General features: G+C 63.4%; 53 protein-coding genes (1 of these 53 running past the window's edge). 26 read left to right on the top strand and 27 right to left on the bottom strand.

The window, feature by feature from the left end; all coding sequences use genetic code 11:
• Positions 1-565, bottom strand: the beginning of a protein-coding gene (locus tag VGO12_RS10450) for a sensor histidine kinase (RefSeq protein WP_327512683.1). Its footprint begins 1259 nt before the window's first position; the window shows 565 of its 1824 coding nt (coding positions 1-565); its start codon is at positions 563-565; its stop codon lies off the left edge, out of view.
• A 236-nt stretch (positions 566-801) separates the two neighbouring features.
• On the opposite strand from VGO12_RS10450, the gene VGO12_RS10445 reads away from it, so the two are divergent.
• Together VGO12_RS10445 and VGO12_RS10440 are read left to right on the top strand one after the other, a co-directional pair.
• The gene (locus VGO12_RS10445) at positions 802-1731 is read left to right on the top strand and encodes a VOC family protein (protein WP_327512682.1); all 930 of its coding nucleotides are present in this window, start codon (positions 802-804) and stop codon (positions 1729-1731) included.
• A gap of 123 nt (positions 1732-1854) precedes the next feature.
• The gene (locus VGO12_RS10440) at positions 1855-2457 is read left to right on the top strand and encodes an alpha/beta hydrolase (RefSeq protein WP_327512681.1); all 603 of its coding nucleotides are present in this window, start codon (positions 1855-1857) and stop codon (positions 2455-2457) included.
• A 1-nt stretch (position 2458) separates the two neighbouring features.
• Here VGO12_RS10440 and VGO12_RS10435 read toward each other — a convergent pair whose 3' ends face one another.
• From VGO12_RS10435 to VGO12_RS10400, 8 genes are all read right to left on the bottom strand, one after another.
• Positions 2459-3571 (bottom strand): ABC transporter permease, encoded by a 1113-nt coding sequence (locus VGO12_RS10435; RefSeq protein ID WP_327512680.1) that lies wholly within the window; start codon positions 3569-3571, stop codon positions 2459-2461.
• Between the two features lies 1 nt (position 3572).
• Positions 3573-4721 (bottom strand): ABC transporter permease, encoded by a 1149-nt coding sequence (locus VGO12_RS10430; RefSeq protein WP_327512679.1) that lies wholly within the window; start codon positions 4719-4721, stop codon positions 3573-3575.
• Positions 4718-6448, bottom strand: a complete 1731-nt coding sequence (locus VGO12_RS10425; RefSeq protein WP_327512678.1) for an ATP-binding cassette domain-containing protein — start codon at positions 6446-6448, stop codon at positions 4718-4720. Before VGO12_RS10425 ends, VGO12_RS10430 begins: the two co-directional genes overlap by 4 nt.
• Positions 6445-7452: a secretion protein HlyD gene (gene hlyD / locus VGO12_RS10420; protein ID WP_327512677.1), complete on the bottom strand. Its 1008-nt coding sequence runs from the start codon at positions 7450-7452 to the stop codon at positions 6445-6447. Before hlyD ends, VGO12_RS10425 begins: the two co-directional genes overlap by 4 nt.
• Entirely contained in the window at positions 7449-8153 is a 705-nt protein-coding gene (locus tag VGO12_RS10415; protein ID WP_327512676.1) for a CerR family C-terminal domain-containing protein, read from the bottom strand. The genes hlyD and VGO12_RS10415 overlap by 4 nt, the downstream gene beginning before the upstream one ends.
• A gap of 137 nt (positions 8154-8290) precedes the next feature.
• Positions 8291-9457: an HPP family protein gene (locus tag VGO12_RS10410; protein ID WP_327512674.1), complete on the bottom strand. Its 1167-nt coding sequence runs from the start codon at positions 9455-9457 to the stop codon at positions 8291-8293.
• A 154-nt stretch (positions 9458-9611) separates the two neighbouring features.
• Positions 9612-10973, bottom strand: coding sequence for a HAMP domain-containing sensor histidine kinase (locus VGO12_RS10405; RefSeq protein WP_327512673.1), 1362 nt, complete (start codon positions 10971-10973; stop codon positions 9612-9614).
• The gene (locus tag VGO12_RS10400; protein ID WP_327512672.1) at positions 10970-11644 is read right to left on the bottom strand and encodes a response regulator transcription factor; all 675 of its coding nucleotides are present in this window, start codon (positions 11642-11644) and stop codon (positions 10970-10972) included. The genes VGO12_RS10405 and VGO12_RS10400 overlap by 4 nt, the downstream gene beginning before the upstream one ends.
• A 271-nt stretch (positions 11645-11915) precedes the next feature.
• Between VGO12_RS10400 and VGO12_RS10395 the strand changes: the two genes are divergently transcribed.
• The 3 genes from VGO12_RS10395 to VGO12_RS10385 all read left to right on the top strand — a co-directional run bounded on the left by VGO12_RS10395 (position 11916) and on the right by VGO12_RS10385 (position 15305).
• Positions 11916-13631, top strand: coding sequence for a phosphoethanolamine--lipid A transferase (locus VGO12_RS10395; protein WP_327512671.1), 1716 nt, complete (start codon positions 11916-11918; stop codon positions 13629-13631).
• Positions 13632-13750: 119 nt separating this feature from the next.
• Positions 13751-14419, top strand: coding sequence for a metallophosphoesterase family protein (locus tag VGO12_RS10390; protein ID WP_327512670.1), 669 nt, complete (start codon positions 13751-13753; stop codon positions 14417-14419).
• 211 nt (positions 14420-14630) lie between these two features.
• Positions 14631-15305 carry an HAD family hydrolase gene (locus VGO12_RS10385; RefSeq protein ID WP_327512669.1) on the top strand — a complete coding sequence of 225 codons (675 nt, stop codon included), beginning with the start codon at positions 14631-14633 and terminating at the stop codon, positions 15303-15305.
• A 90-nt stretch (positions 15306-15395) separates the two neighbouring features.
• Here VGO12_RS10385 and VGO12_RS10380 read toward each other — a convergent pair whose 3' ends face one another.
• Positions 15396-16985 carry an ABC transporter substrate-binding protein gene (locus VGO12_RS10380; RefSeq protein ID WP_327512668.1) on the bottom strand — a complete coding sequence of 530 codons (1590 nt, stop codon included), beginning with the start codon at positions 16983-16985 and terminating at the stop codon, positions 15396-15398.
• A gap of 373 nt (positions 16986-17358) precedes the next feature.
• Here VGO12_RS10380 and VGO12_RS10375 point away from each other — a divergent pair, with 373 nt between their 5' ends.
• From VGO12_RS10375 to VGO12_RS10360, 4 genes are all read left to right on the top strand, one after another.
• A complete protein-coding gene (locus VGO12_RS10375) occupies positions 17359-18390 on the top strand; it encodes an amino acid ABC transporter substrate-binding protein (RefSeq protein WP_327512667.1) in 1032 nt (343 codons plus the stop codon).
• A gap of 156 nt (positions 18391-18546) precedes the next feature.
• Positions 18547-19695, top strand: a complete 1149-nt coding sequence (locus VGO12_RS10370) for an ABC transporter permease subunit (RefSeq protein ID WP_327512666.1) — start codon at positions 18547-18549, stop codon at positions 19693-19695.
• A 3-nt stretch (positions 19696-19698) separates the two neighbouring features.
• Positions 19699-20802 carry an amino acid ABC transporter permease gene (locus VGO12_RS10365; RefSeq protein ID WP_327512665.1) on the top strand — a complete coding sequence of 368 codons (1104 nt, stop codon included), beginning with the start codon at positions 19699-19701 and terminating at the stop codon, positions 20800-20802.
• On the top strand, positions 20795-22249 hold the full coding sequence (locus tag VGO12_RS10360; RefSeq protein WP_327512664.1) for an amidohydrolase family protein: 1455 nt from the start codon (positions 20795-20797) through the stop codon (positions 22247-22249). Before VGO12_RS10365 ends, VGO12_RS10360 begins: the two co-directional genes overlap by 8 nt.
• Before the next feature lie 44 nt (positions 22250-22293).
• On the opposite strand, the gene VGO12_RS10355 is transcribed toward VGO12_RS10360, so the two are convergent.
• Complete coding sequence (locus VGO12_RS10355; protein ID WP_327512663.1) at positions 22294-22881, bottom strand: YqaA family protein; 588 nt, start codon at positions 22879-22881, stop codon at positions 22294-22296.
• Between the two features lie 125 nt (positions 22882-23006).
• A complete protein-coding gene (locus VGO12_RS10350) occupies positions 23007-23909 on the bottom strand; it encodes an AraC family transcriptional regulator (protein ID WP_327512662.1) in 903 nt (300 codons plus the stop codon).
• A 99-nt stretch (positions 23910-24008) separates the two neighbouring features.
• Here VGO12_RS10350 and VGO12_RS10345 point away from each other — a divergent pair, with 99 nt between their 5' ends.
• Positions 24009-24755 (top strand): SDR family oxidoreductase, encoded by a 747-nt coding sequence (locus tag VGO12_RS10345; RefSeq protein WP_327512661.1) that lies wholly within the window; start codon positions 24009-24011, stop codon positions 24753-24755.
• A 26-nt stretch (positions 24756-24781) separates the two neighbouring features.
• Here VGO12_RS10345 and VGO12_RS10340 read toward each other — a convergent pair whose 3' ends face one another.
• The 3 genes from VGO12_RS10340 to VGO12_RS10330 form a co-directional block, all read right to left on the bottom strand.
• Positions 24782-25570 (bottom strand): phosphate/phosphite/phosphonate ABC transporter substrate-binding protein, encoded by a 789-nt coding sequence (locus VGO12_RS10340; protein ID WP_327512660.1) that lies wholly within the window; start codon positions 25568-25570, stop codon positions 24782-24784.
• A 136-nt stretch (positions 25571-25706) separates the two neighbouring features.
• Positions 25707-27980 carry a methyl-accepting chemotaxis protein gene (locus VGO12_RS10335; protein WP_327512659.1) on the bottom strand — a complete coding sequence of 758 codons (2274 nt, stop codon included), beginning with the start codon at positions 27978-27980 and terminating at the stop codon, positions 25707-25709.
• A 175-nt stretch (positions 27981-28155) separates the two neighbouring features.
• The gene (locus VGO12_RS10330) at positions 28156-28803 is read right to left on the bottom strand and encodes a TetR/AcrR family transcriptional regulator (RefSeq protein WP_327512658.1); all 648 of its coding nucleotides are present in this window, start codon (positions 28801-28803) and stop codon (positions 28156-28158) included.
• A gap of 140 nt (positions 28804-28943) precedes the next feature.
• Between VGO12_RS10330 and ligD the strand changes: the two genes are divergently transcribed.
• From ligD to VGO12_RS10300, 6 genes are all read left to right on the top strand, one after another.
• Positions 28944-31406 carry a DNA ligase D gene (gene ligD / locus VGO12_RS10325; RefSeq protein WP_327512657.1) on the top strand — a complete coding sequence of 821 codons (2463 nt, stop codon included), beginning with the start codon at positions 28944-28946 and terminating at the stop codon, positions 31404-31406.
• A gap of 26 nt (positions 31407-31432) precedes the next feature.
• Positions 31433-32323, top strand: coding sequence for a Ku protein (locus VGO12_RS10320; protein WP_327512656.1), 891 nt, complete (start codon positions 31433-31435; stop codon positions 32321-32323).
• Positions 32323-33408: a tetratricopeptide repeat protein gene (locus tag VGO12_RS10315; protein WP_327512655.1), complete on the top strand. Its 1086-nt coding sequence runs from the start codon at positions 32323-32325 to the stop codon at positions 33406-33408. The genes VGO12_RS10320 and VGO12_RS10315 overlap by 1 nt, the downstream gene beginning before the upstream one ends.
• Position 33409: 1 nt before the next feature.
• The gene (locus VGO12_RS10310) at positions 33410-34051 is read left to right on the top strand and encodes an alpha/beta family hydrolase (RefSeq protein WP_327512654.1); all 642 of its coding nucleotides are present in this window, start codon (positions 33410-33412) and stop codon (positions 34049-34051) included.
• A 13-nt stretch (positions 34052-34064) separates the two neighbouring features.
• On the top strand, positions 34065-34838 hold the full coding sequence (gene xth / locus VGO12_RS10305) for an exodeoxyribonuclease III (RefSeq protein WP_327512653.1): 774 nt from the start codon (positions 34065-34067) through the stop codon (positions 34836-34838).
• Between the two features lie 152 nt (positions 34839-34990).
• Complete coding sequence (locus VGO12_RS10300; protein WP_327512652.1) at positions 34991-35197, top strand: TOBE domain-containing protein; 207 nt, start codon at positions 34991-34993, stop codon at positions 35195-35197.
• Positions 35198-35341: 144 nt separating this feature from the next.
• Here the strand turns inward: VGO12_RS10300 and tsaA are convergent, their stop codons facing one another.
• From tsaA to VGO12_RS10280, 4 genes are read right to left on the bottom strand one after another with little or no spacing between them, the layout of a single operon-like run.
• Positions 35342-35863, bottom strand: coding sequence for a tRNA (N6-threonylcarbamoyladenosine(37)-N6)-methyltransferase TrmO (gene tsaA, locus VGO12_RS10295; RefSeq protein WP_327512651.1), 522 nt, complete (start codon positions 35861-35863; stop codon positions 35342-35344).
• Positions 35853-36662 carry an ABC transporter ATP-binding protein gene (locus tag VGO12_RS10290; RefSeq protein WP_327512650.1) on the bottom strand — a complete coding sequence of 270 codons (810 nt, stop codon included), beginning with the start codon at positions 36660-36662 and terminating at the stop codon, positions 35853-35855. Before VGO12_RS10290 ends, tsaA begins: the two co-directional genes overlap by 11 nt.
• Complete coding sequence (locus VGO12_RS10285; protein ID WP_327512649.1) at positions 36659-37666, bottom strand: iron ABC transporter permease; 1008 nt, start codon at positions 37664-37666, stop codon at positions 36659-36661. The genes VGO12_RS10290 and VGO12_RS10285 overlap by 4 nt, the downstream gene beginning before the upstream one ends.
• A 23-nt stretch (positions 37667-37689) precedes the next feature.
• The gene (locus tag VGO12_RS10280; protein ID WP_327512648.1) at positions 37690-38727 is read right to left on the bottom strand and encodes an iron ABC transporter substrate-binding protein; all 1038 of its coding nucleotides are present in this window, start codon (positions 38725-38727) and stop codon (positions 37690-37692) included.
• A gap of 285 nt (positions 38728-39012) precedes the next feature.
• Here VGO12_RS10280 and VGO12_RS10275 point away from each other — a divergent pair, with 285 nt between their 5' ends.
• The 8 genes from VGO12_RS10275 (at position 39013) to VGO12_RS10240 (ending at position 47140) form a co-directional block, all read left to right on the top strand.
• Positions 39013-40782, top strand: coding sequence for a cytochrome c biogenesis protein DipZ (locus tag VGO12_RS10275; protein WP_327512647.1), 1770 nt, complete (start codon positions 39013-39015; stop codon positions 40780-40782).
• Between the two features lie 160 nt (positions 40783-40942).
• Positions 40943-41140 carry a hypothetical protein gene (locus VGO12_RS10270; protein WP_327512646.1) on the top strand — a complete coding sequence of 66 codons (198 nt, stop codon included), beginning with the start codon at positions 40943-40945 and terminating at the stop codon, positions 41138-41140.
• Positions 41141-41256: 116 nt separating this feature from the next.
• Entirely contained in the window at positions 41257-42054 is a 798-nt protein-coding gene (locus VGO12_RS10265; protein WP_327512645.1) for an SDR family oxidoreductase, read from the top strand.
• Positions 42055-42140: 86 nt separating this feature from the next.
• Positions 42141-43484 (top strand): epoxide hydrolase family protein, encoded by a 1344-nt coding sequence (locus VGO12_RS10260; RefSeq protein WP_327512644.1) that lies wholly within the window; start codon positions 42141-42143, stop codon positions 43482-43484.
• A 53-nt stretch (positions 43485-43537) separates the two neighbouring features.
• Entirely contained in the window at positions 43538-44176 is a 639-nt protein-coding gene (locus tag VGO12_RS10255) for a VOC family protein (protein ID WP_327512643.1), read from the top strand.
• Between the two features lie 78 nt (positions 44177-44254).
• On the top strand, positions 44255-45196 hold the full coding sequence (locus VGO12_RS10250) for a GlxA family transcriptional regulator (protein WP_327512642.1): 942 nt from the start codon (positions 44255-44257) through the stop codon (positions 45194-45196).
• A 151-nt stretch (positions 45197-45347) separates the two neighbouring features.
• Positions 45348-46403 (top strand): alpha/beta hydrolase, encoded by a 1056-nt coding sequence (locus tag VGO12_RS10245; RefSeq protein ID WP_327512641.1) that lies wholly within the window; start codon positions 45348-45350, stop codon positions 46401-46403.
• Positions 46404-46723: 320 nt separating this feature from the next.
• A complete protein-coding gene (locus tag VGO12_RS10240; protein WP_327512640.1) occupies positions 46724-47140 on the top strand; it encodes an organic hydroperoxide resistance protein in 417 nt (138 codons plus the stop codon).
• Positions 47141-47300: 160 nt separating this feature from the next.
• On the opposite strand, the gene VGO12_RS10235 is transcribed toward VGO12_RS10240, so the two are convergent.
• From VGO12_RS10235 to VGO12_RS10225, 3 genes are all read right to left on the bottom strand, one after another.
• Positions 47301-48635, bottom strand: coding sequence for a HAMP domain-containing sensor histidine kinase (locus VGO12_RS10235; protein ID WP_327512639.1), 1335 nt, complete (start codon positions 48633-48635; stop codon positions 47301-47303).
• Positions 48632-49372, bottom strand: coding sequence for a response regulator (locus VGO12_RS10230; RefSeq protein WP_327512638.1), 741 nt, complete (start codon positions 49370-49372; stop codon positions 48632-48634). Before VGO12_RS10230 ends, VGO12_RS10235 begins: the two co-directional genes overlap by 4 nt.
• Before the next feature lie 253 nt (positions 49373-49625).
• Positions 49626-50654, bottom strand: coding sequence for an NAD(P)H-dependent flavin oxidoreductase (locus tag VGO12_RS10225; RefSeq protein WP_327512637.1), 1029 nt, complete (start codon positions 50652-50654; stop codon positions 49626-49628).
• 253 nt (positions 50655-50907) lie between these two features.
• On the opposite strand from VGO12_RS10225, the gene VGO12_RS10220 reads away from it, so the two are divergent.
• Positions 50908-51102 (top strand): hypothetical protein, encoded by a 195-nt coding sequence (locus VGO12_RS10220; RefSeq protein WP_327512636.1) that lies wholly within the window; start codon positions 50908-50910, stop codon positions 51100-51102.
• Between the two features lie 27 nt (positions 51103-51129).
• On the opposite strand, the gene chrA is transcribed toward VGO12_RS10220, so the two are convergent.
• The 4 genes from chrA to VGO12_RS10200 all read right to left on the bottom strand — a co-directional run bounded on the left by chrA (position 51130) and on the right by VGO12_RS10200 (position 54944).
• Positions 51130-52539: a chromate efflux transporter gene (gene chrA, locus VGO12_RS10215; RefSeq protein ID WP_327512635.1), complete on the bottom strand. Its 1410-nt coding sequence runs from the start codon at positions 52537-52539 to the stop codon at positions 51130-51132.
• A 1-nt stretch (position 52540) separates the two neighbouring features.
• Positions 52541-53407, bottom strand: a complete 867-nt coding sequence (locus VGO12_RS10210; protein ID WP_327512634.1) for a sulfurtransferase/chromate resistance protein — start codon at positions 53405-53407, stop codon at positions 52541-52543.
• A 292-nt stretch (positions 53408-53699) separates the two neighbouring features.
• On the bottom strand, positions 53700-54458 hold the full coding sequence (locus VGO12_RS10205; protein ID WP_327512633.1) for an alpha/beta hydrolase: 759 nt from the start codon (positions 54456-54458) through the stop codon (positions 53700-53702).
• 219 nt (positions 54459-54677) lie between these two features.
• Positions 54678-54944, bottom strand: a complete 267-nt coding sequence (locus VGO12_RS10200; protein ID WP_327512632.1) for a hypothetical protein — start codon at positions 54942-54944, stop codon at positions 54678-54680.
• Between the two features lie 173 nt (positions 54945-55117).
• Here VGO12_RS10200 and VGO12_RS10195 point away from each other — a divergent pair, with 173 nt between their 5' ends.
• Positions 55118-55447: a YciI family protein gene (locus tag VGO12_RS10195; RefSeq protein WP_327512631.1), complete on the top strand. Its 330-nt coding sequence runs from the start codon at positions 55118-55120 to the stop codon at positions 55445-55447.
• Positions 55448-55471: 24 nt separating this feature from the next.
• Here the strand turns inward: VGO12_RS10195 and VGO12_RS10190 are convergent.
• Positions 55472-55724: TOBE-like domain-containing protein (locus VGO12_RS10190; protein ID WP_327512630.1), on the bottom strand; the 253-nt coding region annotated here is incomplete at its 5' end.

Raw genomic sequence — 55724 nt, 5'->3', positions numbered from 1 at the left:
CGCCGCCTTCCCAGGATGCTTCGATACTCTCGACATCGACTTTGAAGACCATGACGCCGCGGATCTCGTCGCCGATCCGGATCGGCGAGCCAAAAAAGTAGCCCCGTTTCAGCGATGTGGTGCCGAGCGCATAGAACCGCGATTCCTGGCCCCGCAGCGCCTCCTGGAAATAGGGCCTGTAGCTGAAGTTCTGGCCGATGAAGCTGGTCGGCCCGTCATAGTTGCTCGCCGCGATCGTATCGCCGTCCGGCGTGATGACGTAGATATCGGATGAGTGCAGCAGGGCGTTGATGTTTTTGAGGTAGGCGTTGACGGCTTCCTTCAGGCGCCGGTCCCGTGGGCGGGTAACAAGTTCCTGGACGTCCTCATGATCGGCAATCAGGGCGGGCAGCGCCTGGTAGCGGTTGAGGTGGCCGTCGAGCGCGGTAACCGCGAGCCGGAGCGCGGTCGTCGCCTGCGCCGTGGCTTCCCGCAGATAGCTGTCCGTCGCGACCTTGTGGCCCTGCCAGGCCAACACGCCTGCCAGCAACGGCAAAACCAAACCGAAAACCAATCGATACTTCACAGATACCCGCGCCCCTCCTCGCGTCGCGGCGCTAACGCGCCTCGCGACGATCTTAGAGCATCGGCGGTAAGCCTCACAAGCAGACCTCGTAAGGCGTGTTGGTTGACGAAGTTCGATTGCTGTCAATGCGGCGTTGACAATGCGTTTGTTTGCAGCCGTCTTTCGCCGGCGGCTGGATGAGCGCATCTATCACCCAACGGAGCGCCCGGTGGCGCTGTAGAGAAAGGATCACGGCAATGCTCAATCAGATCAAGGGCCTGCATCACGTCACCTCGATGGCGGATGATGCGCGCGAGAACAACCAGTTCTTTACAAAGTCGCTCGGACTGCGCCGCGTCAAGAAGACCGTCAACTTCGACTCGCCGGATGTCTACCATCTTTATTACGGTGACGAAGCGGGCACGCCGGGCACGGTCATGACCTATTTCCCGTTCCCGCAAATGCCGCCCGGCCGTGCCGGTACCGGCGAGGTCGGCACGACCGTCTTTTCGGTCCCTGAAGGGTCGCTCGGTTTTTGGAAGGATCGCCTTGTGACGCTTGGCGTCTCCGGTCTCAAGGACGAAGAGACTTTTGGCGAAAAGCGACTGAACTTCGCCGGTCCTGACGGTGACGGCTTTGCGCTGGTCGAGGTCAGGGACGACCAGCGCTCGCCCTGGACCGAAGGCGGCATTTCGGCGGACCACGCGATCCGCGGGTTCCATTCCGCAGCGCTGCGTCTGCGCGATGAAGGTGCGACGGCCGAGCTTCTAAAGTTCATGGGCTACGAGGAACTGGATCGCAAGGATGGCGTGACGCGCCTGATCGTTTCTGAAGGCAACGATGCTCGCGTGATCGATCTCGAAACGATGCCGAACATCGGCCGTGCGTCGCAGGGCGCCGGCTCGGTCCACCACATCGCCTTTGCCGTCGAGAACCGCGAAAAGCAGCTCGAAGTGCGCAAGGCGCTGATGGACACAGGGTACCAGGTGACGCCGGTCATCGACCGCGACTACTTCTGGGCGATCTATTTCCGCACGCCGGGTGGCGTGCTGTTCGAGATCGCCACCAACGAGCCGGGTTTCGATCGTGACGAGGAGCTTGCCCATCTCGGCGAAGGGCTGAAGCTGCCGCAGCAGCACAAGCACTTGCGTCCGATTCTCGAAACGCATCTGCAGAAGATCGACTGATACCGTCGGCAACAGACAAGGCCCGCCGCCGGCGAGCCTTCGGCAAATCTGATAGAAACGCACCAATGACGGGTTGCGGATCGGCACGTCCTGCCGAACTGCAGCAACCGCAGGAGACAGAAAATGGCCGATTTTGGCTACGTGCACAAACTGAAAGCCGGCAAGCCCGGCCAGCCGATCTTCTTCGTCTTCCATGGGACGGGCGGTGACGAGAACCAGTTCTTCACCTTCGCCTCCGAGCTTCTGCCCGAGGCAACGATCGTCTCGCCGCGCGGTGATGTGGCGGAGCATGGCGCCGCGCGCTTCTTCAAGCGCACGGGCGAGGGCGTCTACGACATGGCGGACCTGGCACGGGCAACCGAGAAGATGGCGGGTTTCGTCAAGGCCCTTGCTGCCGAGCATGGCGCATCCGAGGTCATCGGCCTTGGTTACTCCAACGGCGCGAACATTCTCGCCAACGTGCTGATCGAGCAGGGCGTGTTCGACAAGGCGGTGCTGATGCACCCGCTGATCCCGTTCCGGCCGAAGGACAATACAGGCCTCAAGGGGCGTCGTGTGCTGATCACCGCCGGTGAACGCGACCCGATCTGCCCGGCGCCGCTGACCCAGACTCTGACGGATTACTTCGCGGGGCAGGGTACCGCGACCGAAGTCGAGTGGCACCCGGGCGGCCACGACATCCGCCAGAACGAGGTCGCGGCGATCGGCCGTTTTCTGAAGGGCTAAACTACTCCAGCCGGCGGCGGAACAGCCACGAGGCGGCCGAGAGGGTGACGATGGCGATCAGCAACAGCGGGATCGTCTGACGCACCACCTCGACCGCCGGAATGTCTTTCAGGAACACGCCTTTGACGATGACGAGGAAGTAGCGCAGCGGATTGACATAGGTGATCGGCTGCAGCCAGGCGGGCATATTCTCGATCGGCGTCGCGAAACCGGAAAGCAGCATAGCCGGCACCATGAACAGGAAGGCGCCGAGGATCGCCTGCTGCTGCGTCATCGACAGCGCCGAGATGAAAAGGCCGAGGCCGACGACCGAGGCGAGATAGAAGATGGCGCTGCCATAGAGCAAGAACAGCGACCCGCGCAGCGGCACGGCAAAGATGAAGACCGCCGCCAGGATGTAGATCGTGATGTGGAAGAGACCGATCATCATCGGCGGGACCAGCTTGCCGATCAGGATCTCATGGGTTCGAAGCGGCGAGACCATCAACTGGTCGAAGGTCCCGAGCTCCCGTTCGCGCGCGATCGAAAGCGCCGTTACGATCAGCCCGATCAGGAGCGCGATGCTGGCGACCAGGTTCGGCACCATGAACCATTGATAGGTGAGGTTCGGATTGAACCAGTTGCGGGCAACGACGCTGACTGCATTCGATGCCATGCGCTTGCCGGCGGGCGTATCTGCGGCAAGCGTGGCGACGATCCGCGTGAGATAGCCGGAAACGATCTGAGAGGCATTCGAACGGCGACCGTCGAGGATCATCTGAACCTCGGCCGGCTGGCCGGCCTCGATGTCGCGCGAGAAGCTCGGGCCGATCTCGATCGCGGCAATGAACTTCTGGGTATCGATCGCCTCCTGCACCTCGTCGGGCCGATCGGTAAAGCGCACGCTTCGGAAGGTCGGCGAGCCACCGATCCGTTCGACCAGTTCCTGGCTCCATTGGCCGTTGTCGCGGTTCAGCACCAGAACGTCGACATTGGTCACCTCCAGCGTCGCGGCATAGGAAAAGACGAGCAATTGCAGGATCGGCGGCACGATCAGCACCGTGCGCCCCTTGGGATCGCGCAGCACCGCCAGCAGTTCCTTGACGATCAGGGCTTTCAGTCTTGTCCACCACATGTCAGCCGATCCTCTTGCGGGTGCTGCGCGCTGCGAGCGCAAAGAAGACGCAGCCGATCAGGAACATGACGGCGATCGCGCGTGTGAACATCGGCCAGATGTCACCGGCGAGAAACACCGTCTGCAGGCTCGGGATCAGGTAGCGCGCCGGCACGATGAAGGTGATCCACTGGATCACGGTCGGCATCGAGTTGATTTCGAACAGGAAACCGGAGAGCAGGAAGGCGGGCAGGAACGCCGAAATCAGGGCGAGCTGCGAGGCTAGGAACTGGTTCTTGGTCGCCGCCGAGATCAGCAGGCCCTGACCGAGCGCCGGCATCAGGAAGGTCGCCGACAGCGCATAGAGGGCTGCGACCGAACCGCGGAACGGCACGCCGAACAGGAAAACGGCGAGAAGCACGCAGAGCGTCATCGAGGTCAGGCCGAGCAGGAAATAGGGCAGCAACTTGCCGGCCAGAAGCTCGGCTGCCGAAACCGGCGTTGCCATCATCGCCTCCATCGTGCCGCGTTCCCATTCGCGGGCGACGACAAGCGAGGTCAACAGCGTGCCGACCAGCGTCATGACGATCGCGATCGAGCCGGGCACCAGGAAATTGCGGCTGGTCAGCTCCGGATTGAACCAGAAACGCTGCTCGGCGGAGATTGCCGGCGGATGCCCGCCGCCATCGTTGAGGCGCTGACGCTCCCAATTGGCGACCGTGGCCTGAGCGTAGTTCTGCACAAAGTTCGCGGTGTTCGGGTCGGAGCCGTCGACCAGCACCTGCAGGGCCGGGTGCCGGCCGGCGGAATAGTCCGACACGAAACCTGCCGGGATCACGACGATGCCGCGAATGCGGCCGAGGACGAGGTCTTCTTCGAACGTGCGGCGATCGCGGCCGACCGCCACCGTGAAATAGCGCGAGGCCTGAAAGCCGGCTGCAAGATCGCGCGTAAGCGGTGTTTCCTGTTCGATGACGAGGCCGATGCGGGTCTGCGTGGTGTCGAGCGAAACGCCGTAGCCGAACAGAAAGAGCAGGATGAGCGGCAGCACGAAGGCGATCAGGATGCTGCTCGGATCGCGGACGATCTGATAGCTTTCCTTGCGCACCAACGCAGTGAAGCGCCGGATGCGGGCCGCCCGGCCTTCCGTACTTGGGGGGGGCGTACTCATGCGGCCTCCTTCTCCTCGGAGCCCTGGACCAGAGCGATGAACGCGTCTTCCATCGTCGGATCCGGATGCTCTGCTGTCGCGACCTGCGCCTTCAATTCGTCCGGCGAGCCAAGCGCGATCGAGCGGCCGCGATAGATGAGCGAGATGCGGTCGCAATATTCCGCCTCATCCATGAAATGGGTCGTGACGAGCACCGTCACGCCCTTTTCGACCAGTCCGTTGATGTGGGTCCAGAACTCGCGCCGCGTGATCGGGTCGACGCCGGAGGTGGGTTCGTCGAGAAAAAGCGCTTCCGGCTCGTGCAGTACGGCGCAGGCGAGCGCCAGCCGCTGTTTGAGCCCGAGCGGCAGATCCTTGGCCGACATGTCGAGCAGGCGGGCGAAACCGAAGATGTCGACCATCAACTCTATGCGCTCGCGCTTGCGCGCGCCGGAAAGACCGTAGACACCGGCAAAGAAGCTCAGGTTCTGCGCAACGCTGAGATCGCCGTAGAGCGAAAACTTCTGCGCCATGTAGCCGAGCCGGTTGCGCGCTTCGGCGGCATCGCGGCGCAGGTCGAAGCCGGCAACGCGGCCTTCGCCGGCGGTCGGCTTCAGCAAGCCGCACAGCATCTTGAAGGTTGTCGACTTGCCCGCGCCGTTCGGACCGAGAAGCCCGAAGATCTGGCCGCGCGGGATGTCGAAGGTGATGGCGTCGGCAGCGGTGAAGTCGCCGAAGCGCTTTGTCAGCCCATGCGCCTCGATCACCGGTTTGGCATCCGTGGTGCTGAAGGGCGTCTGCGTTTCAGCCAGCTTCGACCGCCCGCCAGGGCCGCCGCCGAGCATGTCGATGAAGGCGTCTTCGAAACGCGGCGCCGTCGTTGCCGCAACGGGAGCAGGCGACCTGTCGTCCAGCGTCGGCGGCACGGTGTCCGGCTTCATCACCAGCCGGATTGCTTCACCCTGGATGACCCCGTCGACAACATTGTCGTCGTCGAGATAGCGGGCCAGCGTCTGACGACGCCCCTTCGACACGCCTGCTACCTTGAAGACGCGATCGGCAACGCGACCGGTCAATTCCGAAGGACTGCCGGCAAACAGCAGCTTCCCTTCGTTGAGAAGCAGCACGCTGTCGCAGGCCTCGGCCTCGTCGAGATAGGCCGTCGACCAGACCACGCCGATGCCTTCGGCGGTCAGGTTCTCGACCATTTTCCACAGGTCCCGACGCGATATCGGATCGACGCCGACCCCCGGTTCGTCAAGAAGCAGAAGTCGCGGCTTGCGCAGGAGCGCGCAGGCGAGGCCGAGTTTTTGCTTCATGCCGCCCGAGAGCTTGCCGGCGAGCCTTTCGGTGAAGCGCTTGAGGTCGGTGAATTCGAGCAGTTCGTCGAAGGTCGCGGCGCGTTCTGCAACCGGCAATCCGCGCAGATCGGCATAAAGGTTGAGGTTCTCCTGGACGGACAGGTCCTCGTAGAGGCCAAAGCGCTGCGGCATGTAGCCGATCGCTGCCTGAATATCGGCGGCGTTGGTCACCGTGTCGAAGCCCAGCACCTCGACTTTTCCTTCGTCGGGCGCCATCAGCCCGGTCATCAGCCGGATCAGCGTGGTCTTTCCCGCGCCATCCGGACCGACGAGGCCGGTGATGCGCCCACCCAGGATCTCGCCGGCGACGTGATCGAGCGCCGGTGGAGCGTTGCCGAAGCGCTTGACCACATCGACAATCCGGACAAAGGGGACGGCGTCGCTCATCGTTGAGCTCCGGCTTGTTCGGGCAGATGCACGGTCACGGGCATGCCCTGCCTCAGATCGAGGCCGGGCTTTTCGACGACGATCCTCAGGCGGTAGACGAGATCGGTCCGCAGTTCAGGCGTCTCCACCGATTTCGGCGTGAACTCGGCGACCGGCGAGATAAAGCCGACGGTTGCCTTGTAGCGATGACCAGGCGCGCTGTCGGAGGTGACTTCGACCTCCATGCCGGGATGCACCCGGCCGAGGTCCGGTTCCGACACGTAAGCGCGCACCCAGACCGGCTCGTTCAGCGAGACGACGAAAACCATGTCCGACGGTGCGACGATCGCGCCGACCTCACGCACTCTGGAGAGCACCGTGCCCGTGCTCGGCGCAAGCAGCCGCGTATCGTCAAGCGAAGTGCGCGCACTCTCGAGTTTGGCCTCGGCGGCAAGGACCTGAGCCTGTGCCGCCTCGATGTCCTCGATCCGGCTTCCTTCCTCGATCAGGGCGAGCGCTTCGCGGGCAGACGTTGCACGCGCAACGGCGGCCGCCCTGTTCGCGCTTGCTTCGTCAAGGTTGGCCTGGGAAATGGTGCCGTTCGGGCGCAGCTGGCGCGCCCGCTCATAGGCGAGATTGGCGTTTTCGAGGTCCGCAAGCCGTTCTTCATGCGTGGCGCGGGCCTGCGCAATTTCGGTCGGTCGGGCGCCCGCCTTGAGTTTTGCCAGGTTGGCTTTCAACGAGCCGAGTTCGGCCTCGGCCGCAGCCTCCGCCTGTTCGAACGGGACGGCGTCGAGCGTCGCAAGTACGTCTCCGGGCTTTACCGCATCGCCCTCATCGACCGAAAGGCCCGAGATGCGGCCACTGACGCGGAAGCCGAGCGAGACCTGGCGGATATCGACATTGCCATAGAGCACGGATGCCTGTTGATGGCCGGTCCAGCCAAGCCGCTCCGGCACGTCGAACCACCAGGCGCCGGCCGCGGCACCGGCAAGAAGGACAAGGGCGATCAGCTTCCCGTTCATGACCGGGCCTCCTTGTCGCCACCAAGGGCTGCGACGAGCCCGGCGGCATGGCGTCTCAGGATGTCGAGTTCGTCGGGGCCGACGGCCTGCCAGCCCATCTGCCGCAGCACGGCGGCATTGGCCATGCGGAAGACGAGGATGCTGCCGACGAAGGACAGGGTCCTCAGTCGCACGTGATCGGACTGGGTCGGTTCATTGAGAATGGTGGCGACGAGCCTGCCGGCCGTGCCGATCATCGGCGCCATCACGCTCCCATAGATGCGTTCGAAAGCCTCGGTCGGCTCCATCTGTTCGCGGATGATAAAGCGCGCCCAGCTTTCGGACTGCCGGCTGACGAAGAGCCCGACCATATGCTGCGCCAGCTGGGTGAGGATCGTGCGGGCCTCGTCGGGTGACAGGGCCTCGCCAGCGCTGTCGAGACGGCCAAGGCGTTCGATGATGGTGTTTCTGAGCTCTGCGACGTGGCCGATGATGATCGACGCGAGGTGTTCGGCCGCGGCGATATAGAGGCCCTCCTTGCCGCCGAAGTAATAGGGGATTGCCTGCAGGTTCACTCCGGCTGCTTCAGCGAGCATGCGCGTCGTCGCGCCGTCGAAGCCGTAGCGGCCGAAGACATCGATGGAACTGGTCAAAAGCTTCTCGCGGGTCGCATCGCCGCGGTCTTGCTTCGGTGGATGGGTCGAGGATTTGTGTTTGATCATGTCCTTAAATTACATCATTCCATTGATTAAGTCAATCGAATGAATTTTATGACATGTTGAGGGCGCAAGCCATTCGCCTGCACCGGTTTGGGCAGCGACAAATGTATCTGTTTGCGGGAGGGCCTGGTCGTTTCGCCTCAGGCGACGTCGCGCTCGTCGCCCCGTTCAAGCCGACGCTGGAAGAGCGCGGCGATAAGGTCCGACTGCGTGACGATACCGACGAGCCGGTTGTTGTCATCGACGATCGGCATGTGATGCAGTCCCATATCCGCCATTGGCGGCACAAGCTTGGCGATCATGGTGTCAGGCAACGCGGACTGGACGCGGCGCGTCATGATGTCCGAGACGATGCGCGGCGGCTTGGGACCAAGGCCGATGACGTTTCCGAGTCGCTGGCGGAAACCGGCTTGTGGTGGCAGCAGGACATGGCTCATGAAATCGGTTTGGGTGACGATTCCGACAAGGTCGTTGTTCCCGGAGACGACGGGAAGCGCCTTGATCCTGTGCGCCAGCAGAGATTGATACGCCTGACGCAGCGACGTTTCCGGGCGCACCGTGGCGACATCGCGCGACATGATGTCCGCACAGGTGATCTCACCCGTGCGCCGGTTGAAGGCGCGGATCTGCGCCTGATGGATCAAGGTGTCCAGTTCCGCTGGGCTGACGTCGATCACCTCTCCATATTGAGCCAGCACAGCCTGAAGATCCGCGGGCACGATCCCGAGCCGGTGCGACGGCTGAGGGTCGCTGGTTCCATGCGACGCCGGCGCCTGAGCAAGGTGCGGATAGCGCCGACCCATGGCGTTGTTGAAGACAAGCGCGATCACGAGGATGACGAACGAGTTGATCGCAACCGGCGAAAGCACGAACCAGTAGCCGGCCGCGTGGATGGCCGGCCCGCCGAGAACGGCGGTCAGCGCAACAGCCCCACTTGGTGGATGGAGGCAGCCGAGCAGCAGCATGACGGCGATCGCAAGACCGACCGCGACCGCAGCCGCCACGACAGGCTCCGGGATCAGCAGTGCCGCCGTGACGCCGATCGCCGACGAAATGACGTTGCCGCCGATGATGGACCACGGCTGTGCGAGCGGGCTGGAGGGGGCGGCGAACAGCAGGACCGCAGACGCACCCATGGGCGCAATCAGCAGCGGCAGATTGGCGTCTGCCCCAAGCGCGTAACTGCTGATGATGCCAGTGAACAGAATGCCGATGAGCGCGCCAAGCGACGACCGCAGGCGGTCCACGTGGCTGACGGGGACCAGCGATGGCATGAAGCGCTTGAGGTAGGCGCGGATCTTCAGCATGGAGACCTTCGGAGCAATCTATCCAGTAGGCTCCGCCAATAGCACATGGCGCGCGTCCGGGTAGGGAAACCGCATCCAAAAAAGCCTTGCTGATTAAAATATATGCGCCGCACCTAAAGCAGCGCTCGCTGCCGCAGGGGCAAGGCAAGCGAATTCATGGCGCCTGTGCGGCCGCAGAGAAATCGATGGAAATCTTGGTGCCGCGCTCCTGCGCCGTGTCGATCGCAACCGTCGCCTGGTGCAGGGCGCTGATGCGCCGCACGATCTTCAATCCCAGGCCGAGTTGGCCGGATCTCTTTACGTAGCCGAGATCTTCGTTGTGGTCCGGAAGATCGACGAGCCCCTTGCCGTCGTCCTCGACCGAAACCACCGGCCCCGGACCGCAGGCAAGGATGATGCGCGTGCCCGGCGGATTGTGCTTGACGGCGTTCTCGATCAGGTTGCGCAGCATGTTCTCGACGAGGGCCGGGATCGCGGTGACCGGTGGTGTGCCCTCGTCGATGAATTCCAGGGACTTGTCGTGGTCGAAGACAAACGGTGCGATCGCCTCGGCGACGGCCGCGCCGATCTGCGACAGGCTGGTGCGCTGATAGGCGGCCGGGTCGACCGCGTCGGCCCGTGCAAGCGAGGTCAGCTGCTCGAGGATATGCGTCAGGGCGTCGAGGTCCCGCTCGGCGTTACGGGCCCGCGGGTCCTCGATGCGGCTGAGTTCCATTTTGGCGATAGAGACAGGCGTGCGGATCTCGTGGGCGATCGACGAAGAAAACAGCTTCTGCGACTGGATGAGGTCGGCGACGCGCGTCAGCATCCGGTTGACGGCGGTGACGAGGCGAGCGATTTCCTGCGGCATTTTCGTCAGCGGCAGGCGCGCATCGCCGTCGCGCGGGTCAAGGGCGTCTGCTGCCTTTGCCGCCATGGCGACGGGCCTGAGCGCGCTGCGGATGGACCAGATGGTTGCACCGATCACGAGACAGAACATCAGGGTCATCGGCACGATCATGGAATCGAACATCTCGTGCAGCAGGGCGCTGTACATGAAGCCGTTCGGGTCGTTGATGATCGCCAGCTCGACCAGGATGGGCGTGCCGTTGCGATCAAAGGTCTGTCCGCCTGCAACGCTGAAGGGTTTTCCCGGCGCGATCAGCCGCTTCCAGAACTGCGGCGCGTCGACGTTGATCGGCAGGAAGTGCTGGGCGCATTCGCTTGTGCAGTTCGAATGGATGATGTCACCGGAGGCGGTCCGGATGCGCAAAAAGATCGAGCTGTTGTCGTCCTGTCGGTCGAGGTAGCGTTCTCGCATCTCGTGGTCCGGTTCATAGTGCGCGACGCCATCGCGCACATTGACATAACCCGCGAGATTTTCCGTTTCCTGCTGCAGCATGAGCACGCTGAGCTTGTCGTCATCGAACCAGTAGTCGGCGAAGACGACCCCGATCTGGATCGCCATGGCCAACAGCGAAAAGGCGACGATGCGTCGCGCGACGATGCCGATCAATGACGGGTTGCGGCTTTTCATGGCGCTTGCCTGAGCAGGTAGCCGATGCCGCGAACGGTCTCGATCTGTACGCCGGTGTCGAGCGCCTGCAGCCGCTTGCGCACCCGCGAAACGGCAAGTTCAAGCGCATTGGGCGTCACTTCCTGGCCGTATTCCGAAAGCGCCGTTTCGAGCTTGCGCTTCGGCACGACGCGGCCGACTTCACGCATCAGGATTTCCATCAATGAACGCTCCCGCGGCGGCAGCGGCACGATTGCGCCGTCGCAGGTAAGGTCGGCGGTGGCCGGGTCGTATCGGAGCGAGCCCGCCTCCAGCACCGGCTGGACCGCCTGCGGGTTTCGCCTGAGCATCGCACGGCAACGGGAAAGCAGCTCCCGGTGATGGAACGGTTTCACCAGATAGTCGTCGGCGCCGGCGTCGAGCCCGGCGATACGCTCATCCACGGAGCCCTTGGCGGTGATGATCAAGACCGGCAAACCCGGATGTTCCTGCCGCACGCGCCGCAGCAGCGACAGACCGTCACCGTCGGGCAATCCGAGGTCGAGCAGCACAAGGTCGTGCTCGCGTGCAGCAATCGCCGTTTCCGCATCTGCGACGCTCGATACGGCATCGAGCCGCCAGCCCGCGTCGCGCATGGTTTCTCCAACCAGTTCAACCAGTCTCGGACTGTCTTCGACCAGGAGCAGGCGCATTGATTCGTCTCGATATTACAGGGGCCGTGATCGACCATATGGGCTTTCGGCGAGACTGCCAACTCCTCGCCCTCGCAGCTACTTACGCGCGTATCGGTCGAACAATGAGCAATCCTGACGGGGTTTGGACAGCTTGTCGGGCGTATCTCCACATCAGAGGGGGAGGCTGCAACCGAACAGGCGGCCGCATCCGCGGTCTCTACCTCGACTGATGCCCGCGTCTGCCGCGCCCCTTCGTGCGCCGGTGCAGACGCCGCAGGAGACGATCGTTTTGACATTATCAAGAATACGCCGGCCAGAGATCGGCGGTATCGCCCTGAGCGCGCTCGTCAGCGCCTATCTGCTTCTGGTCACCAACAGATCGTTCTGGACACACGCGACCGCCTATTTCGACGATTCCGCCGTCGCTCTCCTGTCCTTCGGCGCGGCCATGTGCCTGTTGACCCTTGCGGCGCTGACAACCGCGTCCGTCAAGTTCGTGCTGAAGCCGGTCTTGATCTTCTTCATCGCCGTTTCGGCCTCGGCGTCCTATTTCATCGATACGTTCGGCGTCATCATCGACAAGGACATGATCGGCAATGCGGCGGTGACGACGCAGGCCGAGGCGAGCCATATTTTGACCGGAAGCCTGGCGACGCATCTGCTGGTTTACGGGCTGCTTCCGTCACTCGTCGTTCTCTGGGTCAGGGTCCGCTATCGACGGTTCCTTCCCAACGCCGCCATCAATCTCGCGGTGATCATTCCGTGCCTGCTCGTCAGCGGCGGACTGATCTACGCGAATTTCGCCAACGTCGCCTACGTGATCCGCGAGCACAAGGACCTGATGAAGCGGTTCAATCCGACCGGGCCCTTCTCGGCGGCCGTGCGTTATGCCGCTTCGACCTACAAGGAGCGCAACATCGTCGTGCAGCCGCTCGGCACCGACGCCCGGCAGGGCGCGCGCATCGCTTCCGCCGGCAAGCCGGTTGTCGTGGTCGTCGTTGCCGGTGAAACGGCGCGGGCCATGAATTTCTCGCTCAACGGCTACGGGCGTGAGACCAACCCCGAGCTGAAGGCGTTGGGCGTCGTTAACTACACGGACACGACCAGTTGTGGTACGGCGACGGCGATTTCGCTTCCCTGCATGTTTTCGGTCTATCCGCGCAGCGAGTACAGCGACTGGAAGGCGCGCTCGACGGAAAACCTGATGAACGTGCTGACCCGCGCCGGCGTGTCGACCACCTGGTGGGACAACAACACCGGCAGCAAGGGCATCGCCGACCTCATCAATTTCGCCAGCATGACGAACCAGAAGAACAGCCCGCTGTGCCAGAACGGTGAGTGCCTGGACGAGATCTTCCTTGGCGAGCTCGACAAGAAGCTTTCAAGCACGACCAAAAACAGCGTGATCGTCCTGCACCAGCTCGGCAGCCACGGCCCGTCCTACTATCTGCGCTACCCCGAAAAGTTCCGGCGCTTCACGCCGGATTGCCGCACGCCCGAGCTGATGAAGTGTTCGGTTGCCGAAATCACCAACGCCTATGACAACACGATCCTCTACACGGACCACGTGCTTGCAAGCGTCGCCCGCCTTCTGGAAAAGCACCAGGATACTGTCGCAGGAGCGATGATCTACATGTCCGATCACGGTGAATCGCTTGGAGAGAACGGCATCTATCTGCATGGCGCGCCCTATGCGATCGCCCCGCGCGAACAGACCCAGGTTCCGTTCCTCGCCTGGTTCTCGAAGCCCTATCAGGCGACGATGGGCGTCGATGCGGCCTGCCTCGCCAAGGAGACCGCGCAGCCGAAATCGCACGACAATCTCTTCCACACGGTGCTCGGCATGATGGATGTCGAAACCAGGGTCTACAAGAAGGACCTTGACGCCTTTGCCAACTGCACCAGGAAGCCACCGGCCGGCGAGCCCGCCTTCCAGTCGGCAGACACCGCCAAGGATCTGCCGGCCCGCGCCGTCGCCCCGTCGGCTGCGCCCGGAGCCCTCTGACGGCGCCACGGCCTTGTCCGTCCGCCCAACTTCAGCCACCGACATAAAACATCGGTCGATGTATACTCCCTTGTTTCCGTCCGGAAACGGGTTTGTACTTGAGACTGGAGACAGGGTGGATGGCCGTCGGGCATCTTACTTTCGCGATTGGCGATATTCACGGCCGCAGTGATCTGCTGCAGGCGCTGCTGGACAAGATCGAGGCCTATGCGCCGGCGGGACGGGTGATCTTTCTCGGTGACCTGATAGATCGCGGTCCCGACAGCCGTGGCGTCGTGGAACGGATCATGGCCGGCCCGACCAGGCCCGGCTGGAGCTGGTTGACGCTCAAGGGCAATCACGAGGAAATGTTATGGGGCGCAAGCAGCGGCGAAAGCGACGTTGAGTGGTGGCTGATGAATGGCGGGCAGGAGACGCTGCTGTCCTATGACGGTACGGTGCCCGGCCGGCACCGCAAGTGGATCAGGGACCTGCCGTCCATCCTGGTGGAGCCGTACCGCATCTACGTTCATGCAGGCGTTGACGAGACGCTGCCGCTCTCGCGGCAAGGCGACGAGATCTTCCTGTGGATCAGGCGGCCCGACGACTATTCGGGCGAGTATTGGGGTCGTCATCTTTGCCACGGACACACGCCCAATACCTTCAATCCGCGCACGGTCGGCAACCGAACCAATGTCGATTCCGGCGCGGTGTTCAGCGGGGTCCTGTCCTGTGCCGTTTTTGACGACGCGGTGCCGGGCGGACCGATCGATTTCCTGCAGACGAAGTCCGGCTGGCGCACCGCGTGACGGCTGATGGCGCCTGGAGCGCAAAGAGGATTGTGCGTTCGCCGATCCGGTAGTACGAGTTCTTTCTTCCCGGATCCCTCTGTGCGTGATCGTAACAGTGAAGGGATCCAACTCTTCCGCACAGTTCCGGATGGAAACGCGTGTACGCTTTTCCTGGAATTGCTCCCAAGGGCGGAGCTCCCGCCCGTCTCACCAGCTCAGGGGACTTGCCTTGGACGCCGCGCCTTCATCTGTTTTCACGAAGAATTTTGCCGCCCTGCTGTTCGACATGGACGGCACGCTGCTCAACTCCATGGCGGTGGTCGAGCGCGTCTGGGGAGCCTGGGCCGAGCGCAATGGCCTTGATCCGGTGGAGTTCGTCAAGACGGTGCATGGCGTGCGTGCCGTCGATACGATCCGCAATCTCGAGCTGCCGGACGTGGATCCCGAAAAGGAAGCCATCGATCTGGCGCTTGCCGAGATCGCCGACGTGGAGGGCATTATCGAAATCCCCGGCGCCGTCGCCTTCCTGAACTCCCTCCCGCCGGAGCGTTGGGCGATCGTCACGTCGGCACCGCTCGACCTTGCGATACGCCGGCTTTCGGCGGCCGGTATTCCGACGCCGGCACTGATGATCACGGGCGAGGATGTCTCCGTCGGCAAGCCCGACCCTGAGGGCTACCGCATGGCCGCCGAGCGGCTGGGGGTTCGCGCCGAGGATTGCCTTGTCTTTGAAGATGCGCCGGCGGGCATTCTGGCGGGGCTCGCCGCCGGTGCCGACGTCGTCGTCGTCACCGGCGCCCATGAGGCGGCCGCCGATACGCCGCACATGACGCTTGCACGCTATCACGATATCGCCGCCGACATTGCCGGCGACGGCACCGTGTCGCTGCGCCGGACGGCCTGAGCCGCCAACCGGCATCGCCTCGTTTAAAGGACAAAGCGTTCAGTAGGACCGGAGGCCGTACGACGACCTCCGGTTTTTTCATGCCGTCCTTCAGGCGTTGAGCCAGCATTTCGTCAAGGCGTGCCCGCCCATCAGTTCGCCGTTCGGATCGTCGACCCAGCCGCCGACCTTGTCGTTGGTCGCGTCGATGTAGTTGTTGAACATCGGCACGATGACGCCGCCCTCGTCGCGGAGGATCATCGCCGCCTGGCGATAGAGCGCCTTGCGCTTGGCCTGGTCGAGTTCGCCGCGCGCGGCAAAGATCAGCTTGTCGAAGTCCTCGCGGAAGAAGCGGGTGTCGTTCCATTCGGCCTTGGAGAGGTAGGCGATCGAATAGACCTGATCCTGCGTCGGTCGTCCGGTCCAATAGGACATGCTGAACGGCTGCTTGTTCCAGACATCCGACCAGTAGCCGTCGCCGGGCTCACGCTTCAGGTCGATGGTGATGCCGCACTTGGCGGCGCTCATCTGGAAGAGCTGTGCCGCATCGACGGCGCCGGGGAAGGCGACATCGGATGTGCGAAGTAGAACCGAGCCGCTGTGACCGGATTTCTTGTAATGGAACTTCGCCTTGTCCGGGTCGAAGGCGCGCTGTTCGATGTCGTTGTCGAACAGCGGGTAGCCCTTGATCATCGGCGTGTCGTTGCCGACCGTGCCGTAGCCGCTCAGCACCTTGGCGACCATCTCTTCGCGATCGACCGCATATTTCAGCGCCAGCCGCAGGTCGTTGTTGTCGAAGGGCGCCGTGTTGCAGTGGGCGATGAACACATAGTGGCCCTTGCCGGGCACGTTGCGGATGACGACGCCGGGCAGGCGGCTGATCAGGGCGACCACTTTCGGCTCGATGCGATTGATCATGTGGATCTGGCCGCTCTGCAGCGCAGCCGTGCGCGCCGTCGAATCGTTGATCACGGCGATCTCGATCTGGTCGGCGTGGCCGCGTTCGGCCGAGCCCCAATAGCCTTCGTGGCGTTCGGCGATATGTTTGACGCCAGGCTCGTTGGAAACCACCTTGTAGGGGCCGGTGCCGATGCCGGCCGTCGGGTCGTCCTTGCCGCCATTCGGCTGGATCATCAGGTGATAGTCGCTGACGACATAGGGCAGGTCGGCGTTCGGCTGACGCAGGGTGATGACGACGCTGTCACCATCGACCTTGATGGTCTCGAACTCCTGAACGAAGGGGAGCGCTGCCGACTTGGAGGCGGCGTCGCCGTGGCGTTCGAGCGTAGCCACAACGTCGGCCGGCGTCAGGTCCTTGCCGTTGTGGAAGGTGACACCCTTGCGGATCTTGAAGCGCCAGGTCTTGGCGTCGGGTGTCGCTTCATAGGCCTCCGCGAGCCGGTATTCGATCTCGCCGGTCGGAGAAACCTCGAGCAGCTGCTCCCCCCAGCAGCGTCCGAGCGTATAGGGGACCTGGCTTGCCCAGGTCGCCGGGTCGAGGCTGTTGGTCGATTCACCCCCGACGAGGCCCGCTTTCAACACGCCCCCCTTGACCGGCCCGGCCGCATGCGCTGCCCGCCCGAGCAGCGCATTTGCGGACGCAAGCGTCACGCCGAGCGCTGCCGCGCGGCCGAGGAACTCTCGTCGCGACAGCCGCCCCGCGGCAACCTGTTTGCTCATGAATTCCAGTTCTCTTGGCATCGCTTACTCCCTCTCTTGCAAGACCCGCCCGGCGCACCGGTATCGTTGCAGAATATGTGAGCGAGAGCACGAGGCTGCCTGCGGCGCGACAGTTCGTGCCGCAGATCGAGGAAAGAACGTCGTATCCAGGTCCTCCTGCCGGCAAGTCGCCGGCGCAGGGCCTGACAGATTGCGGCCGGTCGGGCGATGCCGCCGAGGCACGAAATTTTGTCGTCAATATTGTATACAATCGTGTTGATGTTCGTATTCTTCTATCGTATGCAATTGGTGGCGCCGGAAATTTGACGGCGCCGATCGGTTCGGGAGGAGGCGTGCGACGAGAACCGCACGAGCCGGACAGATCAGCGCAGATAAAACCCATGGGAGGGAATTCATGAAAAGCAGGATTCTTCAGCTCTGCGCCACGGTCGCCGGCATCGCCGTCGGGCTCGTGGCGGCGACTTCGGCAAACGCGGCGACGACGCTTGAAACGGTCAAGGCGCGCGGCAAGCTGATTTGCGGCGTGTCGATGAGCACGCCGGGCTTTGCGACCGCCGACGCCAAGGGCCACATGCAGGGCTTCGACGTGGACGTCTGCCGCGCCGTCGCTTCCGCAGTCTTCGGCGACCCGGAAAAGGTCGATTTCGTCCTGACCAACATCAACACCCGCTTCCAGGCGCTGCAGTCCGGCGAGATCGACATGCTGTCGCGCCAGACGACCCATACGTTTTCGCGCGAAGTCTCGCTCGGTCTCGATTTCGGTCCGACCGTGTTTTACGACGGTCAGGGTTTGATGGTGCCGAAGTCGCTCGGCGTCAACAGCGCCAAGGAACTGACGGATGCTGCAATCTGCACGCTGCCCGGCACGACGACCGCCCAGAACCTCAGCGACTTCTTCCGCTCGATCGGCGGCAAGTTCGAGCTGGTCGTGTTCGAAAGCCCGGATGAAAACCGCAACGCCTTCTTCTCCGGCCGCTGCGAGGCGATCTCGTCCGACCGCTCTGACCTCGCGTCGATCCGCGCGGTCGCCAACAATCCCGATGACTATGTCGTTCTTCCGGAAACCATCTCCAAGGAGCCACTGGCGCCGTCCGTGCGCCAGAACGATTCCAACTGGCGTGACATCGTCTCGTGGTCGGTGTGGATGTTGATGGCGGCCGAAGAGCGCGGCATCACCCAGGCCAATGTCGACGAGATGGCGAAAAGCGAGGATCCGGAGATCCAGCGCATGCTCGGCGTCAACGAAGAGCTCGGCAAGATGCTCAACCTCGACAACAAGTGGGGCTACAACATCGTCAAGGGTGTAGGCAACTACGGCGAAGTGTTCGAGCGCAATCTCGGCACCAAGACGGCGCTTGGACTGACGCGCGGCCCGAATACGCGCTGGAGCGAAGGTGGTCTGCTCTACGCACCGCCATTCCGTTGAGGATGAACGGGCCCGTGCCTTTGGCGCGGGCCTGCCGATGTGCTGCATGGGCCGACCGCGAGGACGGACCATGCAGGCATCTGACGTGCTGAAGCGACCTCTGCGTGGCCGATGACGCGCGCGGCGCTTGATATCCTCTCTTAAGGACGGGTGCCCATGCCCCTGTTTAACGATGCGCGGGTTCGCGCCTACCTCTACCAAGCGGTTGCCATCGGCACCGTGCTTTTGGTCGCCTGGGTGATGTTCAGTACGGCGAGCGCCAATCTAGCCAAGCAGGATATCGCCACGGGCTTCGGCTTTCTTGCCCGCCAGGCCGGGTTCGTCATCACCGAGACGGCGATTGCCTATGAGCCGACGGATACGATCGGTCGCGCCATCCTTGTCGGCATCGCCAATACGGTCAAGGTCGCGTTGCTGGCCGCCGTGTTCGGCACCGTGCTCGGCCTTCTGGTCGGTATCGGACGGCTCTCGCACAATCCGGTGCTGTCGCGGCTGATGCTTGCCTATGTCGAAGCGCTGCGCAACGTGCCGCTGCTGCTCTACCTGTTGCTGTGGTATTCCCTGATCATCTCGGCCTTCCCGCCGGTCAAGCAGGCGATCGAGATGCTTCCGGGCGTCTTCCTGTCGAACAGCGGTCTGGTCATGCCGGCGCTGCGTTTCGAGAGCGGGTTTGCTGCATTGGTTGCGGCAGCGATCGTCGGTGGTATCGCTGCCATTGCCGTCGCCCGTGTTCTTGGCAGACGACGCGTCGCCACCGGCAAGGAGGCTCCGATCGGCCTCTACGCGCCGCTCGCATTCCTGCTGCCGCTTGCGCTGGTGGCCCTGTTTGCAGACATCGCCGTCAGCTGGGACGTGCCCGAGCTCGGCCGCTTCCGCCTGAGCGGCGGCTATCACCTGCGCCCGGAGTTCGTGGCGCTTCTGCTGGGGTTGACGCTGAGTGTGTCGGCTAACGTTGCGGAAATCGTTCGCGCCGGTATCCAGGCGGTGAGCAAGGGCCAATGGGAGGCCGCGACCGCGCTCGGCCTTTCTCGCGGGCGCACGCTGAAACTGGTGATCCTGCCGCAGGCGCTCAGGATCATCATTCCGCCGCTGACCAACACCTATCTGACGGTCTTCAAGAACAGTTCGCTGGCGATCGCCATCGGTTACCCGGATCTGGTGATGGTTTCCAACACGATCATGAACCAGACAGGCCAGGCCATTGAAGCCATTGCGATCTTCATGGGCGTTTATCTCGGCCTGTCGATTCTGATCTCGCTGGTCATGAACTGGTACAACGCGCAGGTCGCGCTGAGGGAGCGCTGAGTGATGACGCAGATCGACACCCTTATCGCCGGCGCCACGCCCGCTGCGCGCGAAGCGCCGCCGCTCCCGAAAGGCCGGTGGCTCGGCGCGTATTTCGGGACGCCCGGCAATGCGCTGATCACGATCCTCTGCCTTGGCACCATCTTCGCGCTCACCAAGCTCGCGATCGGCTGGCTGTTCGTCAATGCGACCTTTTCCGGGTTGCCTGCGGACTGCAAGGCGACGAGCGGCGCGTGCTGGCCGTTTCTCTCGGCCAAGATGCGCTACATCTTCTTCGGCTTTTATCCGTTCGAGGAACAATGGCGACCGCTTGCGGCGATGCTCCTGTTTCTCGGCGCGTGCGTCGTCTCGATGGTGCCGAAGGTCTGGGGGCGGGGACTGCTGCTCGCCTGGATCGCGATCATCCTTCCGGTGCTCTACGTGTTGATGGCCGGTGGGTACTTCGGTCTCAGCGTCGTGCCCACGACGCAATGGGGCGGGCTCCCGCTCTCCTTCATGCTGTCCTTCATCGGCCTTGCCTGCGCGCTTCCGCTCGGCATTGCGCTGGCGCTCGCGCGGGCGTCGAGCCTTCCGGCCATTCGCATCCTCGGTGTCGGCTTCATCGAAATCGTCCGCGGCGTGCCGTTGATCAGCATCCTGTTCATGGCGACCGTCATGCTGCCGCTGTTCATGCCGGACGGCATCACCATCGACAAGCTGCTGCGCGCGCAGGTCGCGATCATTCTCTTTGCCGCCGCCTATATCGCCGAAATCGTGCGCGGCGGTCTGCAGGCGGTGCCGAAGGGCCAGGTGGAGGCCGGACATTCGCTCGGGCTGCACTACTGGCAGATCATGCGCAAGATCGTGCTGCCGCAGGCGCTGAAGAAGGTCATTCCGCCGCTGGTCAGCCTGTTCATCGGCTTCTTCCAGGATACGACGCTGGTGACGATCGTCGGCCTGCTCGATTTCCTCGACACCGTCCGCACCGCCATGCGCGACCCTGAGTGGCAGGGCATCGCGGTGCTGGAAGGCTACGTTTTTGCCGCTGTCGTCTATTTCCTTTTCAGCGCCCTGATGGGAGCTTACAGCCGTTTCCTCGAGCGATATTTCAGGACCACGCATGACTAAAGAAATCCACGTCATCCGTAAGGCGCACACCGTCGTCGCTTTCGACAACGAGCGCAATTGCCACGTCTATCTCAACTGCGCCGACGTCGCCTATGACGAAAACGGCTTCGTCCATGTCGGCGGGCATTACGAAGGGCCAGTTGCGACCGAGAGTTCCGGTCGCGACCGGATGGTCATGCCGGGCTTCGTCAACGTGCATTGCCACTCCGGCGAAGAGCCGATTTCCAAGGGCATCTTCGAGGACATGGGCACGGCCGCCCTCTGGGGCAACGCGCTCTACGAATACTCCAACCTTCTGGAGATCGACGGCGATGCGATCGAGGCGTCGCTGACGGTCATGGTCGGCGATCTGATGCGCAGCGGCGTTACGACGCTGCTCGACATTGCCGGGCCGCATGAAAGCTGGTTGCCGACGCTCGCCAAAAGCGGCGCACGCGCCTTTGTCGCTCCGGGCTTCCGCGAGGCGCAATGGCATGTCGAGGACGGCCAACGACTCGACTTCCGCTGGGACAAGGGGCGTGGGCGCGAAGCCTTCGCGCGGGCTCTCGAGGTGGTCGATGCCGCCGCTGCCCATCCTTCAGGCCGGCTTGGCGGCGTGGTCGCGCCGTCGCAGATCGAGACCTGCTCTCCCGAATTGCTGCAGGATGCCGTGTCTGCGGCTCGCGAGCGCGGCATGCCGATCACCATTCACGCGGCCCAGACCATGGCCGAGCACGAGGAACTGTTGCGTCGACACGGGCTGACGGCGGTGCAGTATCTCGAAAGCCTCGGCCTGCTCGGCGATGACCTGATCCTTGGCCATTGCATTTTTGTCGACAGCCATTCCTGGACCCGGCAGCGCACGGAGATCGACCTGAAGCTTCTGGCGGAGCGCAAGACGTCCGTCGCCCATTGCCCGGTCACCTTTTCGCGCAGCGGCATGGCACTGGAATCGGTCGGTCGCTACCGGCGCGCCGGCGTCAATGTCGCGCTTGGCACCGACAGCTATCCCTTCAACATGCTGGAGGAAATGCGTCAGGCGATGATCTGCGCCAGGCTCTCCGGGAAATCGGTTTTCGACGTTTCGACCGCTGACATCCTTGACGCCGCCACCATCGCCGGCGCGACGGCGCTTGGTCGCCATGACATCGGGCGGATCGCCGTCGGCGCCAAGGCGGATTTCCTTGTCGTCGATCTGCGCCACCATGGCATGCAGCCGGTCTATGATCCGCTTCGCAGCCTCCTGCACTGCGCTGCGGAACGGGCGGTGGAGGGGGTCTATGTCGACGGTGCCTGCGTCGTCAGCAACGGCAAGCCTGTCCTCATCGATTACGACGGTGCGCTCGCTGAGCTTCAGGACGCGCAGGCCTATGCGTGCCGCAAGGCGCCGGAAAACGATCCCAAGGGGCGGTCGATGCGATCGCTTGCACCACTGTCGTTGCCGGGCGGCGGTTCCGGCAACGCGTAACGCGGCCGCACATCCGCGGCCTGGTCAGTGCGGCGGATACGCGCTCAGGAGAGGAAGCGGTGCGCGGCGAAGACGCAGATCAGGACTGCGGCCGCTGCGCCCGCAAGCGCCCCGAGCCGTTTCTCCAGAAACTCGCGGATCTCCTCGCCAAAACGCTGCAGAAGCCAGGCGAGCAGGAAGAACCGCGCACCGCGCGCGATGATGGCCGCGGCGATGAAGAGACCAAGATTGATGTTGGCGGCGCCCGAAAGGATTGTCACCACCTTGATCGGTGGCAGATGCGCCAGACCCGACGTGACGAGCAGCAAGGCGAGCATCTCGGAATCGACCGAGGCCTTCAGGTGTTCGAACGTGTCGAGCTTGCCGTAGAATTCGAGCAGCGGTCTCGCCAGCGTATCGAAGGCATAGTGGCCGATGTACCAGCCGGCAATGCCGCCGAGGACCGAGCAGACCGTCGCGACCAGCGCGTAGCGCCAGGCCCGCTCCGGTCGCGCCAGCGCCATCGGGATCAACAGAAGATCGGCAGGGACGGGAAAGACCGAACTTTCGACAAAGGCGATGATACCGAGCCAGACAATGGCGGTCTCCCGCGTTGCGAGTGACATTGTCCAGTCATAGAGCCGTCGGAGCATATAGTGCGGTTCGCTGTTGGTGACAGGCTTGTCTATCGGCCCGCCAGCGGGGTGTAAATGTGAAGCTCGAATGTATCTGAGATATTTCTGATGAAATGCGGCCGAAGTGCGTTGTGATGCCGCGGTCAGCCAGCTGCTGCGCGCGCATAGCGGCCGGGCGGCTGGCCGACGTGACGGCTGAAGGCGGTGCTGAAAGTGCTGGCGGACCCGTAGCCGATGCGCTCGGCGATGACCGCAAGGTCAGCGTCGGGCTGCCTGAGCAGGTTCTTGGCAAGCGCCATGCGCCAGACGAGCAGGTATTCCATCGGCGGCACTCCGACGGCGTGGGTAAACCGATCGAAGAACACTGAACGCGAGAGCGCTGCCTCGCTCGCGAGTTCTGCCACAGTCCACGGATGGGCCGGCTTGTCGTGGATCAACCGCAGGGCGATCGCCAGCCGCGCATCCCTTAACCCGCGCAACAGCCCGGGTGCGGCACTTTCCCCCTGAACGGACCGCAGGGCCTCGACCAGAAGAACCTCCACCAGCCGCGAAAGCACCAGATCCCGGCCGGGCCGCGCGTCTCGCGCCTCGTCGCCAACCATGTGCACAAGCGTCGAAAGACGGTCGATTCCGCGCAGATGCACAAGGGCCGGCAGCAAGGAGACAAGCAGTCCGGCATCCGGGGAATCAAGCACGAAATAGCCGCCGAGCAGGCGGACATCCGGCGTTCCGTCCTGGCGGCCGTGGCGAATTTCGTCGGTCGGGGCGGGCGCCACCCTCGGGTCGATGAATGTCGGCTGCACCGGATCGAAGCCTGAGAGGGTGAAGCCCGGCGTCGTCGGCAGAAGGACGAAATCGCCGGCCTGGAGCGTCACCGAGGTTTCCCCGTCGACTGCCAGCCGACAGGATCCTTCGATGACGGTGCAGAAGCTCGGCTGCCCGAAGTCGGAATAGCGCACCGCCCAGCGACCGGCGCCGCTGATGCCCTTGGTGAAGACGGTGCGCGGATGCAAAAGCTGGATGAGCTGGGAGAGAGGATCGATCATTTGCGGACGATAGCAAATAAAATCGGGACGGCAAGTCGTAGATCGTCCTCGCCGGGCCACGTATCCGTTTCCTATCCGAAATCAGAGAAGGAAACTCCCATGAAGACCGTCCTCATCACTGGCTGCTCGTCGGGCTACGGCCTCGAGACCGCCCGACGCTTTTACACCGAAGGATGGAACGTGGTCGCTACCATGCGCTCGCCGCGCCGTGATCTCCTGCCGAAGTCCGAGCGCGTACGGCTCATTTCCCTCGACGTAGCCGCGCCTGAGAGCATCGCCCTTGCCATCGAAGAGGCCGGTCCGATCGACGCCCTCGTCAACAACGCCGGCATCGGCGTTGTCGGCGCCTTCGAGGCGACGCCGATGTCGCATATCCGCAAGGTCTTCGATACCAACACCTTCGGGGTCATGGCGATGACCCAGGCGGTGATCCCGCAATTTCGCGCGCGGAGATCCGGCGTCATCGTCAATGTCACCTCCAGCGTGACGCTTGCCGCTATGCCGCTTGCCGCCGCCTATACGGCCAGCAAGACCGCGATCACCGGATTTACCGGTTCGCTCGCCCATGAGCTCGCCGCCTTCAACGTTCGCGTCAAGCTGGTCGAGCCGGGCTATGCGCCGACGACAAGGTTTGCCCATAACACCGCGGTCAAGGTCGAGGATCTGATCCCGGGCGCCTATGCGGACTTCGCAGCACCGATCTTTGCACAGTTTGCCGCACCCGCACTGGTTACGACCGAGGCGGATGTCGCCGAGGCGGTGTGGCGGGCCACGAACGACACGTCGGGCGAACTGCATTTTCCGGCCGGCGCGGATGCTGTCGCATTGGCGCAAGCTGCTGAATGAGGCCGGTGCCAGCCGTCAGTGTCGGTTCAGGCAAGTGTGGGATAGCCAAGCCGGTGTGCAAATCGCGCCAGCTCGGCTACCTGTTCATAATCTTCATCCGGCACGATGCAGAAGTCCTTCAGCGATAACGCATTTCGCGCATCGGCGAGACCAGGCTCTTCGATCGACCGTTTGAGCGACCGGCGCAGCGCGGCGATTTCGGCGTCTGACGCCCCTGCGCGCGTGACGAGCGGCAGGCCCGGCGTGCTCGTGGTTGTGCTCAGTATCCGAACGTTCGCGAGCCGCTCCGGTTCGAAGCGCCCGACATTGCCATAGGTTATGCAGTCGATGGCAGCCGCGTCGGCTTGCAATGAAGCAACCGCGTCGATGCTGGCGACGTGGCTGCCCGTTTCCATCACCGACGCAAAGAAGCGAGCGTCCAGGCTGAGCGGCGCGATGGTGGCGCGAAAAAGATTGGTGCCGGAGTTGCTGTCGGGACCGTTGATGGCGGCGCGTTTGCCTCGAAGATCCTCAAGGGTGCCAATGGGTGACGCCTTCGGCACGATGACGAAGCTGCACATGCGCGGGCCGTCACACCCCTGATGCAGGTAGGCGGGCGTTGCGACAAGGCGCACCCGACCTCTGAGATGTTGCACATAGGGATAGCCGCACGTCTGGGCGAGCAGCAGGTCGGGGTGCAGCCACACGTGGTCAAGGTCAGGATGGGCGCTCAGCCGGTCCGGCACGTCGGCAAAGCCCTCGCTCCGCAAGTCGTCCCGCAGGAAGCTCCAGAGTGCCTCGCTCGCCGCCAGAACCGGCGGCGGCGCGACATACATTGCAAGGCTGGCTATGCGCATGGCGACCCGGTCCCGATCAATCTGCAGGATACCTTGTCGCCTAGAACGCGCCCGCGAAAGCGTCAAGGCATGTTGAAGCCAATCGGCGGCGGGCGCGTTGCGAGGCGACGTCGCGCTAGGCCGTCAGGCGTCGCACAGCCGGCGCTGACACCTCGTCCTGTCCATCGGACGGTCCCGTCCGGAAACGCTCGACCAGGTCGAGCAGGCCAGATGCCTGGCCCGAGAGCCTCCGGGTCATGGCGGTGCTTGCCTCTACCATGGCGTTGTTTTGCTGCGTGACGCCGTCGAGCGACAACATGGTCTCGTTGATGTGCCTGAGGTCGTTGGCCTGGTCGCGCGCATCGCCGGCAATCTGCTTCGTCTGCTCGTTGATCGCGTGGATCTGGCCCGAAATTTCGTCGAGGGCATCGCCCGCTGCCCGAACCAGCGAAACGCCCTTGGCAACCTCGTCTGTCGAAGCTGTGATGATCGTCTTGATTTCCCGCGCGGCAAGCGCTGATTTCTGCGCCAGCTCGCGCACTTCATGCGCGACGACGGCAAAGCCCTTGCCGGCTTCCCCGGCGCGAGCCGCCTCGACACCGGCGTTCAGCGCGAGCAGATTGGTCTGGAACGCGATGTCGTTGATGGTGCCGATGATCTGCGAGATCGCCGTTGATCCCTTCTCGATCTGCGCCATGGCGCTCACGGCGTTCATGACGACCTGGCCTGAGCGGTCCGAGCTGGCGCTCGCGGCTGCGGCGATACTGGTTGCCGATGACGCGTGCTCGGCCGTGCGCTCCACCGTGGCGGTGATCGTGCTCAAGGCGGCGGTCGCCTCTTCCAGGGTTGCTGCCTGACGTTCCGTGCGTCTGGCGAGTTGGCCGATGGCGTCGCGCATGTCGTCAGTCTCGCCGTCGATATCGGCGCTTCTCGCCTTTACGTCGCCAAGTGTAGCCGCAAGACTGTCGAGCGACAGATTGAAATCCAGCCGCAAGCGGTCGAAGCCGGCGCCGAAAGGATGCTCGATACGTGCGGTAAGATCGCCGTCGGCAAGGCGTTCGAGGGCAATCGCCAGGCTGTCGACGGCTTCGCTGATCTGACGGGAGACCTCAGCCTGGCTCGTTTCGCGGGCGTGCCGTTCGTGTTCGATCATCCCTCGCGTTGTCTCAGCCTCGGCTTCGAGGCGGCTGCGATCGAGCAGGGCGTCGCGGAAGACGAGGACGGTGCGGGCCATGTCGCCGATCTCGTCCTTGCGGATGCAGCCCGAACCGGCGACCTCCGTGTCGCCGGCGGCGAGCCGGTTCATGTCGTGGACAAGACCGGTGATCGGTCGCGTCAGGCGGCGTGAGTACCAGGTCGCAATCACAAGCGCTGCCGCAAGCACGACCAGCGCGGTTGCAAGTGTCCAGTTGCGCAGTGCCGTCACCGCGGCAAAGGCCTCGCGCGAGGTCATGACGGCGGCCACGGTCCAGCGGGTGCCGAAGGCATCAAGGCCGGTTGTCGCCATCTGGGCTTCCTCGCCACGAAAATCGGCGAGCCCGCTGCTGACGATGCTGTCGGGGGATGTTTCGCCGACCGCGATACGTGCCTGAAGAACGTCGTTTTCCGGGGTTGTGGCGCTGTCCGTCAGCAGGAAGCCGTTGTCGTCGATGAGAACCGTTTCGCCGGTTTCTCCAAGCCCTGTCCTGTTGCCGACGATGCCGCCGATCAAGGCGTCGGGCATTTCAAGGATCAGCGTGCCGATCTTGCCGTCGATCGCTTCGAGCGGGATCGCGATGAAGGCGGCGGGGTTGCCGCCAAGGGGCGCATAGGTCTCGTAGGATGCGAAGGCAAGCCTGCTCTTGTCCGTGCCCTCGGCGGTCTCGCGGAAGACACGGCCAAGGCCGGTGTCCTTGAAGGCCGCGTCCTTGAGGTTGACGGCGAAATTGCCCTTCTTGTTGAGGGAGTAGACGACGTTGCCGTTGAGATTGGCGAGCAGGACGTCACGATAGCCGTGCGCCTCGGCGAAGCGTCGGAAGAACGGATGATAGCGGGCATGCAGGCTGTCGTAGTCGTCGACGCCGGCCGAACCGAGCTGGGCGCGCTTGTCCGGGGCATTGGGGTTCTCCGTGATGTACCGACGTTGCAGTTCGCCCTCTGCCTTGTCGGCGAACTTGAGCGCTGCGCCATTGAGATCGGTGAGTGCCTTGCCGACGGATTTCTGCGCTTGCAGATTGCGCAGGTCGTTTTCGACCGTCGTCAGATAGTGGCGCAATTCGTTGCGGCGGGCGTCAGCAAGCGCCTCCAGCTTTTCGATTGCCGCATGCGACGACAGGCTGCCGCTGACGGTGAGCCCCGCAAGGCTGGTGGCGGCGATGGAGAAGGCAGCCAGAGCCGCCGCTGCGAGTGGAAGCTTCGCGGACAAACGCATAACAGGTACCGGGCTCAAAAACAGGAGAAGGGCCATGCCGAAGGCTGGTCGCGACGCCTCATGCGCCCGGCGGGAGGCTCCCGCGCGGAGAGTTATACGGGCTCACGTTACAGTTTGATGACGTCCATGTGACATCGACAGAGAATGCGGTTGCGACAGCCGCCCGCCTCGCCTCTCATCGTGGCAACGTACCCGCCAGGAAGATTGCCGCACAGCGCGCGGCGCGCGCGGCGATCGCTTCCTTCTCGACGCCGGACATGCGGCCCATCATGACGGCCCGTTGCGGCTCCATCGCCATCATCCCGCGCACCATGCCCGCCGCCTGATACGGGTCGTCGATCACCAGTCGCCCGCGCATCGCCTGGACCTTCAGCCAGCGCTCCAGCGTTGCATTGGTGCGCTCGATCGCTTCTTCCCAAAACGTCGTGGCGACCTCCGGGAAACGTTCGGCCTCGGCAAGAACCAGGCGTGTGATGGCAATGGTATCGGCCGAGAGCACAAGGTGGCCGTAGGCCTCGAGCAGATGCGTCAGGCCGGCGGTCACGTCCGCGGTTTCGATGTTTTCTTCGTCAGCCTCGCTCACGAACTCGGCGATCCTGAGGGCGATCATTCGCTCGAACAATTCGGCCTTGGTCGGAAACAGGCGGTAGAGGGTCTTGGTCGACACACCGGCGTTCTGGGCGATGACGTTGATGTTTGCGGCCTCGTAACCCAGATCGCAAAATTGTCTTTCGGCCGAAAGGATGATGACGCGGCGGGTGTCGTCATCGCAGCGGACCTGAGGGCGACCGCGGGGGCGCGGCGTTTTCTGCTTTTCGAGCATCGCGGTTTTCCACGTTCAGTCTGCCCGATTTTTTAGAGAACACCGTGCTGGAAAGCAAGTGCTTTCCTAATTTCGGTCACCATGACATCCGCCATACCGCGGATATTGCCGCCGGTGCCAACAGGCCCTAGCTTGATGTCATGGCGACGTCGAAACTCACGGCCTATCGTTCAAAGCGCGACTTTTCCCGGACGCCGGAACCTTCGGGGCGCGCGGGCGGGGAAGGCAACCGCTTTGTCGTTCACAAGCACCACGCAACCGCCGACCACTACGACCTGAGGCTGCAGGTTGGCGACGTCTTGAAAAGCTGGGCAGTGCCGCGCGGGCCGTCACTCAACCCGGCCGACAAGCGGCTGGCTGTCGAAACCGAGGATCATCCACTCGACTATATCGACTTCGAGGGCGTCATCCCCGAAGGGGAATACGGCGGCGGACCGATGATCGTCTGGGATGCTGGCGTCTGGGCGCCGATGGACGATATCGAAAAGAGCCTGCGAACCGGCGCCTTCAAGTTCCGCCTGGCCGGCGAGAAGCTCAATGGCGGCTGGATGCTGACGCGGCTGAAACCGAAGCCCGGCGACGACGAAAAGCGCAACTGGCTCCTGTTCAAGGAGCACGACCTCTCGGCCGACCCGGACGTCGATATTCTGGCTTCGCGCCCCGAGAGCGTGAAAAGCGGGCGGCGGATCGAGGAACTGCTCGAAAAGCCGAAGAAGCCTGCAAAGCCGGTCGTGCTCAAGCCGGGCGCATTGCCCGGTGCGGTCAAGGGCGACAAGCCGGGACGGATCGAACCGCAACTTGCAAGCCCTGTCTCAAGCCCACCCGGTGGAGCGCCCGGACAGCCGGACTGGCTGCACGAGATCAAGTTTGACGGATACCGGACGATGGCGGATATCTCGAATGGCGCCGTGCGGCTGGTGACGCGCAGCGGCCTCGACTGGACGAAGCGTTATGGCGATCTGCCCCGCGCCTTTCTGAAGCTTCCCTGCCGCGACGCGATCATCGACGGCGAGATCGTCGCCCTCGACGACAAGGGCATCAGCCGCTTCTCGCTGTTGCAGGATGCCCTGTCGTCCGGAGCCGAGGGAAAACTCGTTTTCTACGCCTTCGATATTCTCTATCTCGACGGCTGGAACCTGGGCGAGGTTCCGCTTCTGAAGCGAAAGGGGCTGCTGGCGCAACTGCTTCAGACGCAGATAACCAGCCGGTCGGCCATCCAGTTTAGCGATCACGTCGAAGGTGATGGACGCGGGCTCTACGATCAGGCGGCCGAGTTGGGGCTGGAAGGCATCGTTTCGAAGCGCGCTGCTGCGCCCTACCGCAGTGGCCGTACTCAGACCTGGACCAAGACGAAGGCGCTGAAAAGCGAGGACTTCGTGATTGCGGGATACACCACCTCAGAAGCGGCCGAAGGGCTTGCAGCCCTTGCCCTTGCCGAATGGGTCGACGGCGAATTGCACTATCGCGGCAAGGTGGGCACCGGCTTTGACGCGGACACGGCGGCGCACCTGCTCAGCCGGCTTGAAGGATTGCGCGGCGATGCTGCCGCGCTCGACGGCGCCCCCAAGGAAATCATCTGGGTTCGTCCGGTGCTGAGCGCCCGCATCCACTTTTCCAACCGCACCACGGACAATCTCTTGCGGCATGCGGTGTTCAAGGGGCTTCGCGATGTCGAACTCTCGACGGCCGCGAACGCACCGCGCAAACGGCTGGTGACCGACGCCGATCTCGCGAGCATCCAGGTCACCAATGCCGACCGCCGGGTATTCGGAAAGTCCGGACCGACAAAACTCGACGTGGCGCTCTATTACGCGCTGGTCGGCGACTTCATGCTGCCGCACATACTCGGCCGGCCGGTGTCGCTTTTTCGCTGTCCGACGGGAAAACCGGCGGACTGCTTTTTTCAACGGCATCCCTTCACCGGCATGCCCACGGATATCGCCAGTTTCAAGTCGACCAACTCCGAGGGCGAAACCAAATCCTACCTGTCGATAGAGGGGACGAAGGGCTATCTGGCGCTCGCCCAGTTCGGCGTCATCGAACTGCACAGCTGGGGAACGAAGCGCGCGCGGCTGGAAAAACCGGACCGCATCGTCTTCGACCTTGACCCGGGTGACGGTATCGCCTGGCGGGACGTGGTCGAGGCGGCCGTTCACATTCGTGGAGAGCTGGAGGCGCTCGGGCTCGTTCCCTTCGTCAAGACGTCCGGTGGAAGCGGCGTCCACGTCGTGGTGCCGGTGACGGCGAAGCTGGACTGGAAGAAAACGCACAAGGCGACCAGCGCCATCGCGACGCGCCTTGCCGCGACGGCACCTCAGACTTTCACCACCACCATGGGCAAGGAGAACCGCGTCAAGCGCATCTTCATCGACTTCCACCGCAACGCCCGCGGCCACACGGCGGCGGCACCCTATTCGCTCAGGGCACGCACAAACCTGCCCGCTTCAACGCCCCTCAACTGGGTCGATCTTGAGACTATCGACGCTCCCCAGGATTTGAACTATTCTTCGCTGCCTGGTCTTCTGGATACTTTCGGCGATCCCTGGGCCGATATCGACGCCTTTGCCAAGGATCTGCCGCTCTTGTCCGAAACGAGGACGTAATGCGTTTGGCCGCGTAGGAGACAATCATGGCGCCCAGGGCAAGTTGGAAAGGCTATCTCAAACTCAGTCTCGTCAGTTGCCCCGTGAGGCTTTATCCGGCGACCAGTTCGAGCGAACGCATCAGCTTCAATCAGTTGCACAAGGACACCCATAACCGGATCAACATGAAGCCGGTTGATCCGGAACTGGGGCTCGTCGAACGCTCGGATCTGATCAAGGGCTACGAGTACGAAGACAAGAAGTACATCATCATCGAGGACGCCGACCTTGACAGCGTCAGGATCGAATCCAACCACACCATGAACATCGAGGCTTTCGTCGACGAAGGCTCGGTCGACGTCATCTACCAGGACGCGCCCTATTACCTTGCGCCCGATGGCGCAATGGCCGAGGAAACCTTCGTCGTGCTGCGCGAGGCGCTGAAGAAAAGTGGTAAGCTTGCGATCGCGCGGCTGGTGCTTTCGAGCCGCGAGCGCGTGGTCACGATCGGTGCGCGCGAAACCGGAATGTTCGTGTGTGTCTTGAGGAATCCCAGCGAAGTGCGCGGAACAGCTGAATATTTCGGCAATATCCCCGTTGGCCATCCCGACCCGGAAATGCTGCAGCTCGCCGAGGCGCTGATCCAGCAGAAGATGACGGCCTTCGATCCCAAGAACTACGAGGATCGTTATGAGATCGCGCTGATGAAGATGATCCGCGAGAAGCTGAAAGGACATAAGCCGATCATTGCTGCAGCACCGGAGCGCGGCAATGTCATCAATCTCATGGACGCGCTGAAGGCGAGCCTGTCGCAATCCAAGCCCCCGGCAAAGAGCAAGACCAAGGCGGAACCGGCGGCCAAGGAAACGGCCAAGGAAGCAGCCCCTGCAGCCGCCAAGCGCACAGCGGCAAAGACGCCCGCGAAGAAGAAAGCCTGATGGCGGTTGCAGGCCAGACATTCGGCATCGTCGGGGCACTTTCCGCCTTTCCGCGCCGGCTTGCGGCGCGGGAGGTCGAGCGGCAGTTCGGGCATCTGAGACGGGGCATCACCCGTCAGACAACCTACCTCGTGTTCGGCCGCGGTCTGCTGGCAAAGAGTGGTGAGACCGAGATCGAGGCCCGCTTCGATGCCGAGCGCGCAGCGGGGCGCTGGCTCATCAGCGAGAATGGCTTTCTGCGTCTCTTGGGGCTGATGCCGGTTCCGACGGCGTCGGCACTGACGCGCCAGTCGCTGATCGAGCAGGCGAAGCTCTCTCCACGCGTCTTCGATCTGCTGTCGCTGTTCGACGCCTTCGAACATGAGAGCGAACCCTATTCGTTCCGCGACCTGATCCTGGCCCGCAAGTATGCGGACCTGATCGCGAGCGGCGCAAACTGGAGCGCGATCGCCCGTTCGGTGCACCGCTCCGGCCAGGTCGCGTCGCTGACCGCGCTGTCGCTGCATCATGCGGGGCGGGATGCCATCTATGCACGCAGCAGCGAGGGCAGGAGCGAGCTCGACGGGCAATTGTTGTTCGATCTTCAAACGGTTGACGATGCCGAGCTCGAAGATCTGTTCGCCCTCGCCGAGGAGGCGGAGGCGGACGGCGACTACCAGCAGGCGGCCGCATTCTACCAGCGCTATCTGGCGATCGACCGCACAGATTCCGTCGCCGCGTTCAATCGCGCCAATTGTTTGAGGGCGGCGGGGCAGCAACTGGAGGCCGCGCACGACTATGCGCGTGCCATCAAGCTCGACTCGTCCTTCGTCGAGGCCTGGTTCAACCTCGCTGGCCTGATGGGCGAACGGGGCCGGAGCGATGCTGCCCGCAGGCATCTGGCAAAGGCGATCGAGCTTGATGCCGACTATGCCGACGCGGTCTTCAACCTGGCGAAGCTTGAATTCGACGCCGGCGACTTCGACGCCGCTCGCCGGTGGTGGAAGCGCTACCTCGAACTCGACACGCACTCCGAATGGGCTCGCACGGCGGAGCGGGGCCTGCAGTATCTCGATTTGCAGAGCCGCCCAAGGACGGCGGGCTGAGATGGGCGAGAAGTTTCTGTTCGACGGTCCGGAGGATGCGCGCACGACCATCCTTCTTGCACATGGCGCCGGTGCGCCGATGGACTCTGCCTCGATGAATGCCACCGCCAAGGCGCTTGCCACCGCGGGATTTCGCGTTGCCCGGTTTGAGTTCGCCTACATGGCGGCGCGGCGAACCATGGAAGGCCGCAAGCCGCCCCCGCGCGCCGACACGCTCAATCCCGAGTATCTGGCGGCGATCGAGGCGCTGGGTGTGGAAGGTCCGCTGATCATCGGAGGCAAGTCGATGGGCGGGAGGGTTGCCAGCATGATCGCCGACGAGCTTCATGCAAGCCGCCGGATCGCCGGGCTGCTTTGCCTCGGCTACCCGTTCCATCCCCCGGCGAAACCGGAACAGTTGCGCACGAAGCATCTCGCAGACTTGAAGACACCGACCTTGATCTGTCAGGGAACCCGCGATGAATTCGGCACGCGGGAGGAGGTTTCGGGCTACCGTCTTTCGGACGCCATCGAAATCCTGTGGCTCGAAGACGGCGACCACGATCTCAAGCCGCGCAAGAGCATTTCCGGCTTTTCGACCGCTGACCACCTCAAGACCATGGCCGATGCAGTCGCCAGCTGGGCCGGCCGGCTGACGCCGTGATGGTGCCGCTGCCATGAGGATCGCCACCTTCAACATCAATGGCGTCGTCAGGCGACTGGAAAACCTGACCGCCTGGCTTGGTGAGAGCAAGCCGGATATCGTCTGCCTGCAGGAGCTCAAGGCGACCGACGCCGAGTTTCCGCACAAGGCCATCGAGGCCGCAGGTTATGGGGCGGTCTGGCATGGGCAGTCGGCCTGGAACGGGGTGGCAATTCTTGCGCGCGGAGGCCAGCCGGTTCTTACCCGCGTGGGACTTGAAGGCGATCCCTCCGACAAGCAGAGCCGCTATATCGAGGCGGCGGTCAGCGGCGTTCTGGTCGCATGTCTCTATGCGCCGAACGGCAACCCGCAGCCGGGTCCGAAGTTCGACTACAAGCGCGCTTGGCACGACCGCCTTTTTCGCCATGCATCCGACCTTGCCCACGCTGATCTGCCTGTCGTGCTTGCCGGCGACTACAACATCGTGCCGGAGCCGCGCGACATCTATCCGACGCGTTCCTATGACGACAACGCGCTTGTCCAGCCGGAAAGCCGCGCAGCATTTCGCAAGCTGCTGGGACACGGCTGGCTTGACGCGCTGCGCGCCATCCATCCGCAGCAGCAGCTCTTCACCTTCTGGGATTACCGCCGCAACCGATGGCAGCGGGACGCTGGCCTGCGGCTCGACCATATCCTGCTGAGCCGTGTGCTTGCAGACGAGTTGACCGATGCCGGTATCGATCGGGACGTCCGCGGCATGGAAGGGGCGAGCGACCATGCGCCTGTCTGGATCACACTCCGGGATTGACGCGGCGCTAGTGGTGGGATGGAGTCGGCAAGCGATGATACTGTTTCGCATCGGACGCGGCTATTCGCAGCCCCTATCCGGGTTACATCCGTCCGGCCGGGCAGGCGGATGCAATGACCGCGAACGTCCGAACAAGCAAAAAGGAGAACCGTATGAAAATCAGCGCACGCAACCGGATCAAGGGCAAGATCGTCGAAGTGGTCAAGGGCGCGACCACCGCCCATGTCCGCATCGATGTCGGCGGCTCGATCGTGACGGCAGCAATCACCAACGAATCGGTCGACGAACTCGGCCTGAAGGTCGGCGTGGAAGCCTATGCGGTCATCAAGGCCTCGGACGTGATGGTCGGCATCGACTGACGCGGGGCCGGCGGCTACGGGTCAGAGCCATTCCAGGAACCGGAATTGCACTCTTTCAAAGAGATAGACTGCTTCACTGTTTCGAAGAAACAATGAAACAGTCTGGGCGCCACGGCGCCCTCAAGACCCCGCGCGCTCAGACGGCTAAGCCTTCTGGCAATGGGGCGCCAAGTTGCCGTCTGTTTCGAAATCGCCGCGCTGCGGGGGCGCGATTGGCTTGAAAAGGGTCCGGTCCGGCTTGAGATCGAGCAGTGGCGTGCCGTCGAGGCAATCGAGGCCGCGCACGAGAAGCGTCGCGCCCTCCACCGCTTCGAGCTTGACGATCGAGGTGCCGATCGGGTTTGGTCGCACCGGCGAGCGCAACGAAAATGTGCCGTGCACTTCGCCGTTGCTGGCCGGGCTCTGGAGCACGAGGTCGCGCCGCGAGCGGTCGAGCCAGTAGAGGATTTCGAGCCGCTCGAAGGCGTCGACCCCCGTGAGCGCCAGGACCCAGGGCTCGAAAATCTCGATGCGGCAGACGGGGCCGTCCTGGCGCCCCTGGCGCGGCGTCTCCATGCGCGATGTCCAGGGTGTCGATATCCGGCCGATGAACACGAGCCCGGCATCGGTTGCCTCAGGCGGATCCGTGGCCACCTCGTTTCGGCGAATTTCGTTTTCACGGACCATGGCCTGTTCCTTTCGCGCTATCGAGCGTGGTGGTGCGCGGCGCGCAAAGACGGGCTGAACTGCCTTCGATCGAACCGACCACCACGTCGATATTGTAGAGTTGATGAAGTGCCGCTGATGTCAGCACCTCGGCAGGGCGGCCGAGTGCGATGATCGTCGCGGCGTGAAGAAGGGCGACCCGATCGGCGACCTGGAAGGCGTGGTCCGGATTGTGAGTCGACAGAACGATCGACAGCCCGCGGCCCGCCAAGGCCCGGATGTGCGACAGGACCCGCATCTGGTTGCCGTAGTCGAGATTGGCCGTCGGCTCGTCCATGACAAGGATCGATGGTTCCTGCGCGAGTGCCCGCGCGATCAGCACGATCTGGCGCTCGCCACCGCTGATTTCAGTGTAGGCGCGCTGGGCGAGATGCTCCATCCCAAGGCTTGCAAGGGCATCCCACGCAATCCGTCGATCGCGGTGGCCGGGTGAGGCAAAGGGCTGAAGGTGAGGGGCACGTCCCATCAGCACCACCTCGAGCGCGGTGAACGGAAAGAGTGCGGCATGCGCCTGCGGGACATAGGCGATCCGCTTGGCGCGCTCCCGTCGCGGCCAGGCGGAAAGCGGTTTGCCGTCGAGAAGGACGTTGCCGGCCTTCGCCGGCAACAGTCCGAGGACGGTCTTGAACAGCGTCGTCTTGCCGGCGCCGTTCGGGCCGAGCAGGCCTAGCACTTCGCCGGCGGCGAGCGACAGCGAAATGCCGGCGCCAACCGTTCGTTGACCATAGCCAAAGGCAAGGTCCCTGATGTCGAGGGTCATTGCCACGCCCTCCGTCCGGAGGCGAGCAGCCAGAGAAAGAACGGCGCGCCGACGGCAGCGGTCAGGATGCCGAGCGGCACTTCGATCAGCGCAATGCTGCGCGCCAGCATGTCGACGACGAGCAGGTAGGCGCCGCCGAAAATCATGGAAGCCGGCAACAGGCGGCGGAAGTCCGGCCCGACCAGCATGCGCGCGATATGGGGAATGACGAGACCGATCCAGCCGATGATGCCGCTGACGGAGACCGCGGCGGCCGTGATCAGCGTTGCCCCGGCGATCAGAAGAGCACGTGTGAGCCGCGTGTCGATGCCCATGGTCTCAGCCTCTTCGTCTCCAAGCGTCATCAGGTTCATGCGCCAGCGCAGCAGCACCAGCGGCACAAGACCGATGACCAGGGCGGGCAGGATCGACACGACGTCAAGGCGCGTCAACGCGGTCAGGCTGCCGAGCAGCCAGTAGGTGATGGCCGGCAGCTGGTCGTAGGGGTCGGCGAGGATCTTGATCAGAGAAATGCCGGCCCCGACGATGGCGCCGATTGCGATCCCCGCGAGAACCAGTGTCAGGGCCGGATCGCGGCCGCGGATCGTGACGCCGATCGCATAAACTGCAGCGACGGCAAGCAGGCCACCGGCAAAGCTTGCCGCCTGTATGGCCAGCACCGGCAGTGAGAGGAATATGCCGGCGACCGCCCCGAGGCTTGCGCCCCCGGAAACCCCCAGAATGTCGGGTGACACGAGCGGATTGCGAAAGAGCCCCTGATAGGTGGCGCCAGCCCCAGCAAGGGCCGCACCGATCAGAAGCGCGCCGGCAACGCGCGGCAGCCGGACGTTCCAGAGCACCGTCGACAGCAAGGGATCGCCAGCCTCTCCGGAAACCGCGGCCCGCAGGGCACGCATAATGTCGACCGGGCCGGCATACTTGCCGACCGCCATCGAAAGGACAGCCAGAAGCACGAGCCCGGCGAGAGCCAGCCAAAGACCGCCACCGCCGACTCGGGTGGCCATCTCCGGCGCTTGTTCGCTGCCGCTCATTTCGATGACGGCAAGGCCCCTTTGAGGAGCGTTGCCAGTTGCTCGTCCGACAGGTCGACCTGGTAGAACAGCTTGTAGAAGTCGCGGGTCTCGGTCCGAAGGTCAGCCTTAAAGCTCGTCGGATAGAAGAGCTTTTGCAGCCAGGCCACGCCGATCAGGCGATTGATCGCCGGCGGTGAATCGAACCAGCCATAGGGCAATCCCGGGGCGACGAATACCCGGCCGTCCTTCACGGCCTTGAGATCGGCCCACAGCGGATCCTTCTTGACAGCGGAAGCGAACTTGCCGCTTGCGGCGATGACGACATCCGGTTTCCACGACAGAACCTGCTCGAGCGAAACGTTTGTCAGGCCGCCCTTGCCGGCGGCGGCTGCGACGTTCGTGGCGCCGGCAGCCTCCAGGATCTCGACATTGATCGAGCCGGAGAGGCCGGTCTCAAGACCCTCGGGGCCTCGACCGTAGTAAACGCGCGGCCGCTGATCGGCGGGAATTTTCGCGAGGGTGTCGTTCAGATCCTTGATCCGGCCGTCGGCGTAAGCGGCAAGCGTCTCGGCGCGTTCGGCAACGCCAAGAAGCGCGCCCACTTCACGCAGCGTCTGGCCGCTCTTGGCGAAGCTTCCGTCGATCAGCACGTAGGGTATGCCGGTCTGCGCCTGCACCTTGTCGGCGAGTGAGCGGTAGGTGTCGTTGACCGTGCCGACGTCGAGGATGATATCCGGCTTTGCGGCCAACACAGCCTCGACATTGGCGCTGCCGCCCTTGCCGGTCAGCTGACCATAGGTCGGCAGATCCCGGACAGAAGGCATCAGATATGCTTTTTGCTCATCCGTGGGCTCCCGCACCCAGCCGGCGAGCTTGTCGGGTGCCAGCACATAGGTCAGCACCGAGGCCGGCGGGCCGGCGGCAAGCACGCGGGTGATGGTGTCGGGAACCTCGACCTTCCGGCCGGTGGCATCGGTGATGGTGCGTGCCTCGGCGGTCGCCGAGATCAGGCCGAGCGTGAGTGAAAAAAACAGCGCAACAAATTTCGACATATAGGCCACGATGAAAGAGGGGAACGTATCGCGACGCACTATGGCACGGCGTTATATCTGATGGAATATATTGATGAAATTATTCGTCAGGCGCCCCGAATGCGCGACCGGCGCCAAGCTACCGTTGCACGAGGTCTCTGGAAGCTGGGGCTGACGCCACAGCCTGTTGCACTGAGATACAAATCTCCGCCGATCGGAAACATACGCGATACGTCGCGATGGTCCTCTGCCGCACCTATCAAGCGGTCACTGCCTCGGGCATTGATCCAGTGCGGAGAGACGACGATGATCCTCTTTGTTGTGGCCTATCTTGCAGGCGTGCTGACGATCGTCAGCCCCTGTATCCTGCCGGTGCTGCCATTTGTGTTTGCCCGTGCAGGCCAACCCTTTTCCACCAGCATCCTGCCGATGCTGCTTGCCAAGATCGTGACCTTTGCGGGCATCGCCTCGCTTGCAGCGCTTGGCGGCACCTGGGCGGTTGAGGCAAACGCCTACGGCCGTTATGCCGCGATCGCGCTGCTTGCCGTCTTCGGCGTGACCTTGCTGTCGACACGCGCCGCCACTTTCGTCACCGGTCCGCTGGTTGCGCTCGGCAACCGGCTTTCAATGCGGGCCAACCGCGGTGGGAAGGGCAATGTCGGCGGCGCGATCCTGCTCGGCGTCGCGGCCGGATTGCTTTGGGCGCCCTGTGCCGGGCCGGTTCTCGGGCTGGTTCTGACCGGCGCAGCACTCAACGGCGCAAATGTTCAGACCACGTTGCTGCTTGTGGCCTATGCGGCGGGGGCTGCGACCTCGCTGGCGCTTGCCGTACTTGCCGGCGCCCGCGTGTTTTCGGCGATGAAGCGGTTCCTTGGCCTTGGCGATCGCATTCGCCAGGGCTTGGGCGTGGCTGTGCTGGCCGGCGTTGCCGCGATCGCGCTTGGCCTCGACACAGGCTTGCTCGCGCAATTTTCCTATGCCAGCACATCGGGTCTGGAGCAGTCGATCCTCGACCGCCTGCGCGCCAGGCCGGCGCCTGTGAACGTCGCCAGCAACCGTATGACCCTGGCCGCGAAGGACGCGCCGCAGGCCGCCTATCGCAGCGATCTGCCGATCGAGGGAATGTTTCCGTCGCTCGACGGCGCCGTGCAATGGCTGAACTCCAAGCCGCTGACGCCAGCCGAACTTCGGGGCAAGGTCGTCCTTGTCGATTTCTGGACCTATTCCTGCATCAACTGCATCCGCACCATCCCTTATGTGCGGGCCTGGGCTGAGAAGTACCGGGATCAGGGTCTCGTCGTCATCGGCGTGCACGCACCGGAGTTCGCCTTCGAAAAGCAGATCGGCAATGTCGAGCAGGCGGTTCGCGATTTCCAGATCACCTACCCGGTGGCGATCGACAACAACTTCGCCATCTGGCGCGCCTTTGCCAACAACTACTGGCCCGCCCACTACTTCATCGATGCCGAAGGCCAGATCCGCTACACCCATTTCGGGGAGGGCGACTATGAGGGCTCCGAGCGTGTGATCCAGGACCTTTTGGCGGAAGCGGCCGGCAAGAAGAAGGCGGAAGCCGAACTGGTCAAGCCGAACGCCGGCGGTGCGCAAGCCGCGCCCGACCTTGCGCGGCTCAGCTCCGGCGAAACCTATGTCGGCTATGCGCGGGCCGAAAACTTCGTGTCGCCGGAGGGCGTCTCGGCCAACAGCGCTGCGCGCTACACGGTCAATGCGCCGGCGCTGAATGAGTGGGGCCTTAGCGGCAACTGGACTGTGGGCGCGGAGCAGGCGCGCCTCAATGAAGCAGGCGGCGGCATCACCTATCGGTTCCGCGCCCGAGACTTGCATCTTGTTCTCGGGCCGGGCGCGGGCGGCAAGCCTGTTCCCTTCGAGGTTACTGTCGACGGAGCACCACCCGCGGCCGATCACGGTTCGGATACCGACGCTTCGGGCAAGGGCAACATCACGCAGACCCGTCTCTATCAGCTCGTTCGCCAGTCCGGCGAAGCACGGGAGCGGACCTTCAGCATCCGCTTCCTCAAACCTGGGGCCGAAGCCTTCGTATTCACTTTCGGATGATCCGCCGACCGCACGCCGCCCGGCATTCCCGGGGCAAAGCGCTCGTCCCCTACATGCCGATACAAAGTCGCGGCTCCCCGAACACAACGGAGATACGCCAGGGCACGAGACTGGCGACCAGCTCGGCTGAGCCCGGTGCCCGACAAAACAGGAGCAGACCATGCGTAACGTCATAGCCGCCTTCGCCATCGCCGCCCTCGCGGCCGCGCCCTGTGCCTGGGACAGTGATCCGGCAGAACCCGGACTGCTTGCGTTGCTTTCCGGCGCCTCAAGCCTGACGAGCCGCGAACCTTCACCGGTGCTTGAAGCGGCGCTCCCGGTTGACGCTCCGGACATTGAACCTGCGGGCGCGTTTTAAGCCCAGTGGCAGTTTTCAAGTGTCTGTCGTGGCGCAAAATGCTGGAAATATGACATTTGAGACACGACGCGTCAGCCTTACCATCAAGGCTCCAACCCAAGGCCAAGGAGCTTGAAATGACCCATACCAAAGGCACTGCATTGATCACCGGCGCATCCTCAGGGATCGGCGCACTCTATGCCGATCGTCTGGCCCATCGCGGATACGATCTGATCCTGGTGGCTCGCAACCGCGGGCGCCTGAACGATCTTGCGCGAAAGCTCGCCGACGAGACTGGCCGCTCGATCGAGGTCGTGGCGGCCGACCTCGGCAACAGGGACGACCTGAAGCAGGTCGAGACGCTGCTCCGGGAAGATGCGAGCGTTACGATGCTGGTCAACAATGCCGGCGTTGGCGCCACTCAGCCTCTGCTTTCCTCCGATGTCGACAAGATGGAAGAGATGATCACGCTCAACGTGAGCGCGCTGACGCGGCTGACCTACGCGGCGGCGCCCGGGTTCGTCGCGCGCGGCGCCGGCACGATCATCAACATCGCCTCGATTGTCGGGGTGGCTCCGGAGCTTCTGAATGGCGTCTACGGTGGCACCAAGGCCTTCGTGGTCGCCTTCACCCTCTCGCTGCAAAAGGAACTCGCGGAAAGAAACATCCGCATCCAGGCCGTTTTGCCGGGAGCCACTGCGACCGATTTCTGGGCGATCGCCGGCACGCCGATCGAGCATGTTCCGAGCGAGATTGTCATGCGCGCCGAAGACATGGTCGACGCTGCACTTTCCGGTCTCGACCAGGGTGAACTCATCACCATCCCGGCGCTGCCGGATGCGGGTGACTGGGCGCTCTATGAGGCCGCCCGCCAGAAGCTGATGCCGAACCTTTCAAGGAGCGCACCTGCCGCTCGCTACAACATCGGGGCGTAGCCCCGATCTGCCTCCGGGGCCCTCCCATCCCGGATGTACTCGGCGATGCCTCTGGCATCGCCTCAACTCGAACCAGGAGAATGATGATGTCCAGTCGCCGTCTGTCATATGCCCATAGCCACCGCTTGGCAGCTTTCGCGCTGTCAGGCGCGATCGCAATCCTGCTTCCCCCGCTTGCGGCCAATGCCGCAAACGCACCTCCGACGAGCAAGGCCCAGATCGCCGCAGCCGCCAAGCCGGCGGTGGACGAGGCCATCCGGCCCTTCCAGTTTCACGCCAGCGACGAAGCGCTCGCCGACCTCAAGGCGCGGATCGAAGCCACGCGATGGCCGACCGAGGAACTGGTCTCGGACGGCACTCAGGGCGTGCAGCGCGCCACCATGCAGAAGCTTGCCGACTACTGGGCGACGAAGTACGACTGGCGGCGGGTCGAGAAGAAACTCAACGGCCTGCCGCAGTTCGTCACCAACATTGATGGCGTCGATATCCATTTCATCCACGTCCGCGCCAAGCACAAGAACGCGATGCCCGTCCTTGTCACCCATGGCTGGCCGGGATCGATCATCGAACAGCTCAAGATCATCGATCCCTTGACCAACCCGACCGCCCATGGCGGCACCGAGGCCGACGCCTTCGACGTCGTGATCCCGTCGCTGCCGGGCTACGGCTTCTCCGGAAAGCCGGGCGAGCGCGGATGGGATCCGGTACGGGTCGCCCGTGCCTGGGCAGTGCTGATGCAGCGGCTCGGTTACACCCACTACGTGGCGCAAGGCGGCGACTGGGGCGATGCAGTGGCAGAGCAGATGGCGCTGCAACAGCCCAAGGGTTTGCTGGGCATCCACACCAACATGCCCGCGACCGTTCCCGCGGAAATCCAGAAGGCCCTGGACGCGGGTGAGCCGGCACCGGAAAAGCTCTCGGCCGACGAGCGCCGCGCCTACGGCCAGCTCGATTTCTTCTATCGCAACGGGCTCGCCTATGCGCAGGAGATGAGCAAGCGTCCGCAGACCCTCTACGGCATCGAGGATTCGCCGATCGGTCTTGCCAGCTGGATGCTGGACCACGACGCACGCAGCTACGAGCTGATCGCTCGTGTGTTCGACGGCAAGATGGAGGGGCTGAGCCGCGACGACGTGCTCGACAACATCACGCTCTACTGGCTGACGAAGACGGCCGTGTCATCGGCGCGCCTCTACTGGGAAAACAAGCTCGCCTTCTTTCAGCCGAAGGGCGTGCAGATACCGGTCGCCGTCAGCGCCTTTCCGGACGAACTTTATCAGGCGCCACGCTCCTGGGCGGAGAAAGCGTTCCCGAAGCTCATCCACTACAATCGCCTTGCCAAGGGCGGACACTTTGCAGCGTGGGAACAGCCGGAGGCCCTGGTCGATGAACTGAGAGCCTCCTTCAAATCCTTGCGTCAACCGAGCTGACAGAGGGGGGCGCGCCAGCGCGCGCCCGTCCCAACCAATCAAGGAGAAGTGCCATGACAAAAGCAGGCAATGAGCAGAACGCGCCGACCGTTGATCTGAAGTTCGAGGTCGCGCTCATACCCGTCTCGGACGTCGATCGCGCCAAGGCATTCTACAGCGGTCTCGGCTGGCGGCTCGACGCGGACTTTCCGGTCGGTGAGACGTTTCGCGTCGTGCAGTTCACGCCGCCGGGGTCGCCGGCGTCCATCCATTTCGGAACCGGCCTGACATCGGCGGCGCCGGGATCGGCAAGCGGTCTCTACCTGGTCGTCTCGGATATCGAGGCTGCGCGCGCGCAGCTTGTCGACGGGGGCGCCGAGGTGAGCCCGATCTTCCATCGCGAAGGTCCGGGACAGCCCGCGGTCTCCGGTCGCGATCCCGCGCGCCGCAGCTATCGCTCCTATGCCACCTTCAGCGATCCAGACGGTAACGGTTGGCTGCTGCAGGAGGTGACCGCGCGGTTGCCCGGTCGTGTGGACGGCGATGTCACCGCGTTCACCTCTGTGTCTGATCTTGCCGCGGCGCTGCGTCGCGCGGCAGCTGCGCATGGCGAGCACGAAAAGCGCAATGGCGGGGAGCACGATCACAATTGGCCGGACTGGTATGCGGCCCATATGGTGGCCGAGCATGCCGGACATCCTCTGCCTGCATGAGCAGGGTCGGGCGTCGCCGCGGATGCGTCATGGCGCACATCTGCTATAAGCAACCATTCCAGATAAGGATGGTGTGAGATGCACAGGATCGGCTATGTCGTCTTTCCAGGTTTCCAGCTCATGGGTTTCGCGGCGGTGACCGCATTCGAGATCGCCAACCTGACCCTTGGCGAACGGGCCTACGACATCGCATTGTTGTCCGAGCCGGGCGGAGAGATTAAATCGTCAGCCGGTTTCGGTGTGCTCACGGCGGCTTTCGGCGACGCCGTCTACGATACGGTGATGTTCGGGGCCGGGACGGAGATCGAACCGGTTACGCCCGGCCTGGTCGCGTTCGCCCGCCGCGCGATGGAGGTCTCCAGACGCGTGGCAGCGCCCTGCACGGGCGCCTTCATCCTGGCGGAATCCGGGTTGCTCGACGGTCGTCGCGCGACGACCCACTGGGTATTTGCCCGCCAGCTTCGGGAACGGTTTCCCGAGGTCAAGGTCGAGGAGGACCGGATCTTCATCGTCGACGGCAGTGTCTGGACCTCCGCCGGCATGACTGCCAGCATCGATCTGGCGCTTGCCATGATCGAGAAGGATCATGGCGAGGAGGTGGCGCGCGCTGTCGCGCGCAAGCTGGTCGTCTATCACAGGCGGGCCGGGGGCCAGTCGCAGTTTTCCGCGCTCCTGGAACTGGATCCGAAGTCGGACCGCATCCAGAAATCGGTCAACTACGCCAAGGCGAACCTTCGAAGTGTTTTGTCGGTCGAGGAACTGGCGGATGCCGCCGGTTTGAGCGCGCGACAGTTCAGCCGCGCCTTCAGGTCGGAAACGGGGCAGTCGCCCGCAAAGGCGGTCGAACATCTGAGAGTGGAGGCCGCGCGCCTGATGATGGAGCAGGGGCGGCACTCCATGGACGTGATCGCGGAGGAAACTGGTTTTGCCGATAGCGATCGCATGCGTCGTGCCTTTCTGCGGACCCTCGGGCAACCGCCGCAGACGGTCCGCCGCAATGCCCGCGAAGGCGTGGCCTGACAGGATACGCATGGCGCGCGCGGATCATTGTATCGGCATGTATCAACCGTGCGCTGGCTTACATGCGCTTTCAAATCGAGGTGCTCGGTACACCGCCCGGATACACGGGCCCTCCATGGATGACGGCAGTTCATTTCAGCGGAGATAGCCAATGTCGGACGGAATCAATCACCCACGCCGCCACTTCCTCGGGGCGCTTGCCCTGTCGCTTGCAGCGGCGCAATTTTCGCCAGGTGTGGCGCGCGCCCAAGCCGCCCGTGCCGAAAAGCCCCATTTGCCGCAAGTCGCGCCAGGCGCAAACAGAACCTTCCCGTCGATCCGGCAGGTCGATGCAGGCGTGTTGAATGTCGGTTACGCCGAGCTGGGCGCTCCGGATGCGCCGGTAGTCATCCTGCTGCACGGCTGGCCCTATGACATCCACACCTATGTCGATGTGGCGCCCTTGCTCGCGAATGCAGGCTATCGCGTCATCGTGCCGTATCTTCGTGGATACGGGACCACCCTGTTCCTCTCGTCCGACACGCCCCGCAACGGTCAGCAGGCGGTGATCGCGACAGACATCATCGCGCTGATGGATGCGCTCGGCATCGACAAGGCGGTGATCGGCGGTTGTGACTGGGGTGCAAGAACCGCCAACATCATCGCCGCGCTTTGGCCGGAGCGCTGCAAGGCGCTGGTTTCGGTCAGCGGCTATCTGATCGGCAGCCGCGAGGTCAACAGGAAGCCGCTGCCGCCGCAGGCCGAGCTTGCCTGGTGGTACCAGTTCTATTTCGCGACCAAACGCGGCCATGAGGGCTATCGCGAGAACCGCAGGGAGTTCGCACGACTGATCTGGAAGCTTGCTTCGCCCAAGTGGGACTTCGACGACGCCACCTTCGACAGGAGCGCCGCTGCACTCGATAACCCTGACCATGTCGATATCTCGATCCACAATTATCGCTGGCGGCTGAGCCTTGCCGAGGGCGAGGCGAAGTATGACGCTCTTGAAGAACGGCTTGCCAGGTTCCCGACCGTGACCGTCCCGACCATCACGCTGGAGGGCGATGCCAACGGTGCGCCGCATCCGGAACCCGCCGCCTACGCCAAGCGGTTTTCCGGCAGGTACGAACACCGGCTGATCACCGGTGGCATCGGCCACAATTTGCCGCAGGAAGCGCCGCTTGCCTTCGCCGAAGCGATCATCGATGTCGATCGGTTCCAGGGATAAAAATAGATAATTCAGTGTGGTGCAGAATATTGCTTATGTTTTGACGTAGCCCGAAAACCGAGACGCGCACATTTGCACTGCGAGGCAGGATCGCACCCCCGATCCTGCCTTTTTGCGTGCGCGTGAGGCGCATGGAATGCAGGCCACCGGCCGGCGCCGCATTCGTATCGGACTGTATCAGCGCTTACGCGACCGCGAAGTTTCATACATTTCCGTCCTTGCGAGAAACATCCCATACACGCGGCGCGCGCTTCATGGCTTTCGACAGCAGCAAGGGCAATTGGGCCCGGCTTCACCATCCTGTCGAAAGGACCAAGACCATGAGCGACACTGAAAAGGTACTGTACACCGGCAAGACCCACACGACCGGTGGCCGCGAGGGCGCATCGCGCAGCAATGATGGGCGCCTGGACATCCAGCTTTCCTCACCCGGCAGCAGCCGTCCGGGCACGAACCCGGAGCAGCTCTTTGCCGCCGGCTGGTCGGCCTGCTTCATCGGCGCCATCGGGCTGGCTGCGGCACAGCACAAGATCGCCCTGCCGGCCGACACTGCGGTCGACGCGGAAGTCGACCTGCGCAATCGTGACGGCGGATACTTCCTGCAGGCGCGTCTGAACGTCAGCCTGCCAGGGATCGATCGCGATGTGGCCGAACGCCTGGTCGCGGCAGCTCACCAGACCTGCCCCTATTCCAAGGCGACCCACGGCAACATCGACGTCACGATCAGCATCGCCTGAAGGCAGCGACGCGACGGCTTTCAGCCGGCGCTACGCAAAGATCGAAGCGGCGGCCGTCTCGGCCGCCGCTTTTGGCTGCTGCGTCACTCATGATGCTCAGTTGTTACATCATAAAATTCAGGCAAACTTCTGTGAAGAAGACGTTTTGTCGGCGTGCATTTCAGTCTGGAAGTTGCCGAAGAACGAGTTCCCCCACAAGCCCGCCGCCCTCGCGATTTCGCAACGACAGTGTGCCGTTGATCGATGTTGCGAGCTGCTGGGCGATGGCAAGGCCAAGGCCGGTTCCGCCGGTGTCGCGATTGCGGGACTCTTCCAGGCGGAAGAATGGCTTCAGCACTGCGTCCAACTGATCCACGGGGATACCGGGTCCGCGGTCTGCGACGGTGATGACCACTGTGCCATCGGGATGCCGTCGTTCCTCGATCTCGGCGCTGCCACCGTATTTGAGGGCGTTGTCGACCAGGTTGGTCAGAATGCGCTTGAGCGCCTGCGGCCGGGTCGTGATCGTTCCAGCATCGACGTCAATCACCGTCACGGGTCTGCCGGTATCCTGATAGTCGTAGGCAAGGCTCTCGATGAACGACGAGAGGTCCACCTTGGTGGACTTCTCGACATTGCCGTGGGCGCTGCGCGCATAGGCGACGCCTTCCTTGACCAGGCTCTCGATCTGGCCAAGATCCTGGATCAGTTTTTCACGGTCGGCGAAATCCTCTGCCATCTCCGCACGCAATTTCATGCGCGTGATCGGCGTCTGCAGATCGTGCGAAATGGCGGCGAGGATCTGCACGCGTTCCTCGAGATATTGCGCGATCCGGTCACGCATCGCGTTGAATGCAGTTGCCGCATAGGCAACTTCCGTCGGCCCGGTTTCGCTGAGGCGCGGGGTGTTTCGGTTCGGGTCGAGCGTGTCGGCGGCAGCAGCAAGGTTGACAAGCGGATGCACCGCCTGCCGCATGGCAAGCCAGCTGCAGACGAGGAGCAGCGCCAGCTGTGCTGCGAGCACGAAAGGCAACCAGTCGGCAAGCGGCATGACGCCTTTCGGATAGACGTCGATCGTCAGCGGCGCGCCATCGCTCAAGGTCAGGTGTGCCTGGAGATGCCGTTGTCCGCCCGGGATCATCTCCACCCTGACCGGATGCTCAAGGCCGGTCGCCCGCTCTATTCTGGAGGCGAGCTCGGTGGCGGCCGGGTCCAGCGCAGGGCTGCCCGGGACGCCCGGGCCGAGGATGAAGCCATAGTTGTCGCGGTCCAACAGGCCAAGGAGTGCCGCCCGCTCGCTTGCAGGCAGACGATCAAGCAAAGCGATGGAGGTGGCGATATCGTTTTCGAGCGTGTTGAACATCACGGACCGCGCGGCCGTGTAACGTTCGAAAAACAGAACGGCAAACGACATCACATGGGCGATCGTCAGGCCGGCAAGCAGGATGACAAAGAGCCGCGCCCTCAGTGTGCGCGGCCACAATCGCCAGGCACCCTTGTCCACGGTCACGGTCATTCCCGTGCCTCGACGATTTCGACCGGCACGGAAAAGACGTAGCCTTCGCTGCGCACGGTCTTGATGTAGCTGGGCTCACGGGCATCGTCGCCGAGACGCTGGCGAACGCGGCTGACCAGAAGGTCGATCGAGCGATCGAAAAGCTCCGCCTCTCGTCCCTGGGTGAGGTTGAGCAGCTGGTCGCGGTTCAGCACGCGCTGGGGATGATCGATGAACACCCGAAGCAGGCGGTACTCGGCGCCGCTGAGTGCAATCACCGTGCCGTCGGCGTCGATCAGGTGCCGCGCCGTGGTGTCGAGCTTCCACGTACCGAAACGCAGAAGCTGCCCGGCTTCCGAAATCTGCAGGTTCGGCGGCAGCATGCGGGCGCGCCTGAGGACGGCCTTGATCCGGGCAAGCAGTTCGCGGGCAGAAAACGGCTTGGCGAGGTAGTCGTCCGCGCCCATTTCGAGGCCGAGGATCCGGTCCATCTCGTCCGAGCGTGCCGTCAGCATGATGATCGGGATCGTCTTGTGCCTGCCGGCGCGCAGCTCGCGGCTGAGCACCAGACCGTCGTCGCCGGGCATCATCACGTCAAGGACGATAAGGTCGACGGTGTTGCCCTCGAGGAAAGCGCGCATTTGTCGGCCGTCGGCGACTGTGGTGGTGCGCAGCCCGTTCCTCTTCAGGTAACTCGACACAAGCTCCCGGATCTCCCGGTCGTCATCGACGATCAAGACATGGTCGACATGCTCCATCGCGCTCTCCTTGCTTACAAGTTATCGCCAGCGACCGCCACGCGGCGCTCCATCAATCGACAGACTACGAGGCTCGCGTTCGATTGGCGCTTTGCATGTGTCGTCGATGTGTTGTGAACATCCAGACTTGCGTGCGCATGTATTGCAAGCGGACGTGGATACATTTCGACACAATCTCGCGGCTTTGCGCAGCGGACATCATGTCCGATACGGGTGGCTGGAGCCCGATATCAGGAACTCGGCGGCGCTGCGTTCAACGCGGAAACAGCGACCCGATCAGCTCGGCTGCCGGGCCCCGCCAGAGTTCGCCCTTGCCGGTTCCTGCCCAGAGGGACAGAAAGTCCGGCAATCCGCCTGCGGTCGCGGCGGCGCGGATGTCGCGGGTGAATTTGTTCTGGGCCGGGAAGGGCATCACCGCCTCGGGCGCCATCTCATTCATGAACCGGTTTTCCACCCCGCGCGCAAACCGGCCGGAAAAGGCTCGCGTTGTCCGTGTCGCCCGATCAGACCCCATGAGCGCCGACCGGTAGGGCGGCGAGGTCCCTGCTTCCGCGGTCACGAGAAACGCCGTGCCCATTTGGACGGCGCTCGCACCTTTCGCAAGCGCAGCAGCGATATCGGCCGCGGTCATGATACCACCGGCCGCGATCAGCGGGACCTTCACTTTGCGACGAGTCTGTGAGAGCAGATCCTCAAGACTGATCTCGCCGTCGGCGGCGTCGGGATCGAAGATGCCGCGATGGCCCCCGGCTTCGAACCCTTGCAGGGTCACGGCATCGACGCCGCTCTCTTCCAGCGCCTGTGCCTCATCCGGCGTCGTCGCCGTGCCGATGATCAGCATGCCGCTTGCGTGGGCGGCCCGCATGTGCTCGGCCGGAAGGACGCCGAACACGAAACTCAGAACCGCGGGCCCGGCTTTCAGCACGGCTTCGAACTGTTGATCGAACGCCTCTTCGTAAGGGCCGGAAAAATCCGGCGTCGCCAGCCCGAGTTCGGCGCGATATCGGGCCGTCGCTGCTAACGCCCTTTCGATCTGCATCAGGCTGATATGTGGCGCCGGGTGCGGGATGAAGAGGTTGATGGCAAAGGGACGGTCGGTGCGCGTGCGCACATTCTCGGCGACATCGGCAATGCCCGCCGGCGTTGAATAGGCCGCGCCGATCGAGCCCAGGGCCCCGGCGGAAGACGACGCTGCCACGAGTTCCGGCGACGAGGGACCGCCGGCCATCGGGGCGACGATCAGCGGATGTTTCAAGCCAAGTTTCGCCAGGGGATCCTGCATGTTCCGGTCCTATTGCATGTTTCCTTCAATGGTACCCGATTAAACGACAAAAACATGCAGAACTTGAACCTTTTACAGCGAGCTTTGCGCGTTCGAAAAGACGCGCGGCGCTGGAGCGTTGCGTGCCATGTGTGGGCGTTGCCGAAGTTGGGTGAAAGGCGGCGGGCGCACGAGCAGGCGCGAATGGTTGCTGTGGGGGCGAATGGCTGGCACTCTCACGGTGAAGGCGAGCCGCCCTCCAGGGGAAAGACCGATGGCGCGACAACCGAACGAGCAGAATCCACCTCCCGACCCGGTCGAATTTTACGGACCTTTGCGGCTGAAGGCCGTGCTTGCCGTCTTGGCCGTCAAGCACAGGGAGCCGCCGGCGCGTCGCCAGGACGAATACACCTATGGCACCGAACTGCCGGAGGGGTTTCACCTGCCGCAATCGGTTTTGGACGACTGAGGCATGTTTCCTTCGGTCGCCGCCGCCTCATCCGGTGGTCGCGAGCATAAAGGCCATGCCGGCAAGCGCGCAGGCCAGAAGTGTTGCTATGACCGAGACCCGGAAGCGGAAGATGGCAATGCCGGCGGCAAGTGTCAGCAACAACGATGGCAGAACCAGCGAACGCGCCACGGGAATGTCGAGGGTGAGCGGACCGAGGCGCCATGTGGCCACGTCCGCAAAAAGTGTGTGCAGCCCGAACCAGACTGCGAGGTTGAGAATGACGCCGACGACGGCTGCGGTGATCGCCGACATTGCCCCGGTGAGCGCGGCATTGTCGCGCAACCGTTCGATGAAGGGCGCGCCGAGGAAGATCCAGAGAAAGCACGGCACGAAGGTCACCCAGGTCGTCAGCATTGCGCCCAAGGTCGCAGCAGCCATCGGGTTGAGTGCGCCGGGATCGCGATAGGCGCCCATGAAGCCGACGAACTGCACCACCATGATCAACGGCCCGGGCGTCGTCTCCGCCATGCCGAGCCCGTCGAGCATCTCGCCAGGCTTCAGCCAGCCGTAGTGCTGGACGGCTTCCTGGGCGACATAGGCAAGCACCGCATAGGCGCCGCCGAAGGTGACCACGGCCATCTGGCTGAAAAACAGTGCGATCTGGCTGAAGACATTGTCCCAGCCAAAGACGGTGACCAGCAGCGCGAGTGGCACGAGCCATAATGCAAGCAGGACGCAGGAGATCTTCAGAGACCACGCAAGATTAGGACGGGCATGGATCGGTATTTGCTCGCCGAGAGCCGAATCTTCGTCCCTAAGGATCGGTCCCGTACCGCCCTTATGACCGCCGCCGATGCGAAACAGCGGCGAGCCGGAACGGGCGCCGATGTAGCCGAGCAGGCCCGCCGAAAGGATGATCAGCGGAAAAGGGATACGGAAGAAAAAGATCGCGACGAAGGCGGCAGCGGCAGTGCCGATCATCGCCCTGTTTTTCAGCGCCCGGCTGCCGATGCGGAAGACGGCCTGAACGACCACCGCGAGCACGGCGGCCTTCAGGCCGAAGAACAGGCCTTCGACCGCGGTCAGGTCGCCGAGGGCGACGTAGACGTAGCTGAGCCCCAATATCGCAAGGAACCCCGGCAGAACGAAAAGCATGCCGGCGACAAGGCCACCGGCGGTGCGATGCAGCAACCAGCCGATATAGATGGCGAGCTGCTGCGCCTCGGGGCCGGGCAAGAGCATGCAGTAGTTGAGGGCATGCAGGAAACGGTGCTCGCCGATCCAGCGCTTCTCGTCGACGAGGATGCGGTGCATGACGGCGATCTGCCCGGCCGGGCCGCCGAAACTCAAGGCCGCGATCCGCGCCCAGACCCGCACCGCTTCGCCAAACGGAATGCCGTGGCTCTCCTGACGGCGCGCCGTGTCCGGCGCGGCCTTGTCCGCGATATCGGTCATCTCAGGCGTCCTTTTTCGGCGAGGGCCAGTTGTGGGTCTCGCTCGTCGCGTCGCGGCACCAGCGATAGAAGGCGTCGTAGATCAGCATGCCCGCTTCCAATTGTTCCAGGTCGTCGGCAAACATGCGCGACAGACCGAGTGATGCGGCGAGCAGGCCGGCTGCCTCCGGCACAAGGTCGAGACGGGCTGTGTCGGCCGCCCGCACGACCGTGGCAAGGCGCATCAACGGCTCGGTGGCCAGGCCGAATTCTTCAATCATGACGTCGAAGGTGCAGAGCTCGCCTCGGTGACTGAAGCGGATGGGCGCATCGATGTCGAAGGGCGTCGCCTGAAAGCGTTGGCCGACCAGTTCGACTTCAGCGGGCGCGACAAACAGGAAGACGGCGTTCGGATCGACAAAGCGACGGATCAGCCAGGGACAGGCGATGCGGTCGACTTTCGGTCGCGCTCGCGTGACCCAGAGGGTATGCCCGGCAGAGCCGCGATCCGGAATTGCCGAGGCCGGAACCACCGGGCAGGCGGCCCTTGTCCACGCTTCGAAACCGCCGTCGAGCACGTCGGCGGCGATGCCTGCATGCCGAAGCCAGGCGGCAACGCCATGACTGAGCTTCCTGCCCTGCTGGCAGATGATCACCGCCGAGGTCTTGCCGGCCGATGACTGGCCGACCGATGTCTTTCCGGTCGAAGTCTGGTCGACCGTCGCCATCCAGTCCTGCACCTTGCGATAGTCACGCCGCTGGGAGCCCGGAACCAGGCGCGGATCGGCGGCGAAATCATCGTCGACCCGCACATCGATCAGCGCCGGGCAGTTCGGGGTGCCGATCAGGCGTGCAAGCTTTTCAGGGGAAATCTCAAGATATGACGACATGACGCGTCCTCCGGATGAGCGGTTCTATGGACGCGATGCTTCGGCTGGCGCCTCATGGGGTGATCGCACCCCCATGCGCGAAGTTTGCCGCCGTTCGGCGCGAGCTGTCAAGCCAGGGGATCGGTAGCGACTTTTGCTGGGCAGACGGTGCCCGCACGGAGGCGTGACCAACGGCCTGTTACTGCGGTATTGTTACAGGCGTTTGGCGGCATGGCCACAGTTTGAGCACGCGACCTGAGTGCCGAAGGTCACACTCAGGTCGCACTCTGGTCGCCGGGGCGGTAGGTTCGGGTTATTGGCCGGCCCCCTTGGCAGCCGTCTCGATCACATCGGCGACCTCTTCGGCCCGCGAGGCAAAGACGGCATGGCTTGCCTTGATTTCTGTCACCTGGCTGCCGGCCCGTTTTGCCATGCTTCGCTCGAGGTCCGGATTGATGGCGCGATCTTCTGTCGCGACGATCGCCCAGCTCTTTTTCGCGCGCCAGGCGGGCTTGCCGATCTTGGCAGTGAAGACCTCCTTGGCGGCGAAGACCTGCGTTCTCGAAGCAAAGTCCGCATCCGCTTTCGGAAGATCAGCGGCGAAATCGGCCGCAAACGCCTGCGGATCGAAGTAGAGGTACTTGCCGTCCGCAGTTTCCTTGATGCTCTTGGCCGCCGGCGGCTGGGAGCCGGCAAGCGTTGCGATGTCTTCGCCCTTGTCTGGCTGAAACGCCGCGACATAGACCAGACCCTCGACGTTCCTGTGATGGCCGGCCTCGCTGATTACCATGCCGCCGTAACTGTGCCCGACAAGCAGTGTCGGCCCGTCCTCAAGATCGAGAACACGGTTCGTCGCGGCGATATCGTCGGCAAGCGACGTCAGCGGTTCCTGGACGACGGTTACGTTGAAGCCGCGGCGCTCAAGGATGTCGCTCGCCTCGCGCCAGCCGGAGCCGTCGGCAAAGGCGCCGTGCACGATAACGATGTTCTTGATGTCGGCCGCCTCGGCGGCGAAGGCGACGACGCTTGTCGCAAAGGCAAGGGCGATGGTCTGGAGGATGCGGCGGTTCATGCGATCGTTCCTTCTTCGGTTCGTGAGGCAACGATTGCAGATTGAGCGGACCATATATCCCGGATGTGTCCGGCTTCGCGCCGATATGTACCGCATTGTAGCGGCAAGTGGAAAAACCTCGAACGTCGGCCGCTGCGGACAAGCCAAGCTCCGCGACGCCGCCTTAAGACGTGCCGTAAATCTGTCCCTGTGCGCAGCTGGATGGCCGACGTGAGGGTGTCAGGCTTCGACCAGGATCACGAGCGACGACGGCACGACGCCGTCAAAGGCCATGGCGTCGGCGGCAGCCTGGCTCTGCATCGCCTTCGACAAGGCTGAGAGGTCCGGAACGTCCATCAGGACGCCGACGCGGGTCGGATCCTCCGGGTCGACGAAGGTGCGGATGTTGGTGACGCCGAGAGCACCGAACAGCTCCTTGCGTTTCGGGGATTTCAGCCAGTGGTCCGCGCCTTTCGCGATGGTGTGATGGGCGATGATGGTCGGCATGACGTCCTCCTTTGCTATATGCGGGGCTGTGAGCGGGCACCGGTTCTGTCGCAACTTTTCCGGTGGAGCCGCGTTCTCCAGCGAACGACCTGACGGCGGCGGTGTCAATTCACCCGTCGGAGCTACCCGGGTGGAGGTCAGGTTCAACATGGGTTGTTTGGAGGCGTATCGTCATGCCGAAGTTCATCACAATCGGATACGGAGATCGCGCCGGTTACGAGCGAACGGCGCCAGCCCTTCGCGATGCGGCGCACGCGCAGGATCGGGCGCTTCTGAAGCGTGGAACGCTGATGGGCATTGCGGGTGCACCGGTCCAGGTGCGCAACGCCGACGCGGCGGGCACCGAAACGAAAGCCGGTCCGTTCATGTCATCGTCGCTGCCAGTTGCCGGCTTCGCGGTGATCGAGGCCGCCGATCTGGCGGAGGCGATCGAACTGGTTTCGCGCACGCCGTGTGCCGTGGCCCACGGCGTCGTCGAAGTCTGGCCGCTCGAAATCTCCTGAGTTCGACCTTGGACGTTATGCCCCTTAAAGCTGAACGGCGAGCTGGGTTTCCGGCGCTTCCATGGCCTGCGCCTCGGACGTTTCAACTGCGCTGGCGGTCTTGGCCGCGGTCAGCCGCTGTGCTTCTCTGAACAGCTTCCACTTTGTCGGCCTGAAGGCGATGCGGCTGTGTTCTCCGGCATTGGCGCGTTCTGGCGGCAGTTCGATCTCGACATGGGGATGGTTGCGGCCGAGCTCGAGCTCGAGATGGCGGGTGCCGGCGACGCGGCGGCTGGCG

Source organism: Ensifer sp., from assembly GCF_035999135.1.
Lineage (GTDB): Bacteria > Pseudomonadota > Alphaproteobacteria > Rhizobiales > Rhizobiaceae > Ensifer.
This window is presented reverse-complemented; position numbering and strand designations above follow the sequence as displayed.

What these genes read in the sequence shown, in the direction of transcription:
- VGO12_RS10445 (WP_327512682.1), top strand. Translation starts at nt 802, where the DNA reads ATGCTCAATCAGATCAAGGGCCTGCATCACGTCACCTCGATGGCGGAT.
- VGO12_RS10440 (WP_327512681.1), top strand. Translation starts at nt 1,855, where the DNA reads ATGGCCGATTTTGGCTACGTGCACAAACTGAAAGCCGGCAAGCCCGGC.
- VGO12_RS10435 (WP_327512680.1), bottom strand. Translation starts at nt 3,571, where the DNA reads ATGTGGTGGACAAGACTGAAAGCCCTGATCGTCAAGGAACTGCTGGCG.
- VGO12_RS10430 (WP_327512679.1), bottom strand. Translation starts at nt 4,721, where the DNA reads ATGAGTACGCCCCCCCCAAGTACGGAAGGCCGGGCGGCCCGCATCCGG.
- VGO12_RS10425 (WP_327512678.1), bottom strand. Translation starts at nt 6,448, where the DNA reads ATGAGCGACGCCGTCCCCTTTGTCCGGATTGTCGATGTGGTCAAGCGC.
- hlyD (WP_327512677.1), bottom strand. Translation starts at nt 7,452, where the DNA reads ATGAACGGGAAGCTGATCGCCCTTGTCCTTCTTGCCGGTGCCGCGGCC.
- VGO12_RS10415 (WP_327512676.1), bottom strand. Translation starts at nt 8,153, where the DNA reads ATGATCAAACACAAATCCTCGACCCATCCACCGAAGCAAGACCGCGGC.
- VGO12_RS10410 (WP_327512674.1), bottom strand. Translation starts at nt 9,457, where the DNA reads ATGCTGAAGATCCGCGCCTACCTCAAGCGCTTCATGCCATCGCTGGTC.
- VGO12_RS10405 (WP_327512673.1), bottom strand. Translation starts at nt 10,973, where the DNA reads ATGAAAAGCCGCAACCCGTCATTGATCGGCATCGTCGCGCGACGCATC.
- VGO12_RS10400 (WP_327512672.1), bottom strand. Translation starts at nt 11,644, where the DNA reads ATGCGCCTGCTCCTGGTCGAAGACAGTCCGAGACTGGTTGAACTGGTT.
- VGO12_RS10390 (WP_327512670.1), top strand. Translation starts at nt 13,751, where the DNA reads ATGGCCGTCGGGCATCTTACTTTCGCGATTGGCGATATTCACGGCCGC.
- VGO12_RS10380 (WP_327512668.1), bottom strand. Translation starts at nt 16,985, where the DNA reads ATGCCAAGAGAACTGGAATTCATGAGCAAACAGGTTGCCGCGGGGCGG.
- VGO12_RS10375 (WP_327512667.1), top strand. Translation starts at nt 17,359, where the DNA reads ATGAAAAGCAGGATTCTTCAGCTCTGCGCCACGGTCGCCGGCATCGCC.
- VGO12_RS10370 (WP_327512666.1), top strand. Translation starts at nt 18,547, where the DNA reads ATGCCCCTGTTTAACGATGCGCGGGTTCGCGCCTACCTCTACCAAGCG.
- VGO12_RS10365 (WP_327512665.1), top strand. Translation starts at nt 19,699, where the DNA reads ATGACGCAGATCGACACCCTTATCGCCGGCGCCACGCCCGCTGCGCGC.
- VGO12_RS10360 (WP_327512664.1), top strand. Translation starts at nt 20,795, where the DNA reads ATGACTAAAGAAATCCACGTCATCCGTAAGGCGCACACCGTCGTCGCT.
- VGO12_RS10355 (WP_327512663.1), bottom strand. Translation starts at nt 22,881, where the DNA reads ATGCTCCGACGGCTCTATGACTGGACAATGTCACTCGCAACGCGGGAG.
- VGO12_RS10350 (WP_327512662.1), bottom strand. Translation starts at nt 23,909, where the DNA reads ATGATCGATCCTCTCTCCCAGCTCATCCAGCTTTTGCATCCGCGCACC.
- VGO12_RS10345 (WP_327512661.1), top strand. Translation starts at nt 24,009, where the DNA reads ATGAAGACCGTCCTCATCACTGGCTGCTCGTCGGGCTACGGCCTCGAG.
- VGO12_RS10340 (WP_327512660.1), bottom strand. Translation starts at nt 25,570, where the DNA reads ATGTATGTCGCGCCGCCGCCGGTTCTGGCGGCGAGCGAGGCACTCTGG.
- VGO12_RS10335 (WP_327512659.1), bottom strand. Translation starts at nt 27,980, where the DNA reads ATGCGTTTGTCCGCGAAGCTTCCACTCGCAGCGGCGGCTCTGGCTGCC.
- VGO12_RS10330 (WP_327512658.1), bottom strand. Translation starts at nt 28,803, where the DNA reads ATGCTCGAAAAGCAGAAAACGCCGCGCCCCCGCGGTCGCCCTCAGGTC.
- ligD (WP_327512657.1), top strand. Translation starts at nt 28,944, where the DNA reads ATGGCGACGTCGAAACTCACGGCCTATCGTTCAAAGCGCGACTTTTCC.
- VGO12_RS10320 (WP_327512656.1), top strand. Translation starts at nt 31,433, where the DNA reads ATGGCGCCCAGGGCAAGTTGGAAAGGCTATCTCAAACTCAGTCTCGTC.
- VGO12_RS10315 (WP_327512655.1), top strand. Translation starts at nt 32,323, where the DNA reads ATGGCGGTTGCAGGCCAGACATTCGGCATCGTCGGGGCACTTTCCGCC.
- VGO12_RS10310 (WP_327512654.1), top strand. Translation starts at nt 33,410, where the DNA reads ATGGGCGAGAAGTTTCTGTTCGACGGTCCGGAGGATGCGCGCACGACC.
- xth (WP_327512653.1), top strand. Translation starts at nt 34,065, where the DNA reads ATGAGGATCGCCACCTTCAACATCAATGGCGTCGTCAGGCGACTGGAA.
- VGO12_RS10300 (WP_327512652.1), top strand. Translation starts at nt 34,991, where the DNA reads ATGAAAATCAGCGCACGCAACCGGATCAAGGGCAAGATCGTCGAAGTG.
- tsaA (WP_327512651.1), bottom strand. Translation starts at nt 35,863, where the DNA reads ATGGTCCGTGAAAACGAAATTCGCCGAAACGAGGTGGCCACGGATCCG.
- VGO12_RS10290 (WP_327512650.1), bottom strand. Translation starts at nt 36,662, where the DNA reads ATGACCCTCGACATCAGGGACCTTGCCTTTGGCTATGGTCAACGAACG.
- VGO12_RS10285 (WP_327512649.1), bottom strand. Translation starts at nt 37,666, where the DNA reads ATGGCCACCCGAGTCGGCGGTGGCGGTCTTTGGCTGGCTCTCGCCGGG.
- VGO12_RS10280 (WP_327512648.1), bottom strand. Translation starts at nt 38,727, where the DNA reads ATGTCGAAATTTGTTGCGCTGTTTTTTTCACTCACGCTCGGCCTGATC.
- VGO12_RS10275 (WP_327512647.1), top strand. Translation starts at nt 39,013, where the DNA reads ATGATCCTCTTTGTTGTGGCCTATCTTGCAGGCGTGCTGACGATCGTC.
- VGO12_RS10270 (WP_327512646.1), top strand. Translation starts at nt 40,943, where the DNA reads ATGCGTAACGTCATAGCCGCCTTCGCCATCGCCGCCCTCGCGGCCGCG.
- VGO12_RS10265 (WP_327512645.1), top strand. Translation starts at nt 41,257, where the DNA reads ATGACCCATACCAAAGGCACTGCATTGATCACCGGCGCATCCTCAGGG.
- VGO12_RS10260 (WP_327512644.1), top strand. Translation starts at nt 42,141, where the DNA reads ATGTCCAGTCGCCGTCTGTCATATGCCCATAGCCACCGCTTGGCAGCT.
- VGO12_RS10255 (WP_327512643.1), top strand. Translation starts at nt 43,538, where the DNA reads ATGACAAAAGCAGGCAATGAGCAGAACGCGCCGACCGTTGATCTGAAG.
- VGO12_RS10250 (WP_327512642.1), top strand. Translation starts at nt 44,255, where the DNA reads ATGCACAGGATCGGCTATGTCGTCTTTCCAGGTTTCCAGCTCATGGGT.
- VGO12_RS10245 (WP_327512641.1), top strand. Translation starts at nt 45,348, where the DNA reads ATGTCGGACGGAATCAATCACCCACGCCGCCACTTCCTCGGGGCGCTT.
- VGO12_RS10240 (WP_327512640.1), top strand. Translation starts at nt 46,724, where the DNA reads ATGAGCGACACTGAAAAGGTACTGTACACCGGCAAGACCCACACGACC.
- VGO12_RS10235 (WP_327512639.1), bottom strand. Translation starts at nt 48,635, where the DNA reads ATGACCGTGACCGTGGACAAGGGTGCCTGGCGATTGTGGCCGCGCACA.
- VGO12_RS10230 (WP_327512638.1), bottom strand. Translation starts at nt 49,372, where the DNA reads ATGGAGCATGTCGACCATGTCTTGATCGTCGATGACGACCGGGAGATC.
- VGO12_RS10225 (WP_327512637.1), bottom strand. Translation starts at nt 50,654, where the DNA reads ATGCAGGATCCCCTGGCGAAACTTGGCTTGAAACATCCGCTGATCGTC.
- VGO12_RS10220 (WP_327512636.1), top strand. Translation starts at nt 50,908, where the DNA reads ATGGCGCGACAACCGAACGAGCAGAATCCACCTCCCGACCCGGTCGAA.
- chrA (WP_327512635.1), bottom strand. Translation starts at nt 52,539, where the DNA reads ATGACCGATATCGCGGACAAGGCCGCGCCGGACACGGCGCGCCGTCAG.
- VGO12_RS10210 (WP_327512634.1), bottom strand. Translation starts at nt 53,407, where the DNA reads ATGTCGTCATATCTTGAGATTTCCCCTGAAAAGCTTGCACGCCTGATC.
- VGO12_RS10205 (WP_327512633.1), bottom strand. Translation starts at nt 54,458, where the DNA reads ATGAACCGCCGCATCCTCCAGACCATCGCCCTTGCCTTTGCGACAAGC.
- VGO12_RS10200 (WP_327512632.1), bottom strand. Translation starts at nt 54,944, where the DNA reads ATGCCGACCATCATCGCCCATCACACCATCGCGAAAGGCGCGGACCAC.
- VGO12_RS10195 (WP_327512631.1), top strand. Translation starts at nt 55,118, where the DNA reads ATGCCGAAGTTCATCACAATCGGATACGGAGATCGCGCCGGTTACGAG.